Source organism: Streptococcus sp. LYSM12, assembly GCF_004569635.1.
In the GTDB taxonomy this organism is placed as follows: domain Bacteria; phylum Bacillota; class Bacilli; order Lactobacillales; family Streptococcaceae; genus Streptococcus.
Map to the genome: position 1 here is coordinate 1 of NZ_SPOZ01000003.1, position 57,671 is coordinate 57,671.

Here is a 57,671-nt window from a genome sequence, read left to right on the forward strand (position 1 = left end):
ATTTCTGTGAAATAGCTCCAAAAGCAAATGGTGGGACAGTCTATGCGAGTGAGGTGACGTTTACCCCAGGTCAAACTTCAGCCGCTCAAGATTTCAAGAATAACCTTGAGAAACAGTATGGATTTGATAGTGAGACAACTGATATTATGTGGAAACTCTATCAAAATATAAAAAACGTTGAGGGTAAAAATGCGGATTATGTCTTTAATCGTTTAGTTGGTGGGGTTAGCTATCAAGGATTACTATGGTCTGAGACAGCTGGACAAGGTTATACTAAATCAGAGATTATGAAAAAGTATAGTTTGACTTTTGAGGAATATGCTCGTTTGCATAGGCAATTAATGTTACAACACGGATTATCAGGTGTTGATAGACAGGAGTATCAGGGAGACGGTGCAGTTCAATCAGTAGTTGAAAATTATAAAAATCAAGGTATTACGATAAGTGCTGAAGAGGTACAATATGGTATTGAAAATATGATAGGAAAAAATGATTTTACTCATCAAAGTATTACGATTGCAACCCACTTATATGATAAGCCGAGAATGGCTGATATGATTGGAAAACTTAATGGTAAAAAGGGACAGGAAAATCGCACCTTTACGAATGAATTGTCAGGTTGGCGAGGAGATGTGACAGGTCAAGCTTTGGCAAAACCTAGCCAAGGAGTAGATGATTATCAAGCAGATTTGGATGCCGTTAATATTGTCTGGTTAATGCAACAAGGTGGATTGAGTTATGCTGGAGCAAGCAGTGAATATTACTACATGTTGTCTAATACCAACATAACCCGAGAAAAATTGTTCAATCAGTCTGTTGGTATTGACTATGTAAGAAATGAATTATTGACTGCCGAAAAGGCTAGCAGTATGGAGGAATTACGGTTCAAGAATCCTGTAGCATATGACTTTATTCTAAAATTAGAGGCTGGTAAATAGTCTAGGAGGTAACATTGAAATACTTGAAGATAATAATAGGTTTTTTATCTATTCCTGTAATGGTGATAGTAGGTTGGTATATGGTTACATATACTAGCCTAAAAAACCCGATAGATGAAATGATTTATTCAGAAATTACTCGTTTTAAGATTGTTGGTGTACCGGAATATAGTTATGTGGTAAATAGTCCTGTATCGTATGATGTTACTGATAATAATCATTTTACAATTTTAAATTATAGGTTAAAAAATTTAAATAAAAATGAATCTGCATATATTTATATAGATGATTTGAAAAAGTTTATTTTTACATATCAGTTTAATTTAATTGACAACAAAGTATTAATTATTGAATATTCTTATCAATTAGCTGATATAGAGAAAACGATTTATATAAAAGACGAGAACAATATTAGAATCGCTGAATATGATAATATATTGAAATTATTATCGGAAAATAATCTTAACAAAGAGTGGCTTAGGAATAGGTCTAATTTTGTTTTTCATGATATGTTATTACAGCCTTGGTTTGAAAAAGGTAGTCAGCGTTATTCTTTTGAAGATTTAGGAAATTTGAAGATAGAAGAATCAGAGTTACTGAAATAATTGTAAGTCGTTGTGCTTTATACTTGATAGAGTGATTGCTATGAAAAATATATTATAGATAACTTGATGAAAGTGGTATATTCGTGGTGCTGTAGGCGATTGAGCTAGTCAGCGAGGACTTTGAAAACGCTGGATACGATGTATCGTTTTCCGTCCTCTCTTGCCTAGCTCCCCGCCCACCTATGGAGTTATCCTCCATAGGTGTTTTTGACATCACCACGGGAATTATCTAGTTTGTCATAAAAGTATAACAAGGGAAGTAAGTTTGCCTTATCTATTTATTCGTAACACAAGATATAAAATAGAGTATAGATAAATTTTTTTATAAAAACATGCTATAATAGAACTGTTTAATATAGTGTTATCGGGTGCATACTGAGTTTCTCCAAATCAACGACCGTCAGGATACCTACACTTATGACCTGGCTGGCAACAAGCTGACCAGCACAGAAGAAGTGGACGGTAAGGAAGAAAAGACTACCTATACTTATGATGATAACAACCGCCTGACTAAATTGGAGAACAAGGACGGCACTACCACCTATAGCTATGACAGGAACGGCAACCGCATTTCTTCCAAAAAGAATGATGAGCAGCTAGACTATATCTATGACACGGAGAACCGTCTCTTAGCTGTGAAAGACAAACAAGGTCTTCTCCTGGCTGCCCTCTATGATGGGGACGATAACCGAGTCTTTACCGCCAGCCGCAAGGAGGGCAGGCATACCTATCCGCTCTTCAAACGCGAGGAGAAGAAGAAATCTCCTTACACTGCGGAGCATAGCCTCTTCTGGTATGGCTTTAGCCAGAATGTTCTTCAGTCGCTTTCTACCTTACCACAGACCGTTGGGACTATCTGGCATGATATTTTCGACGATGTCTCCACCGCCTACCACCAGAAAGTGGCGAAAGACAGAGCTAATAGTGAGGGGCTTGTCATCAACCCACCAGACTTAGGAAATCTCCCTGGTGAGGGAGACGTGACCTACGCTTCTCAAGTGAAAGAAGTTCTTATCCCTTACACCACGAGAGAAGACACATTCAACTATTATGAGGAGCGCAACTACGTTAACGATGTCAATCGGGCACATACCGAAGTTCTCCAGACCTATGACCGTGAGTTAAACGCCAAGGAAACCTACACCTATGGTCAGGGTAGAACGTCTTACCTGAATCATGAAACAGGAGACCACTATCACTACCTAAGCAACCAAGCAGGATCCGTAACAGGCTTGACCAAGGAGGGAGTAGCAGTTGCTTCAAGCAGCTATAGTCTTTACGGATTAACCAAGCAGTCAACAGATGAAACAGGCAATCCATTTGCCTACAATGGGGAAGCAAGGGACATCACAGGACTTGACTATCTGCGAGCAAGATACTATGATAGCAGGGCTGGGACGTTCTTAACCGAGGATAGCTATGCGGGTCAAGCAACAGACCCCCTCAGTCAGAACCGCTATGCCTATGTCCATAACAATCCGGTGAATTACACCGACCCGAGTGGACACTTCTGGAACAAGCTATGGAAAGGTGCTAAGAAATTCGGCAATAACTTGTGGAATGGTGCTAAGAAACTCTATCACAAGGCTGAGAGATTTGTAGGGAATCTCTCGAATGCGGGTCAGAATTTGGCTAGCCATTCGTTGAATAAGCTGACGGAGTTTATTTCTGGTGGAAGTCGGGGAGGTAGTCAGATACAACCTGCACGATCCTTTACAAGACCATCTATAGGAAGCCAACCCCATTCAACGTATGATTGGGTAACTGGAAAGGCATATCAGCCTCATTATACGGCTGTGAATCGTTGGCAAGAAGCACGAGTAAGTGGTCTATCTACGCATCATTGGGGAACTTCGCAGACCCGAGAAGCCCAGAATATCGATCGCAACTGGACGAAAGCCCTAGAAGAAACGATACGGCATGTCTGCAATCCGAGGACAACCAAGGCAAGGGATAAGGGTTCTACCCCGAAACCGATTAGCTTTGGAGGTGGAGGTGTTGCTAGCTGGGAGGGTCCATCTGGCTCAAGCTCCCGCTATCAGCCGAATGTTTCTGCTCCATCGAAAGGGAACAACAGTAGTACTAAAGGCATCAATAGTTCAAATTATGGGGTGAATCTAGGAGGTGTTGCCAGCTGGGATGGTACGGCAGGTTCAAGCTCTCGCTATCAGCCAAAATCTACATCTAAACCGAAAGAGTTGACTGAGAAAGAGATAGCAGCAAGAAGAGCAGAGGGGAAAAAACTCCTCAAGATACTTGGCGGAGAGCTCAGTGGCTGGTATAGTGCCAAACGTCTTTGGACAGGGAAAGACCCTGTAACAGGAGAAACGGCGAATCGTTGGTTTGCGGCAGGCGAACTTGGTTTTGATCTGGCTAGTTATATGATTTTGTTTGCCAAAGCCGGAAAAGCTATCAAGGCAGCCCAGACAGCAGGTAAAGTGATTGATACGATAGATAATGTCAGTGACGCATCGAAAGCCTTGAAAGCTGTGGATACTGTTGATGATACTAAAGATGCTCTGAAAGTTGCAGAAGCTGTGGATGATGTGTCAGATGTGTCGAAAGGATATACGCCTCCTAAAGGAGGCGGAGGGACTACATCAACCATAAAGATTGGAGATAAGACTATCAATTTTGGTCATGGAGGAAGACATTTAGAAGGAACAGGATATACGGTACCAGATATTAGTAAAGCTATTGCGGATGATCTTATTAGTAATCCTCTAAAAATTGGAGAGTATAGAGTGAAGGATATTGTCATAGATGGTACAGTATTTAGATATAAAGCTAAGGCATTAGATAACAATTTAATAAACGTAGGAACATTCTATCCTATTTCAAAATAGAAAGAGAATTTATTATGTCTAGAAAATTAAATCAACTAGAACTGACGTGGTTTAAATTATTGCTAAAACCCTTTTTTGATGGGAAGGAAATTATTGCCACACAACTAAGGGAAGCTGTAGTTATTTCTGAAATTTCGGAGCCAATTATCTCTTTAAAATTACAAACAACATCAAATGTTGTATTTCCGTACGAGGAGAGAGTTCCTGCACAGATGTTAGTTTTTCAACCTGATGGAGATAGTGTTGATTTTCTTCTACATGTTGTCGATGGTTTTATTGATGAGCTAGAAGTCTATTCTACTAGTGGGAAGTCAATTAGTCCAAATAGTATTTTGCTAGAGGATATTAGGTATAATACTTTTTCTAAACCAGGTAGTTATTTTTATGATAATTAAAGAGTAATTTATGTACAAATGACAGATCCCAGATGGATGGGAACAGAAGGGTGGGTTAAGATGCAAAGAATTGTAACTTTATCGGATGGAACGAAAGTGGATATCCACTATGTTTATAATAAATTGACGGGAGCATTTGATGATTTTAAATTTAAGTAAGGAGTGCAAATGGATAATTTTTCTTTAGAAATTATTTGGCGTGATGATTGTGAAGATTTATTAGAATTAAAAATTGATATCGTGACCGAATTTGTAACGATGTATCAATATTGTTATATTTCTTCCGTAGACTTATTAAATAATATGAAAAGTATTGAACGGCATATTGAAGGACAGAGCGAAACGAGAATCAATTTTGGAGAGATGACTGGACTATATACACCAAGCTTTTCCATGCTCTTGTACCCAAAAAAAGCGAATGATGATATGCTGGTGGAATTAGATTTAGAAATTGCGGACAATGATGAACGAAAGCACCGTTGTCAATTGTATGTGAAATCGAAGGCAGATTTTTGGAGAATTTTTTCAAATAATGTGGAAAAAATGGTCATAAATAATAGTTTGTCCAAAAGTATTCTTTCTCCGTATTAAGTATGGAAGTTTATCGATAACAATTGTAATTATGATTTATTAAAGATAGTGACTATCTGACTAAGATAGAGAATAGGGAGGGTACCATTATCTATACCTACGATGGGAACGGCAACTGCATCTAGCCTTGGAGAATTATTTAGTTTGTCGTAGTAAAGTACGATACGGAGAACCGTCTTTTGGTGGTCAAGGACAAGGATGGTCTTTTGATGGCTGCCCTCTATGATGGGGACGATAATAGGGTATTTACCGCCAGTCATAAAGAGGGCCAACATACCTATCAACTCTTCAAACGTGAGGAGAAGAGGAAATCTCTATACACAGCACCAGCTGGTGAGGAGAATAGTATCTTCTGGTATGGTTTCAGTCAGAACGTTCTACAGTCGCTCTCTACCTTGCCACAGACCATTGGGACTATCTGGCACGATATCTTTGACGATGTTTCTACTGCTTACCACAAGAAAGTGGCGAAAGACAGAGCCAATGATGAGGGACTTGTCATCAACCCACCAGACTTAGGAAATCTCCCTGGCGAGGGTGATGTGACCTATGCCAGCCAAGTCAAGGAAGTTCTTATCCCTTACACCACGAGAGAAGACACATTCAACTATTATGAGGAACGCAACTATGTCAATGATGTCAATCGGGCACATACCGAAGTTCTTCAGACCTATGACCGTGAGCTGAAAGCCAGTGAGACCTATACCTATGGACAGGGACGCCTTTCCTACCTCAATAATGAAACGGGCAAACACTACCACTACCTGACTAACCAAGCAGGTTCTGTGACAGGCTTGAGCAAGGACGGACAAGCCGTAGCGTCAAGCAGCTATACTCTTTACGGCTCAACCAAGCAGTCAACAGATGAGGCAGGCAATCCTTATGCCTACAATGGGGAAGCAAGGGACATCACAGGACTTGATTACCTGCGTGCAAGATACTATGATAGCAGGGCTGGGACGTTCTTAACCGAGGATAGCTATGCGGGTCAAGCAACAGACCCCCTCAGTCAGAACCGCTACAGCTATGTCCATAATAATCCAGTTAACTATACTGACCCAAGTGGGCATGTCGCTTCTTCTCCGTTTACCATGCTTTTAGGTGGTGGGAAACCTCGATATACTCAACCAAGACCACTGATTAACTATGAGAATGGCACCCTCTATGCGCCTAATACACCTGAAAATAAGGCTCATCAAATCCGTCAGCAACAGACAGGTGTGTATAGTTACACTTATGTCCCAACCTATGTTCCAACAGCTTCCGCTTATCAGTATATTCAGCAACAGGAATCACAAGTCAGAGCACAAGCCCATGCTCAAGCGATCCGGTATCGTCAGCAGCAGATTCGAAATGAGTATGCACAATCAACCGGACACTATGGTACTCCTAAAACCCGTGAAGCAGCGAACCTTTTAAGAAACTGGGGCAAGGCTCTGAAAGAGACTTACACTCATGTGTGTCAGACAGCCGAGCGTGTCGGTAAGCAGACCATGAAGTCCTTGAAGAAAGTTGATTGGAAGAAAGTAGCGATTGTGGCGACAGCTACCGTAGCAGCCGTAGCCGTAACAGTGGTGACAGCAGGAGCAGCAGCCCCTGTGATTGCAGGAATGTTGGGAGTTAGTTCTTCCGCATTAGCACTGGGAACAGTAGGGGTGGGGACAACGCTTGCGATTGGAGTAGGAATAGGAGCTGTTAGTGGAGCAGCAGGTGGAGCAACTTATGGCTTGGTAGAGGGCTCTCTATCCAATAGAGGTTCTAAGACCATTGCCAAGAATACTTGGAATGGAGCTGTGAATGGCTTTACTTCAGGAGGCTTGACGGGAGGTTTCGGCAGTGTCCTTACAGGTAGCACAGCAGGTCTTTCCAATCCTCTACTCCGTTATGGGGCGGACACTGCTTCTGAAACGGTAGTGGACACCCTTGTGGATTCTGCGACAGGTGGCAATGTTACACTTACTAGTATTGGAACCAATCTTGTACTTAATGCGGTTTCGGAGGGTGTATCAGCTAGAACTGTTAAGAGTGGAAAAATAGATATTAATACAGGCAAGCCTAGGAGTAGTGATAAATCGGTCAGTGGAACCTATACCAATGCTATAGATATAGATTCAAAAGTCACAGTAATTGATAAAGAAACTCTACCTTCTTTTATTCAAGCTAGTTTTGAAGGGAGTCAGTATAAAACTGTGAGAACCGATGAAGATATGCTAGTTTATAGAGTTTTTGGAGGTAAGGCTCATAAAAATGGTTCATTTGCAACAAGTAGTCCAGCAGTAAATAGAATACAAAGTAAAATTGATAGTGCTTTATTACCACAGTGGGGAAATAGTAGAACTCATGAGGCTGAAATTTTAATTCCTAAAGGTACGATATTGAATGTTGGTAAAGTTGAAAAACAAATGACTTTGAGTGGAACGCTATTATCAGGGGGAGTAGATCAAATATTACTACCTCAAAATTGGGATGTTAATTGGATAAAAAATATTAGAGAGGTAAGGCCGTAATGATAGCATCTAGGCAATTATTAAGACAGATTACTAAAGTGATTAATTTATTAAACAATATGGATAATACTTCTTCTACCATAAAGTTACTGTTGAAAAAATATTTAATGATTGAACAGAAATTAAAATCTAATAATATAAATAAAAATGATAGCTTAATAGGTAGTACAAGAGCTTACTTAGATAGTTTCAGTGATTATAATAATCCCATTTTGGTAGAGATGGATAAGGCGGAAAAATTACTTGAAAGTTTTAAAGATAGTATCTGATTTTAATTAGTTATTACTACAAGGGAATATAGTTGCCTTATTCTATTCGTATAAGAAACCTAAAAAATAAGTTATGAAATAAATTTTTTCTTTAAAAATGAACACTAACGAGAACACACCGAGGTTCTCCAGACCTATGACCGTGAGCTGAAAGCTTGTGAGACTTACACTTACGGACAGGGTAGAGTGTTCTACCTCAACCATGAAACAGGAAATACCTATCACTACCTAAGCAACCAAGCAGGCTCTGTGACAGGCTTGAGTCAAGATGGTCAAGCAATCGCTTCAAGTCGTTACAGCCTCTACGGTTCAACGACTGGAACAACAGATACCACTGGTAACCCGTTTGCCTATAATGGTGAAGCCCGTGATGTCACAGGTCTTACCAATCCTCTACTCCGTTATGGGGCGGACACTGCTTCTGAAACGGTAGTGGACACCCTTGTGGATTCTGCGACAGGTGGCAATGTTACACCAGCTAGTATTGGAACCAATCTTGTACTTAATGCGGTTTCAGAGGGGATATCAGCTAGAACTGTCAAAGCGGATGTACCTATTAACAAGCCTAAAGCTGGTGATGTTAGAAAGAAGTCTAATCAAGTAATAGCAGATGATATTATATTTAGTAATAAATTTTCAAAAAAAGATTATTTAGGTCAAGTTGTAGAAAGAGGCTGGAATAATCAGATGATTGCGGATACTATTAACAATCCTGTGAAAACAACAAAAGGGTATAATAAATATACAAATAGTAGCGTAACCAATTATTATATTGATGATATTCACTATGTAGCAATTGATGATAGTACTGGAAAAGTTATTCAAATTGCTGATTTAAAAGATAGTGACTGGAGAGGACCAAAGTAAAAAATGATAGAAAGACCTAAGGGAAAAATCAACGAAATTATTTATTCACATACTGTTTATTTTGATTTCAAATATCGCATATATCCGACATTAATAGGTTTATTTGATATACTTGAAGAGATTATACAAGCAGAAGAAACAACAAAATATATTTCTATTATTCCTTTTTATGCAAATGCAAAGTCAAATTCTCAAGAGGAATTCGATATGGGGGGGATGTATATTAAGTGTCAACCACGAGTAACTCCTGAGGATAGAGAAGAATTCATAAAGGATTGTATGTTTTGGCTAGATAAAGATTCAGAGTATAAACTGCTTGAGAAGTATGTTACCTTAGAAGATATGCAGAATAGTCATTTCTTAGTTGAAAAATCTGATGTTCTAGGTTTTCAACAAAGTATTCAAACTTACATGACTTTTTTAATGGAAAGGGGAATTCCACAAATGATGAAATGGCTGTACGAGATATGTGCATTGGATTGTGAAGATCTTCCATATGGCTATTTTCGTTTTAAAATCTCATCGGATTAAGGAATTAAAATACTAGTGTGGACGAAATGATAATCTATGCAAGCTAGGTTTTGTCAATAATATTTGAAATATTATAATGCAGATGCAAAAAAATGTGATGTTTCAATAATGAATTTTAGTTCGTATTCCGTGGTGCTGTAGGCGCTTGAGCTAGTCATCAAGGACTTTAAAAACGCTAGGAGGTATTTACTCGTTTTCCGTCCTCTCTTTCCTAGCTCCCCCGCCCACCTATGGAGTTATCCTCCATAGGTGTTTTTGACAACACCACGGGAATTATCTAGTTTGTTATTAAAGTACAACAAAGGAGTAAAGATTGGCTTACTTATTTATTTGTAAAACAGGATAAAAAATAGGTCATAAACAAATTTTTATTAGTTACAGAATGCCATGATAGAATGGTTAGGAACTGGTGTTCGTTTTTGCCTTACGACAAGAACGGCAACCGGATTTCTTCTAAGAAGAAGGATGAGAAGTTAGACTACCTCTACGATACGGAGAACCGTCTGCTTGCGGTCAAGGATAAGGATGGTCTTCTCATGGCCGCTCTCTATGATGGGGACGATAACCGCGTATTTACCGCCAGCCGCAAGGAGGGTAAGCATACCTATCAACTCTTCAAACGCGAGGAGAAGAAGAAATCTCCTTATACTTCTCCAAATGGGGAGGAGCACAGCCTCTTCTGGTATGGCTTTAGTCAGAATGTGCTTCAGGCACTCTCAAGCTTCCCACAGACCGTTGGGACTATTTGGCATGAGATTTTCGACGATGTCTCTACCGCCTACCACCAGAAAGTGGCGAAAGACAGGGCGGGTAGTGAGGGACTGGTGGTCAACCCACCAGACTTAGGAAATCTCCCTGGCGAGGGTGATGTGACCTATGCTTCTCAAGTGAAAGAGGTTCTTATCCCTTACACCACACGGGAGGACACATTCAACTATTATGAAGAGCGCAACTATGTCAATGATGTCAATCGGGCACATATCGAGGTTCTCCAGACCTATGACCGGGAGCTAAAAGCCCGTGAGACCTACACCTATGGACAGGGTAGAGTATCTTACCTCAACCATGAAACAGGAGATACCTATCACTACCTAAGCAACCAAGCAGGATCCGTCACCGGCTTGACCAAGGACGGACAAGTCGTAGCGTCAAGCAGCTATAGTCTTTACGGTTCAGCCAAGCAGTCAACAGACGAGACAGGCAATCCGTTTGCCTACAATGGGGAAGCAAGGGACATCACAGGTTTTGACTACCTGCGTGCAAGATACTATGATAGCAGGGCTGGGACGTTCTTAACCGAGGATAGCTATGCGGGTCAAGCAACAGCCCCCCCTCAGTCGGAAGCTACAGCTATGTTCACAACAACCTAGCTAACTATACTGACCAAGTGGACACTTCTGGCAGTTTCGGAAGATGATTCCTGACGGACGGGGGAACCCAATTTGCATTTGTGGGGATAAGCAATCACAGAGTATTGCCAAATCCTGCTGTTTTTGCTAGAATAAAGGTAATTGAATAGAAGTCTGCGAGACTAGTACATCTAGGGAAACTGTCTAGGGAGGTGAGCCATGACTGGAAGCTCATTCGGTGAAAATAGGTCGAATTCACTCGTATAAGGACTTAGAAATAAGGTTTGCAGAAATGCAAATGAAAACGGATGGTACCGCGTGACAACGCTCCGATTGAGTGTGGTCATGCGTTTTTACTTTGGAGGAACTATGGCAACAATTGAACAACAGTTAGCTGAATTAAAACAATCAACGCTTGATGAGTTGCAAAAGATTCGTCATGAAAACGCTAAGGATTTGCAGGACTTGAAAGTCGCTGTACTAGGGAAAAAAGGTTCGTTGACCGATTTATTGAAAGGCTTGAAAGACTTGTCAAACGAGATGAAGCCGATTATCGGAAAGCAGGTCAATGAAGTCCGTGATGTCTTGACGAAAGCTTTTGAAGAAACCGCAGAACTAGTTGAAGCTGAAAAAATTAAGAAGCAATTAGCTCAAGAATCCATTGATGTGACCTTGCCAGGACGTGTGGTCAAACAGGGGTATCGTCATGTCTTGACTCAGGTTAGTGAGGAAATTGAAGATATTTTCTTGGGCATGGGGTTTCAGATTGTTGACGGTTTTGAAGTAGAAAAAGATTACTACAACTTTGAGCGGATGAATTTACCAAAGGATCATCCAGCCCGCGACATGCAAGATACTTTCTATATCACTGAAGAAATCTTAATGCGGACCCATACCAGTCCCGTTCAGGCGCGAACCATGGATCAGCATGATTTCTCAAAAGGTGCTCTCAAGATGATTTCCCCAGGGCGGGTTTTCCGTCGGGATACCGATGATGCAACCCATAGCCATCAATTCCACCAGATTGAAGGCCTGGTTGTTGGGAAAAATGTCTCCATGGGAGATTTGAAAGGTACGCTTGAGATGATTATCAAGAAGATGTTTGGTGCAGACCGTCACATCCGTCTTCGTCCGTCTTATTTCCCATTTACAGAACCGTCAGTTGAGGTTGATGTGTCTTGTTTCAAGTGTGGTGGTGAGGGCTGCAATGTCTGCAAGAAGACAGGCTGGATTGAAATCTTAGGTGCTGGAATGGTACATCCTCATGTTCTTGAAATGAGTGGGATTGATCCAACTGAATATTCTGGTTTTGCTTTTGGTCTTGGCCAGGAACGGATTGCCATGCTCCGCTATGGTATCAATGATATCCGTCATTTCTATCAAGGTGATGTTCGTTTTTCTGAGCAATTCAAATAGGGAGATGTTCAGATGATTGTTGAAATCGAGAAAAAAGATCTTCCCTTGCTTAGGGAAATGGCGATACAGACTTTTGAGGAAACCTTTGGCGAATTTATCAAGAAAGCAGATTTGGAGCATTTTTATACTCATGATTTAGCTCTTGAGACCTTGGAAAAAGAATGGCATCATCAAGAGTCTGCCCACTATTTTGTTCTCCATGAGGGACAGCCAGTTAGTTTTCTAAAGGTTAACTGGGGTCAAGCTCAGACCGAACATGAGTTAGAAAATGCCTTTGAAATTCAACGAATCTATGTCCTAAAATCCCACCAAGGCTATGGTCTTGGTAAGGCCTTGTTTGAATTTGCCTTAGAGCAGGCTAGAGAAGCTGGTTTTACTTGGGCTTGGCTAGGAGTTTGGGAGAAGAATGTGAGAGCGCAGCAGTTTTATGTCAAGTATGGATTTGAACGCTTTAGTCAGCACGAGTACGTGACAGGATAAAGAGTAGATATTGACTGGCTTCTGAAAAAGCAGATAATGGAAGAAAAATGAGGAAGTAAGATGTTAGTAAGTTATAAATGGTTAAAAGAGTTAGTGGATATTGAAGTATCGAGTAAGGACTTGGCTGAAAAAATGTCCACGACAGGAATTGAAGTAGAAAGTGTGACTTCTGCTGCAACTGGTTTGTCAAAAATTGTGGTGGGAGAAGTCCTCTCTTGTGAAGATGTACCAGATACGCATCTTCATGTCTGCCAAGTGGATGTGGGGGAAGACGTACCGCGCCAAATCATCTGTGGTGCGCCAAATGTTCGTGCAGGTATCAAGGTCATAGTAGCACTCCCTGGCGCACGCATTGCAGATAATTATAAGATTAAAAAGGGAAAAATCCGTGGTTTGGAATCGCTCGGCATGATTTGTTCGCTCGGTGAGTTGGGGATTTCAGATGCTGTTATTCCAAAAGAATTTGCGGACGGGATTCAGGTTTTACCAGCAGATGCAATCAATGGTGAGGAAGTTTTCTCCTATCTTGGTTTGGATGATGAAGTGATTGAATTATCCATTACACCAAACCGAGCAGATGCACTTTCTATGCGTGGGGTGGCCTATGAAGTTGCAGCGATTTATGACAAGACGGTTCAATTTAAGGAGTTTCCACTTGTTGAAATAGAAAAGAAAGCCAGTGATGTGATTGAGGTGAAAATTGAATCTCAGAAAGTGGCAGTTTATCATGCGCGCGTGATTGAAAATGTAACGATTGCACCGAGTCCTCAATGGTTGCAAAATCTTTTGATGAATGCAGGGATTCGTCCGATTAACAATGTGGTCGATGTGACCAATTATATCCTGCTTTATTTCGGACAACCAATGCATGCGTTTGATTTGGATAAATTTGAAGGTAAGACGATTGTAGCGCGCGATGCACGGGATGGGGAAAGCCTGGTGACCTTGGATCAGGTAGAGCGTGAATTGATAGCAGATGACATCGTTATTTCCGTTGCGGATAAGGTTGTTGCTCTCGGTGGTGTCATGGGTGGCGCAGAAACAGAAATCGATGCTCAGTCTAAAAATATCGTCTTGGAAGCAGCTCTCTTTGACGGAAAATCAATCCGGAAAACATCTGGTCGTTTGAATCTTCGTTCGGAATCATCTTCTCGTTTTGAAAAGGGAATTAATGTAGCAGATGTGATAGCAGCGATGGATAGGGCAGCGAGCATGATTGCAGAATTGGCAGGTGGTCAAGTCTTGGCAGGTCTTGTTTCTGCAGGAGAAGTGGAGACCAGTCCTGTACCTGTTTCAACTAGTCTGGACTATGTCAATCGTTCCTTGGGAACGACTTTAGTCTACAGCGACATCGCAGCTATTTTCCACCGTTTGGGCATGGAGATTGCAGGTGATGAGGAGAACTTCACAGTTCAAGTTCCATGCCGCCGTTGGGATATTCGCATTCCAGCAGATTTGGTAGAAGAAATTGCGCGGATTTATGGATATGAGAATCTTCCTACAACCCTGCCAAAAGAAGATGGGACAGCAGGTGAATTGACAGTTAGCCAAAAGCTTCGCCGTCACATTCGCACAGTAGCTGAGGGAGCTGGGATGAGCGAGATTATTACCTATGCTTTGACGACCCCTGAAAAGGCTGTTGAATTTAGCCTAGCACCAACAACTGTAACAGAATTGATGTGGCCAATGACAGTAGAGCGCTCGGCTCTTCGTCAAAATATGATTTCAGGAATACTCGAGACGGTTGCCTATAATGTGGCTCGTAAAAACAAGGATTTAGCCTTGTATGAAATCGGAAAAGTCTTTGAACAGGCAGGAAGTCCAAGCCAAGATTTACCTCAAGAAATGACAAAGTTTGCCTTTGCTCTTACAGGACTTGTGACAGAAAAAGATTTCCAAACAGCAGCAAATCCTGTTGATTTCTTCCATGCTAAAGGAGTGTTAGAAGCTCTATTTGCCAAGTATTCACTTGCAGTGGATTATGTGGCGACTAGCCATCTCGCAGCACTTCATCCAGGGCGGACTGCTCAGATTGTGTTAAACGGTCAGGTGATTGGTTTTGTTGGACAGGTCCATCCCCAAGTTGCTAAAAATTATGGCATTCCAGAAACCTATGTGGCAGAGGTGAATGTAGATGCGATTGAGGCTGCGCTTCGACCTGCTGAACCATTTGTTGAGATTTCAAAATTTCCAGCTGTTAGTCGAGATATTGCCCTCTTGGTAGATCAGGAGATTCAACACCAAGCGATTCTAGATGCTATTCGGTCTGCCAAGGTTAAATACCTCACGAAAATTAGCCTCTTTGATATTTACACGGGTAGTAATATCGAGGCGGGTAAAAAATCAATGGCCTACAACTTGACGTTCCAAAATTCTCAGGATAGTCTGACAGATGAAGAAGTCGCTAGGTACATGGAAAAAATCTCTGCAACTCTCAGTCAAATAGGAGCAGAAATTCGATAATACAAGATACGAGAATGTTTGACGCGAGTACGACTTGTTTTATTTCTAAGCTTCAGCAGTCTACTTTAGACTGTCGATATCCCACTGAGGATGGCTAAATGCACGCTTGTAGGGACTTAGAACCAGTAGGAACGATATGTTCAGTAGTTTACTGTAATGTTTAAAAGCTGCTCTTACTTTCTGATTTTTAGGACTGCTGGTACATGTCTTGCATTTAGATGTGGATTACACCAATTCACTAGATTCGTTTCCCTTTTCTGACTATTTCTATCCTTACAAGGAGCTGCATTTGTAATCAACTGAAGCAGAAACGCTTTTGTTCCCCTTTCACATATTTGGTTAACTAAAAAAACTTGGAAATCTCCAAGTTTTTTATGATATTATAGCAAAAATAACTCAATGGTAATCTGTTCTGTTTCGCCGTACTTGGCAAGGAGCTGGGCTGCGATGTCATCATAAAGGGTATGGATGACTGTGATTTTCTCAGGGAACTGTTTACCGACATAGTCAAATCTGCATTCAATGGTTAGAAATAATTCATGAAAGAGCTCATTGATGTGTTCTAATTGAGCAATCAAGACTGCATCATCTTTTAAAAAATCAGGGATTTCCTTGCGGTGGTCAGCAAAATCATCGATTTTCTTGACAGGGAAACAGCCGTATTCTAGGCAAAATTCATACATGTTCTATTCTCCATTCTCGTTCTAATACTCTATAAAATCAACAGCTGTCTAGCTTTCATACTTTATTAATTGTGAAAGCTAGGAGATTAGGCTAGTGAAGCTAGCTTCCTCTAAATAGCGATAAAACAGAAAGCTCAGCGAGGTGAGCTAATACTCAATGAAAATGAAAAAGCAACTCGTTTTCTTTTCCTGTCCTTAACATTTTCATACCTTAAACCAACAAGGACTACGCCCTTTGTGAAAAAGAGACGAATCCGTTGCAACGTTTATTGGTTTACGGCTAGGGCTCCCTTTAAGGAAACGAAGCTGTTCTACCTTTGGAGGTGTGATTACCTTTGGGTGCAACATCTTCTTGGTTGCAAGAGGTCCCAAGCCGGTCGTTATCTAGTTTCTCCCTGCATTTCATTTTTGATGAAGTTAGCTAGCCTCTGCTAAGTTTCACAATATAGCAGCCGTTTCGTTTATTTTTAGTACTAGGCAAGGAGTCGCAGGTAGTTGAAATAGTTGATAACTATTTCAAGTGACAGATAAGAAAAGTGTAACTTTTCTCAATGGTACAGCAAGACGAGTGAACGAAGTAATAAAATATAAACTAAACGACTATAACTTCTGTCCGACCGCTTATTTTATCTAGGAATGGGCTGTCGAAAGTTGGAAATAAAATGAGTGACACTCGTGTCAAACGCTGACGTTTGTTGAACATACGATGTCATTTGACTATATCATATTTGCCAGCAGAGACCAACTATTCTGTTTAAGATTTTTTTAATGAAACTTTCAGCTTTCTTTCATGTTTCTTCGTTAAACTATTGTTACTGAAAGATAAAGGAAGTGACAGATGAAGACAAAAATCGTACAAAAACAATTTAGACGTAAGGAATCAAAGTACATAGTAGACAAGAAAGTATTTGTTCAATTAGAAGCAGAATTGAAAGAGCATATGGTAGCCGACGACTATGCTAAATCCAGCATTACCAATATCTATTTTGACAATGACAATTTTGGGATGATTCAAGATGCTATTGCCAAGAAATATGGTCGAGAAAAGGTGAGAATGCGAATCTATGATACTGAACCAAGTGAGAATAGTCAGGCCTTTTTAGAAATTAAACAAAAAGAAAATAAAATCGGCCTTAAGTACCGCCTGACATCAACGCCGCTTGCGGTCATGAATTATGTCGAAAAAGGTTTGGCAGATCACACCATTACAGATGAGAAAGTGACATCCAAGTTAGAGGTTTTACGGGAGCGCTACGGCACGATTAAACCCAAAATGTATATCTACTACGATCGTGTGTCTTTCAAGGGAAAAGAAGATAGGAAGATACGCGTGACTGTAGATCAAAATCTGCTCTATCGAGATGACTATGTGGATGTGAAAAAGGGGAAATTTGGTAGGTACCTGCTGGATCCAGATAAGGTAATCATGGAAATTAAGGTACCAGAGAAGCACCCTGCATGGTTAATAGCGCTACTTGAAAAATACCAGATTGACAAGCAGTCTTTTTCAAAATACGGGAATGCCTATCGTCTAGCTCAGACAAGTAGGGGAGGTGAGCCTTATGCAAATGCAGTTATTTAGCAGTATTTTTACCGGGGGTGTAGCCAATATGACCATCACACAACTTGGGCTGAGTTTAGCTGTTAGTCTCGTTCTAGGTTTGGGACTAGCGGGAATTTATAAGTATAAAGCCACCTATACCAAGGAGTTTGTAGTGACTTTGAGCCTGCTTCCCAGCCTCATTGCGATTATTATCTTCTTAACCAATGGTAGTCTGGGGACGAGTGTTGCAGTGGCAGGAACTTTCAGTCTGATTCGCTTTCGATCGGCAGCTGGAACCTCCAAAGAACTCTTAGCAGTCTTTATGGCGACAGTCATTGGACTTGCGACAGGACTGGGACATCTGGTACTTGCCATAACAGTTACCCTCATTTTGGGTCTTATGGTATTCATGTTAGAACACACCCGCTTCGCCCAAGTCAATCAAGACTACCGCTATCTTTTCGTTAGCATTGCAAAGGACTCTGATTATCCAGAATTTTTTGAACGCCAATTTGACAAGACGTGTCAACAGGCTGAATTGCTATCTATTCAGTATAAGTCTAAAAAAGATATCTTGGTCTTGGAATACCAGATACTGTTAGAACGCAATGGTACTGATAAGGAATTACTGGATACTTTGCTTACAGTAGCTCCCGTTTTGGTTCGTCTTTACAAGCAAGCCCCTAAGAAAAAATACCTATAAAGGATAAAATCAGCTTCTCCAGTTCATCATTTTGGGGAAGTTTTTACTTTTCATTTGTAGACGAAGTAAAGTTTGTATATGTTTTGCCTGTGTTTTTTAAATCTAATCGATAGACAATCTACAGACGATAAGAGAATGTTCGTATTTTTCGGAATTATAGAAAATAACTGAGTCAAAAAGTAGTTATTTCTATTTTTTTGAACAAAAAACAAGAATAACGTTCATGTTTTTGGACTAAATACTCGTTACGGTCAATTTGTCACCATTCTTCTTTTTCTATATAATGGGATATAGTCGTATTAGACCAGTTATGCTGGTAAATAGAAAGGTAACTTTAAGTAATGAAAAAAGAGTTATGTGTTGCCGCAACAGCAGCGGCTATCGTATCAGTAGCACCGTATTTGGTACGGGCTGAGCAAGCAATGTCAAACGGGGCCGAGCCGAATGTAATACAGGCGCAGGATGCTGATAAACAAGCCAAGGAAGAGTCGGTAACATTAGAGGAAGTAAAAGCACAAGCGATTGACGAAATTTCCCATATGAAAGAGTTGCCAAACTCTGTGAAAAACGAATATCTTGACAGGGTAAATAAGGCAACGACTACAGAAGAAGTTGAAACAGTCAAGAAAGAAGCAAGGCAAGATCAAGTTGCTCGTATACAGCTTAAGGCTAAAAAAGAAAATGCCAAACTGCTTCTAGCAATGAAAGAGTATCTTTTTCCCAACGAGCGTTCGAATTATTTAGACCGACTAGAGCAGTCGGGAACAGAGGCAGAGATTGATGGCCTACTAGCAGAAGCCGAACAATTTTCAGAAGTAAATAAAACGATTATCCTAAAGATAAGAGGTGCTCTCAATGAGATTGATACACTTGCTTATTTGAGCCCGGAACAAAAAGAGGACTTTAAAGCACGAGTAGAGGAACTAGGGTCTGAGAAGCAAATTGATAATGCGGTACTACTAGCCAAAAAGGCTAATATTCAAGCCTTGAAAGATATAGAAAAGGAACCCCTTAAAAAAGCTAAAGAGGTTTTGAGGGCTCTTAGGCAGTTGCCAGAAGTGACGGATAGGAGTTTATATGCTGGGCAGATTGACGTCTGGAACGCAATTGGTGATTATTTAGATGCTTATCTTGAACCATTTGACAAATTGGATCCAGAAACAGATGCAAATCTGACGAATGACGAGCTAGATTATCATCATCATCGTTTGTATGATGCTCTTCACTATGGAGAGCTGGAATATATCGCTCGCGATTTGAACCAGAAGCTCCAGCAATTTCCAGACAATCAAGAACTAAAAGACTTGGTTAAAGAGATGTTCTATGGTTTATATCCCTCACTCGATGACTCTGGTAAGGGTGGTGTTATTGCAGAGTTTATCAATAGAGCGATTTACCCACGGCAGAAAAGATTTAATGAATTGTATCGCATCTTATCAGGTACACCATTGACTCCACTTGTCCCTGCACAGCCCATTCCTAAAGAAGAAGCACCCGATTCGAGTACACCATTGACTCCACTTGTCCCTGCACAGCCTATTCCTAAAGAAGAAGCACCTAGTCAACCAGAAAAACCTGAGGTGCTCACTCGTCAGGAGGTACGCGAAGAGGCGCTTCCGTTCCAGACAATTACCAAAGAAAATCCTAGCTTGCTAAAGGGTGAGAAACGGATTGTCACAAAAGGAGAGGCAGGTATTCGCACGATTGTTGAGGAAGTACAGATACAGGGAGATGCACTTTTATCTCGGAGAGTAATCTCAGACACGGTGACAAAACCTGCTATTGATGAAGTGGTGGAAATTGGTACCAAGGAAGCTAGCGAGGAAATAGCTGAACAATCAGATATGGACACTCCAGACGGATCATCCTCAGAGCAGGGTGGACAGGAACCAGTGTTGCTCAAACAGTATCAGGATAAGAACCAAGCTAGACAGGTATTGCCAAAAACCAATGTGGCACCAAGTCTTTTATCTACTATTGGCATTGCTTTAGCAGGTCTGGTAGGATTACAAATCCAAAAACGTAAAAAATAATCTACCAAGGAACAAAACAGAGGTTGAGATAGTTCTCTTCCTCTTTTTCGATTGGACTCTCAAGCTAAATGACTATACTGAATAGTCTGTTTCAATAGTCTTCACAGCGAGTTTCTCAGAAAAATGTTTATAAGGGATACAATCAGCTTCTCCAGTTCATTTTTGGGGAGTTTTTACTTTTGTTTGTAGACAAGGTAAAGATTTTCTATGTTTTTTCTGTAGTTTTTGAGCTCAATTAATAGATAATCTACAGATGTCAAGAAAACATTCGTTTCTTTTTTGAATTGTAGGAAATGAATGATGTAAAGTGGATTTTCTTTTGTTCTTGTGAATAAAAAAACAAGTAGAACGTTCGTGTTTTGAAACAAAACGTTCGTTAAGGTTGATTTGTCACCTTTCTTCTTTTTCTATATAATGGGGATATAACTGTAGTAGACCAGTTATGCTGGTAAATAGAAAGGTAACTTCGATAATGAAAAAAGAATTGTGTGTTGCCGCAACAGCAGCGGCCATAGTATCAGTAGCACCGTATTTGGTACAGGCTGAGCAAGCAATGCCAAACGGGGCCGATCCGAGTGTAATACAGGCGCAGGACGCTGATAAACAAGCCACGGAAGAGCAGGCAAAATTAGAGGAAGCAAAGAAACAAGCGATTGCTGAAATTTCCCAATTAAAGGAGCTGCCAAACTCTGTGAGAAATGGCTACCTTACAAAGGTCAATGATGCAACTACTATGGAAGAAGTTGAGAGAGTCAAACGAGAAGCAAGCCAAGATGTTGCTACTCGTCGGCGATTTGAAGCTAAAAAAGCAGACGCCAAAGAGAGCCTAACAACGAAAGAGTATCTCTATCCAGACGAGCGTTCGAATTATTTAGCTCGACTAGAGCAGGTAGGTACAGAAGCAGAGATTGACGGTATACTGGCAGAAGCTAATCAGTTGGCAGCAGCAAATAAAAACATCTTCCAAAAGAGGGGGGATATTCGTGATGAGATTGACATACTCGCTTATTTGAGTCAGGAACAAAAGGGAGAGTTTAAGGTGCGATTAGAGGAATTACGGTCTGAGAAAGAGCTTGATAATGAGTTGCTACTCGCTAAAAAAGCCAATATTCAAGCCTTGAAGGATATGGAAAAAGAACCTCTAAAAAAAGCTAAAGAGGTTTTGAAGGCTCTTAAGCAGTTGCCAGAAGTGACGGATAGGAGTTTATATGATGGGCAGATTGACGTTTGGGACGCAGTTGGTGATTATGTAGATGCTTATCTTGAACCATTTGACAAATTGAATCCAGAAACAGATACAAATCTGACGAATCACCAACTACATTATCGTCAAGGTCGTTTGTATGATGCCCTTCACTATGGAGAGATGGAATATATCGCTCGCGATTTAGAGCAGAAGCGTCAGCAATTTCCAGACAACCAGGAACTAAAAGACTTGGTTAAAGAGATGTTCCATGCTTCGTATGCTTCTTTCGATACTGCTGGTAAGGATGGTGATTTTGTAAAGTTTATCAATAGGGAGATTTACCCACGGCAGCAGAAATTCAATGAATTGTATCGCATCTTATCAGGTACACCATTGATTCCACTTGTACCTGCACAGCCTATTCCTAAAGAAGAAGCACCTAGTCAACCAGAAAAACCTGAGGTGCTCACTCGTCAGGAAGTACGCGAAGAGGCGCTTCCGTTCCAGACGATTACCAAAGAAAATCCTGGCTTGCTAAAGGGTGAGAAACGGATTGTCACAAAAGGAGAGGCCGGTATTCGCACGATTGTTGAGGAAGTACAGATACAGGGAGATGCGCTTTTATCTCGGAGAGTAGTTTCAGATATGGTGACAAAACCTGCTATTGATGAAGTGGTGGAAATTGGTACCAAGGAAATAGCTGAACAATCAGATATGGAAATCCCGGACGGATCATCTTCAGAGCAGAGTGGACAGGAACCAGTGCTGCTCAAACAACATCAGGACAAGAACCAAGCTAGAAAAGTATTGCCAAAAACCAATGTGGCACCAAGTCTTTTATCTACTATTGGCATTGCTCTAGCAGGTCTGGTAGGATTGCGAATCCAAAAACGTAAAAAATAATTAATCCACTAAGGGACAAAACAGAGGTTGAGACAGCTCTCTTCCTCTTTTTCGTTTGCTACTATCCCTTAGACTTTGATGTTATAGTCTTTTAGTTTACTTTTAGTACTAGGCAGCGAGTTGCAGGCTGTACTGGAGTACGGCAAAGCGAGTGAACCAAGGAGTAAAAGATAAACAAAATGACTATACCAAGTTAGTATAAAGCAGCTATTTATTCCCTTTTCTATCCTCCTAACAAACAGTGATACGCATTTTTTCGTTCGTAGAGTTGTTAGGGCTAAGAGGAGACAGAAAATCATCACTTATAAAGGTCCTTGAGATCATTTGAGCAATTAGCTAGCCTTGTTTTTAGAGCTTGTATTCATGGCTTATATTTCTCCCTAATACTAGTCCCAAAGTCGTCATTCTGCTTTGCTGAATTTCTGTCCCACTTTCGATTGAGAGAAAGCAAACTTTTCTATCCGTATTTCTAAGGGAGTGGGAAAGAATTCGATAGGTCAAAAAAAGAGTTGGGTTTTCCTCATTTCCTAAATTCTCGCTTCGGGCTGAAACGGTCTGGAAATAGACCGTTTCACTCCCACCCTGCAACAGCCCAACAGTCAGAGTAGTGTGGAAATGAAGCGAAGAGTTCGCATCAGTCCTAGAGGTTAGATGTGGAGTATGAAACACCAACAAATACGAGTAAAAAGCTCCAGTGGAGCTTTTTAGCCGGCTCCCTGAAAAAAGAGCAGCATTTCCAACCTTCAAGGGCATGATAGCCATTGAAGCAATCAACCACTGCGTCAACGTCATTCGGTTCATAAAGTGAGCAAGCTGGGACTATTTGCCTAGTCTCTTGTTAGGGCTTGACTGTATAGGGGACAATAAATGATGAAATTCAGAAAAATACACCTGGCATTCTAAAAAATGTTTGTGTGTTCTGCATTCAGGTAACGATTGGAAATGGCCGATTTTGCCGCCATGAGAGGAGTTTTCTTCTAAGGAAACGAAGACAATAGGGATAATTCATTTTTTATTTTAAAAACAACTAGCTGATTGATGTTCTCGTATAGAGAGAGGTTTTATCTGTACGTTATCTGTTTTAACTTCTCTCAAACTAGTGTTATAATGGAAAAAGGGAATAAAAAAAGGAGAAGATAATGTATAAGATTTTAGTGGTTGAAGATGATGTGACCATCAACCAAGTAATTTATGAATTTTTAAAAGAACATGATTATCAAATTACATCCGTGATGGATGGAGGAGAAGCCTTGGAATGTTTTTCGAAAGAGAACTTTGATCTGGTTATTTTGGATATCATGCTTCCGACGGTCAATGGTCTTGATGTATTGAAAGAAATTCGCAAAAATTCTCAGGTTCCGATTATCATGTTGACAGCCTTGGATGATGAATATACCCAATTAGTTAGCTTTAATCATTTGATTAGTGATTATGTAACCAAGCCTTTTTCTCCATTGATTCTTGTCAAACGGATTGAAAATATTTTGCGCCGCTCAGTTACCTATTCTGAGATTGAGGTAGACGAATTGCGCGTTTCCTTAGAGGATCGTACGGTCTATTGGAAAGAAGAAAAGATGTCACCTACAAAGACCGAGTATGAGTTGATTGAAATCCTTGCTAAACGCAAATATCATCTGGTTACACGTGACCAACTGATGGATGTAATCTGGGGTTATAGTGAGCTTGATACGCGTGTCTTAGACAATCATATTAAAAATATTCGCAAGAAAATACCAGGTATTCCTTTGATCACTATTACAGGAATGGGGTATCAACTAGGGAGAGATTCAAAGTGAAAATTGCACAAAGACATTTTCTCTGGACCAATAGTTTAATTTTTTTGGTAGTTACTGCTCTTTTGACAACCTTGTATTTCGTGATGCCGATGTATTATCAAGCGGTTAAAATCAATGAGATTAGGCAAGAATTTGATTATGTATCAAGTAGGATTCAAGGGAAATCACTGCCTGACATTGAAAGTTTCTTAAAGTATTTTGATCGAAAAAATAGTCGGATGTGGTTTAGTTTGTCAGATAAGGAGGATGCTATTTATTATCCTAAAGTAGAAGGGATTAATCCAGATATAAAATCGGAGGTCAACACTTTTTTTCTATCAGAAGATATGGAACCTGATAAACTGAAAGAGACCATTACAGATCAGGAGGGAGAACAATATATATTGGAGGGAGAATATTCCTTGCAACCTGTTTCTGATGCTAGCCAGATTTTGTTTCGTCTTTCCCCCTACTTTTTTGTATTCTCCTTGAGTCTAGGAACGGCCTTATCATATATTTATAGTCAGATTTCGACCAAGCGACTGAAACAAATTTCTGAGACGACCCGAAAAATGGTGAGCCTATCGCCTGATGTTGTATGTCAAGTTGAAGGACGTGATGAAATTGCAGACCTCGCCCAAGATATCAATACACTTTACGATAGCCTTTTACGGAATATGGAGACCTTACGCCTTGAAAATGAGAAAGTCGCAGAGAGTGAGCGGAGTAAGGCTGAGTTTCTGCGGATGACTTCTCATGAATTAAAGACTCCTATCGCAGGCATGATGGGGATTGTAGACGGGATGATTTATGGCATTGGTGAGTTTAAAGATAGAGAGAAGTACCTAAAAAAATGTCGTGATATTTTAGAGCAGCAGTCACAGTTGGTTCAGTCGATTTTAGCCATGTCTAAGTTAGAGATGCAGGTCATAAAAAACATGTATCAAACCTTTTCTTTGTCAGATACGCTGATGGAACAGGTTGGATTTTATCAGACTTTGGCTGAAGTACACGGCTATCGCTTTTGGGTTCAATTAGAGCCTTTAGTGATTGAGGGCAATCAGATTTATCTCATCAAGGTTATAAAAAATATTCTAGACAATGCTTTTCATTATACGCGTGCAGGTGGTGAAATTGTGCTTCGGTTAGAGGGCAACCAGCTCATAGTTGAAAATGAGGCTGAAAAGGTCTTGACGAAGGAGCAGCTCGAAAAGATTTTCCAACCGTTTTATCGACCAGATTATAGTCGTAGTCGCAAGGATGGAGGCACTGGCTTAGGGCTCTTTATCGTCCAACAAATTTTAGATCAGCACCAATTAAACTATCGTTTTGAAGCGATTGAGGACAAGTGGATGAGGTTCAGTATTTTCTTTTAAAGCAAATTATAGTCTTTTAGTACTAGGCAAGGAGCTGCAGGCTGTACTGGAGTACGGCAAAGCGAGGTAAGGAAGTAATAAAAGTTAAACTAGGTGACTATAAATGGCAGTGCTCCCTTTACTTTTATGGCTTTCCTCCTCCTAAAAGCAAAAAGAGGCTGGGACATAAGTCCCAGCTTTCTCACTTTATGAACCGAGTGACGTTGACGCAGTGGTGGATTGCTTCAATGGCTATCATGCCGTTGAAGGTTGGAAATGAAATGCTGCTCTTTTTTCAGGGAGCAGGCTAAAAAGCTCCACTAGAGCTTTTTATTCGTATTTGTTCGTGTTTCCCACTCCACATCTGACTTCTAGGACTGATGCGAACGAATTCGCTTCATTTCATTACTACTCTGACTGTTGGAGCTGTGCGGGGTGGGGGGGAGTGAAACGGCCTTGGAATAGACCGTTTCAGCCCGAAGCTAGAATGCAGGAAATAAGGTAAAAACCGAACTCTTTTTTGACCTGTCGAGTTCTTTCCCACTCCTTGCTCGCTTTTGTATTTCTAGACTCGTGAAAAAAAGCTCCACTGGAGCCTTACTCGCTTTTGTATTTCTGGACTCGTGAAAAAATGCTCCACTGGAGCATTTTTTTAATGTGCGACGCGACGGCGTGCTGCTTTTTTACGATTTTCTTCGATGAACGCTTCTTTCTTTTCTTCAGGTTCGATGATTGTTTTATGAATTGTAAAAATTGCACCTGCGGCAAGAGCAACTGTGCTAGCAACTCCTGTCAAGAAACCTTTTCCAAAACCTTTAGCCATAGTTGTTTCTCCTTTACTTGTGTTATAATAGATTGTAGCGAAAAAACAAAAAATTTTCAAGGAAAAAGATGAGAACAAAGATAATAGTAGTGGTAGGACCGACCGCGGTAGGGAAAACATCTCTAGGGATTGCTCTAGCAAAACAGTATAACGGTGAGATTATTAGTGGCGATAGCCAACAGGTGTATCGGCAATTAGATATTGGAACAGCCAAGGCGACAAAGGAAGAGCAAAAACGAGTAGCCCACCATTTGATTGACGTGCGCGATGTGACGGAGGGCTATTCTGCTTTTGATTTTGTGGCAGAAGCAAGTAATTGGATTGAAGAGATAGCAAGTAGGGGGAAGCTACCCATTATTGTGGGTGGTACAGGTCTTTACATTCAAAGCTTGCTAGAGGGTTATCATCTGGGAGGTCAGGTAGCACATGGAGAGATTCTTACCTATCGTAAGGAGCTAGATGCCTTATCAGATGAGGCTTTATTTGAGAAAATAGCAGAGCTGGGGATTGAGATTCCCCAGATGAATCGCAGACGAGCCATGAGGCAGTTGGAACTGGTACAGTTTGGACAAGAGTTGGAAAATCAAACTCCACCTTATGAGGCCTTGATGATTGGCTTGTCAGATGACCGAGCTGTCTTGTATGAACGTATCAACCAACGGGTGGATCAGATGTTGGAAGCAGGCTTGCTTGCAGAAGCTAGGTGGCTCTATGAGAAGTACCCGACAGTCCAGGCTAGTTTGGGAATTGGCTACAAGGAGTTCTTTCCCTATTTCGCTGGTCAAGTCAGTCTTGAAGAAGCTGTCAACAAGGTCAAGCAAAATACCCGACGCTTTGCAAAACGCCAGTTGACTTGGTTCCGTAACCGCATGCAGGTAGTGTTTGACGGGGTGTCTGAAACAGGTGTGAGGGATAAGATCTATCAGCGAGTGGGGGAATTTTTAGAGGAACATCATGATTGAAATGAGAAAAGAAGACGAGAGTGTCTTGCTGGTTGGGGTAGAATTGCAGCAGACAGAGAACTTTGCTATGTCAATGGAAGAATTGGCTAGTCTTGCCAAAACAGCTGGGGCGGTAGTGAAAGGTTGCTACAGCCAGAAGCGAGAAAAGTATGATAGCAAAACCTTTGTTGGTTCTGGTAAATTAGAGGAAATCAAGACGATGGTCGAAGCTGACGGGATTGATACAGTCGTTGTCAATAATCGCTTGACACCACGCCAGAATGTGAATTTAGAAGAAGTCTTAGGTGTCAAAGTCATTGACCGGATGCAGTTGATTTTAGACATCTTTGCCATGCGTGCTAGAAGTCATGAGGGGAAATTGCAGGTGCATTTGGCACAGTTGAAATATATGTTGCCTCGCTTGGTTGGACAGGGAATTATGCTTAGTCGTCAGGCAGGTGGGATTGGCTCGCGTGGACCAGGTGAGAGTCAGCTGGAGCTCAATCGTCGGAGTATTCGCAACCAGATAGCAGATATTGAACGTCAGCTGAAAGTTGTGGAGAAAAATCGAGCAACGGTACGAGAGCGAAGACTCCAGTCAGGTATTTTAAAAATCGGACTCATCGGCTATACCAATGCAGGCAAATCTACTATTATGAATGCTCTGACTGATAAACATCAGTATGAAGCTGATGAATTGTTTGCAACCTTAGATGCAACGACTAAGCAGGTTCAGCTATCAGATACCTTTCAGGTGACGGTGACTGATACGGTTGGATTTATCCAAGATTTACCGACAGAGATTATTTCAGCCTTTAAATCAACGCTAGAGGAGTCGATGAATGTAGACATGTTGCTTCATATCATTGATGCTTCTGATTCCAATCACACAGAGCAGGAAGAAGTGGTCTTACGTATTTTACAAGAGTTGGAGATGGAGGATATTCCTCGCCTAGCCCTTTATAATAAATTAGATAAGACAGATGATACCTTTACACCGAGCCAATTTCCGCATGTGATGCTATCTGCCAAAGATGAGAATGCCAAATCTCATATTCAGATGATGATCTTGGCTAAGATTAAAACCATGTTTGAGTCTTTTGAGATTCGCGTTCCCTTGAAAGATAGCTATAAGATTCATGAGCTAGGGCGAATATCCTTGATTGATAAGCGCTTTTATGAGGACGATGTAGAAATCATCAAAGGTTATATTGCTAAGGAACACAAGTGGAAGTTAGAGGAATTTGAAAATGGATTATATTGACGTAGCCTTGAAATACGGTGGCTTTACCAGCCTTGATCGGGTTTATTTGGCGCGGCAGTTGGAAGACTTGACCGATAGCCAAAAATTGGCTTTTATCACACCGCCCCCCTCTGTTATCAACGCCTATTTTGCCGAATTGTATCAAAAGAAAAGCCCACAAGCTGCGACAGACTATTATTTGACCTTGTCAAAGCGGTTCAATCTGTTCATTGAGCACCCCTCCTTTAGGGAAGAAAAGCCTTTTGTTCGCCTAAATTTGTCGGGGAAAGCCTTTGGTTTTGCTTATCAGAATGATAGAGAGTTGGCGCGTGTTTTTGCTGAAGAATATGAACCAATAACACCTCATCTTCTCTTTGAGATTGCCCAGATCTTTCCTCACTACAAGGTCTTTGTTAAGGAAGAGGTCATCTGGATGAAACCCTTGGCTATTGATGAGGGAAGTCTCACCGCAGTTGAAACTAGCTATCTTTTGACAGATCTTGCTGAAAGTGCAGAATGGGTACGAGTTTCAGGCTTGAACCAAGAAGAGGTTATAGAGCTTGTAAGCCATTATCAAGGTCAAGCTTATTACGCTTGGTCAGGGCGGACAGCCATTGTCTATCTCCAACAATAGAAAGAAGTATATGTATATTCAATTTTTAGGAACAGGAGCGGGTCAACCCTCCAAATCACGCAATGTGTCAAGTTTAGCATTGAAATTGCTAGATGAAATCAATGAAGTATGGTTGTTTGATTGCGGGGAGGGTACGCAGAATCGAATTTTAGAAACGAACATTCGCCCTCGCAAGGTAAGTAAAATTTTCATTACCCATTTGCATGGGGATCATATCTTTGGTCTACCAGGCTTTTTATCTAGCCGATCATTTCAAGGAAATGAAGAGCAGACAGATATTGATATTTACGGTCCAATGGGTATTCGCCAGTTTGTTTTGACTAGTTTGAAAGTGTCGGGTTCTCGTCTGCCTTATCGGATTCATTTTCATGAGTTTGCGGTCGAGCAGGTCGATAAGGTACTTGAAACAGACAAATTTACGGTATTTGCGGATAAGCTGGATCACACAGTGCCTTGTGTCGGCTACCGTGTCATGCAAAAGGAGCTGGAGGGAAGACTTGATGCAGAGGCACTTCGTGCGGCAGGTGTACCATTTGGTCCTCTCTTTGGACGGATTAAAAATGGCGAAAATGTTGTCTTGGAAGATGGAACTGAGATTCTTGCAAGTGATTATGTTTCGCAACCGCGTCCCGGGAAAATTGTGACTATTTTGGGTGATACGCGCAAGTGCCATGCTAGCGTGCGCCTCGGTATCAATGCGGATGTGCTCGTGCATGAGGCGACCTATGGGAAAGGCGATGAAGATATTGCCCGTAAACATGGCCATTCGACCAATATGGATGCAGCTCTGGTCGCAAAAGATGCAGGTGCGAAGCGCTTGTTACTCAACCATATTAGCCCGCGCTTTTTGTCGAAAGACATCAGCCAGCTTCGCAAGGAAGCAAGTGGCATTTTTGAACATGTTCATATTGTCAAAGATTTAGAAGAGGTTGAAGTGTGAGAAAAATTCTGATAACAGGGGCTTCAGGTGGAGTGGTCCAAGCCATGGTGCCACTTTTAGCAGATGATTTCCTTATTTTGTTGGGACGAGATAAGGAAAAAATAGCGCGTCTTTATGCTCACCATACTAACAAATTGGTTTTTGATACCGATATTCGTGATGAAGTAGCCTTGAGAGAGCTATTGGATCGTATTGGTGAGATTGATATTCTGGTCAATAATGCAGGCTATGGTCGTTTTGCGGACTTTGCAGATTTTTCTAGTCAAGAAGTTCGGGATATGTTTGAAATCAACACCTTTGCCTTGATGACTCTGTCTCGTTTAGTGGGAGAGCAGATGAAGAGGGCACAACAAGGTCAAATCATTAACATTGTCAGTATGGCAGGTTTCATTGCTTCTAGCAAGTCTTCTGTCTATTCAGCGACGAAATTTGCGGCTATTGGTTTTTCGAATGCCTTGCGCTTGGAGCTAGCGACTTCGAATATCGTCGTGACTACGATTAATCCAGGACCAATTGCCACAAGCTTCTTTGAACAGGCTGATCCAGGAGGCGCCTATTTGCAGTCTGTCAAGGCTTTCTTATTGCAACCAGATGTAGTGGCACGTAAGATTGTTGGGGTCATGGGAACCAAGAAAAGAGAACTCAACGTGCCTTGGACCTTGGCACTTGCCCATAAATGCTATGTCCTATTTCCAAATCTAGCGGATTTTCTCGCCCGTACCGTTTTTAATTACAAATAATAAGGAGAATGCGGCTGAGGTGAATAACCTCAAAAAGAGGAGGCAGTCTAAAAAGACTCCAAGCACACTAAAATAAATGTATGTTTTGGCGGTAGCTAGCTCTAAAGGTATGTCATACCTTTGGAGGTGGGAATAGACGTTTGCGGAGCAAACGCTCCCTAGGAAGTAAGCTGAAAACCTCCACAGGAGCTTTTCACTCGTCGTATTTCCTATTTTTCATTCGCTTTTTAACGTCCTCGTGTCTTGATGTAATTGAACACAGCCTACGAGCTGCGTAAAAAAGATAGGTTTCCTGGAGTCTACAGACTCTGCGTCAACCTCCTATTTTTATCTTGCTCGCTTTACGGCTTTTGTATCTTGTAATTGAACCCGCCCTAAACTCTGCGTAAAAAAGAGAAGCCTTTGCTAGACGAAACGTCTTCGCAAAGTTTCCTATTTTTACCTTGAGTTTAACGGGCTTGGTATCTTAATGTAACTGAACCCGCCCTAAACTCTGTGCGAAAAAGAGACGAAGCCGTTGCGAGGTTTACTTGCTTACGGATACTTTTAGGAAGTAGGCTGAAAACCTTCACAGGAGCTTTTCACTCGTCGTATTTCCTGTTTTTACCGTAGCTGTTGCAGGTTATGCCTGCTTTAAAGATATGGAAGAAACTATCCAGCGGAGAGTTTCTTAGGCACGGAGTACATTCGCTTTTTAATGTCCTTGTATCTTGTGTAATTGAACCCGCCCTAAACTCTTCGCGAAAAAGATAAATTTTCCTAGAAACTAACGTTTCTTCGTCAAATTTCCTATTTTCGCTTTGAGTTTTTAACGGGCTTTGTATCTTGGTGTAACTGAACTCGGGCTAAGAGCTGTGTAAAAAAGAGACGAAGCCGTTGCGAATTATGTTCGCTTACGGCTACGGCTACCTTTAGGTATAAATACTCCTAGAAGCAGAAGCTTCCTCGTCGTATTTCCTATTTTTCATTCGCTTTTTACACGCCCTCGTATCTTGATGAAAGGAGATGATATGAAAAAGTTATGGAGATTGATTTATAGTCGTACTTTTATTGTTCTTTTATTGATTACAGTGACGGTTGGGGCTATCTTGTGGGCAGTCACTTCGGCAACGGTGTTGGCTCCTGCCCTCCTTTCTGTATTGCAGGTTTTTTCGATTCTAGTGGCTATTTCGGTGATTAACCGACCGATGAATACCAGCTTTAAATTGACCTGGATTGTCTTTATCATTGGGATTCCCATCTTTGGGGCTCTGTTTTACTTTATCTTGCAGTCCAATATCGAAACGAGGCGTTACCGAAAGACTTTTAAACGGCAAAGTTTGCTCTTGCGACAATATGGACATACCTCACACAAGGTTCTAAATGCGTTGGCAGAGCAGGACGAGGATCAGTTGAAATTGGCTCATTACATGAATCAGCATGTCGGCTATGCTCTACACTCTAATACTGATGCAGTCTATTTTTCATCTGGGGAGGCCAAGTTTGAAGCATTGTTGAGTGAATTGCGTAAAGCAGAAGCATACATCTTCATGGAATATTTTATTGTTGATTTCGGTTATATGTGGGATTCTATTTTAGAAATTCTAAAGGAAAAAGTAGCCCAGGGAGTGGAAGTTCGATTTATGTACGATGGAACCAATTCTCTGACCCTTTTGCCTTATAATTACTATAAAACCTTGAGAAAATATGGCATTAAGACCAAGGTCTTTTCTCAGATTATCCCTGCTTTATCAACCGTTCAAAATAATCGTGATCATCGAAAAATCGCGGTGATTGACGGTAAAGTGGCCTTTACAGGTGGGGTCAATCTTGCAGATGAATACATCAATCGCAAGGAACGCTTCGGTTACTGGAAAGATGCAGCCATTATGGTCAAGGGAGAAGCGGTTGCTAATTTCACCCTCATGTTCTTGCAGATGTGGAATTTCAATGAAAAAACGCAAAACGATGACTTGAAATACTTAAAAGATCACCATGATCAAGAAAAGTCAATCATCGATTCGGAGGGTTTTTTCTTACCTTATGGTGAAAGTCCCTTTGATGGAGATGAGGTAGCCAAGCGCGTCTGTCTTGATATGATTCAGTCAGCCACCAAGTATATCTATATCATGACCCCCTACCTTGTATTGGATGATGAGATGTTGGACAATCTGACTTATGCAGCTAAGCGAGGGGTGACAGTTCGTATCTTGTTACCACATATTTATGACAAGCAATCGGCTTATTTAGCTGCAAGGACAGACTTTCCGACTTATCTGGAGGCAGGGATTGAGATTTACGAATATACACCAGGCTTTGTCCACTCAAAAGTAGTTCTTGTTGATGACAAAAAAGCGACTGTCGGCACGGTTAATATGGATTTTCGTAGCTTCTATCTTAATTTTGAATGTGGTCTTTATATCTATAAACATCATCAAGTTTTAGCTGATATCCACCAGGATTTTGAAGACTCCTTTGCCAAATCTAAGCAGATTACCTTGATAAATTTTTTACGGACCTATCCTTGGTATAAACGTTTGGCTGGTGCTTTGATGAAGATTGTTGCACCTCTCTTGTAGGCAAGCACAAGTTTCCTTGATTGAGGAGCCTTTGTGTAGACAGAGGGAGTGGGAGAACGGGCTATTAGAGATATTGTCATACATCTTTCTCATTTAATCCAGATGTTGGGAAAGTTATTTTCTCAGGCATGTCTAGCAGAAAATAGTCCAAAGTGTCAAGTCATGTGAGTAGTAAAAAGCGATTGGTCAGTAGATAATGTGGTTCAGACGAGAATAAAGAAGAGAGGACAGTCGATTTCTATGAGATCGTGATCTTGTCCTACTTCTTTTTTTGTTTATCCATAGCTGACGATAAAGCTGCTTCATGGTATAATGATAGGCAGATAGTCTATTTATACTCTCTATAGTCCTTTCGTTTATATTTTTTATTCCTTCGTTAACTCGTCTTGCTGTACTTCAGTACTACCTGCGACTCGTTACCTGGTACTAAAAATAAACGAAACGGCTATATTATTTCGTTCCCTCGCTTTGTTGTACTCTGGTACAGCCTGCAGGTCGTTACCTAGTACTAAAAGCAAACTAAAAGACTATCACATCAACGTCTGATTAGCTTTCACCATTGGGAATTGTGAAAGGTTGGAGATAAGGGTAGCAAAGCTTTCCTCCTCTTAAACCGACGTAGAACGGAAGACCAGCAAGATGAGTGAATGACGGAAAGATGTTGATTTTTGACGAGTATTAACAAAAAAACAAACATCGAAACCAGCATTTCAGAAGCAGTTAATGTTCCCTACCTATTAGCTAAGCTAAAAGGAGTGGAAATGAGGGGACTCAGAAAGTCCTCCTTTTGTAGTGGGTAGGAACGGTAGCAAATAGTAAAGTCGGTGCTATGAACGATATTTTGAAACGATAGATGCAACAATGAGTCAGGAAAACCCAAAGAATGTTGCTTGTGCTAGATAGTGGAGAGAATATCAAAAATGCTACATGTTGATGTTTGGTAAGTATCTGCTGAATATGAATACAGTTGAATGGTAAGGTTCAAAGGATATAAGGAGAAGAAGAGTGATACAATCAACATATGAGTGGAGTTTGGTTCCAACGATTTCAGATGAAAACTTTGTGAAAGTAGCCCAAAAAGAGGGACTGGACCTGGTTGTGGCCAATTTCCTTTATACACGAGGAATACAGTCAGAAGAAGCTCTCAAAAAATTTTTACATCCTAGTTTAGAGGACTTGCATGATCCGTATTTGCTGCATGGGATGAAAGAGGCTGTAGTGCGGATTCGCCGTGCGATTGAAGAGAACGAGCTAATTCTAGTTTACGGTGACTATGATGCTGATGGGATGACGTCAGCTTCCATTGTTAAGGAAGCCTTGGAGGAACTAGGGGCTGAATGCTTGGTCTATCTGCCCAATCGTTTTACAGATGGGTATGGTCCCAATCAGTCGGTCTACAAATATTTTATTGAACAGCAAGGAGTGTCCTTGATTGTCGCGGTAGATAATGGTGTGGCAGGGCATGAAGCGATTGACTATGCACAGAGTGTTGGTGTTGATGTCATTGTGACGGATCACCATTCTCTACCAGAAAGTTTGCCAAATGCCTATACTATCATTCACCCAGAGCATCCGGCTGGACACTATCCTTTTCCTCATCTGGCAGGATGCGGTGTAGCCTTTAAACTGGCTTGTGCCTTGTTAGAAATGGTGCAGTTAGAGTGGCTCGATTTAGTAGCGATTGGTACTATTGCAGATATGGTTAGCTTGACGGGTGAAAATCGAATTTTGGTTAAATATGGCTTGTCTATGCTGAAGCAGACAGAACGGCTTGGCTTGCAGGAGTTGATGAGCTTCGCTGAGATTAGTCCTGAAAATGTGACAGAAGAAACGGTAGGCTTTCAATTAGCACCACGCTTGAATGCCTTGGGGCGTCTGGATGATCCCAATCCAGCTATTGAATTACTGACAGGATTTGATGAGGAGCAAGCGCAGGTCATCGCTCAGATGATTAATGGTAAAAATACCGAACGTAAGGACATTGTTCAAGCCATTTATGATGAAGCAAAGATGATGATTGACAAAGAAAAACCTGTACAGGTTTTGGCTAAGGAAGGCTGGAATCCAGGAGTTTTAGGGATTGTTGCAGGGCGTTTGCTGGAGGAATTGCAACAACCAGTCATTGTCTTAGCGATTGATGAGGGGAGGGCAAAAGGCTCTGCACGCTCGGTTGCTTCGATTGATATTTTTGAAGCCTTGAAAGATCATCAGGATTTATTTCTTGCCTTTGGTGGGCATGCAGGTGCAGCGGGAATGACCTTAGAGGTAGATAAGCTAGAAGATTTGGCTGCTCTTCTTTCGACCTATATCTTAGATAATGGATTGGATCAAGTGAGCAAGGGGGAATTGTTGCTAGATGAGGAATTAGATCTGGAGGAATTGACCCTCAATACCCTGAAGTCTTTTGAGAGCTTGGCGCCCTACGGTATGGATCATAAAAAACCTGTCTTTTATATCAAGGATTTTCAGGTCGAGTCAGCTCGAACCATGGGACAGCAAAATGCACATCTTAAATTCCGTATCAAAAAAGGGCAGGCTAGTTTTGATGTGGTTGCTTTTGGACTGGGTCATTTGGCTCTTGAAATTTCTCAGAGTAAGAAGTTAGAGTTAGCTGCTCGTCTAGCGGTTAACCAATGGAATGGACAGACGACCTTGCAGCTGATGCTAGTTGATTTACGAGTAGAGGGAGTTCAACTGTATAATCTACGTAGTAAAAAAGCAAATTTCCCAGCAGATGTTTTAGTGATTGATGCTGAAAAAGATCTTCCAGATGTGATAGATCAGCAAGCAATCGGAATCGCAACGATTCCAGATGATGTACAAGTGTTGAAAGACTTGCTACAAGCACATGATTTTCAGGCCATTTATTTTAAAAATGATATCGCAGTTCCTTACTACTTGGATGGTTATGGCAGCAGGGAGCAGTTCACGCGCCTTTATAAGGCAGTTTCTCAGTTCAAGGAATTTGATGTACGTTACAAATTAGAGGAACTAGCTCGCTATCTCAAAATCAATGCACCGCTCTTGATTAAGATGATTCAAATTTTCCAAGAATTAGACTTTGTCACGATTATAGACGGTGTCATGACGGTCAATAAGGAAGCAGCAAAACGCGAAATTAGCGAGAGTACCATTTACCAGCAACTGAAAAAGCAAGTGGCAGAGCAAGAGCTGATGGCACTTGGAACGGTTCAGGAAATCTATGACTACCTTATGGAGAAGTAATGAAGAAACGGATCGGGATTTTGGCAGATATCCATGGAAATCTGACTGCTTTGAAAGCAGTGATTGCGCATGCAAAAGCGCAAGGTGTCGATGAATATTGGCTCTTGGGTGATGTCTTATTGCCGGGACCGGGAGATAAGGACTTACTAGCTTTGTTACGGCAGTTGTCTTTAACAGCTTGTTTAAAGGGAAACTGGGAGGAGAACATGCTGCTCGTCAATCAGCAGCGAAAACAGAAGCCCCCTCTTTTACAGTCTGCCAGTCAAGTCTACTTTTATCGAATGTGTCAGTATGTCTTGGAGCGATTGGAACCAGCAGACTTGCTTTATCTTTCTTCCTTTTCGGATACTGCCCTAAAAACGGTAGCTGGCTTGCAGGTTGGACTCTATCATCACTTACCAGGGAAAAAGCATGGTCGAAACCTGGTTCATCATGCACCGCAGGAAGAATTTGACAAATTATTTGAGGATAACCAGCATGATATTGTCGTTTTTGGTCATGTACACATGCAGTTGCTTCGTTATGGCAGTCAGGGGCAACTGATTGTCAATCCAGGGTCCATTGGGCAACCCTATTTTCCTTGGGAGCCATTGAAGAAAGATTTGCGTGCCCAGTATACTATCTTGGAACTGGATGAACAGGGGATTCCTGCACTACACTTCTATAAGGTCGCCTACGATGTAGAAGCAGAGTTAGCCTTGGCAAGAAAGAAAGAGCTTCCTTATCTACAATTATATGAGGACTTGCTCTACCAAGGAAATCTTCATACTCATAATGAAGAATTACTAGCTACAATCCATAAAAAGTATCCCTATGAAAAAGAGGTTGAAAAATGGTTGGCTCAAGACTAGCAATTTTGCAACCTTTTAAGTCTTCTAAATGGGGAAAACATGGTATAATAAGAAGTAATGCTCATTAAACCTCAATGTTTGGTCTTGTTATTTTGCCTTAAGCTGTGGCATTTTATCAAACATTGATGTTTAAGAATCTGTATGCACAAGTGAGGCAATTTGATTCAAAATTTCACGTTTCGATTATCAAGAGAGGTTGTTTGAAAGGATGCGGGCTGTATGTCGAACAACGAACGATAAGTAGGGAAAGGTGGTCTTGAATGGAGTGTAAAACTGTAAATATAGGTTCTAAGAGTGTTCATAAAACAGATTAAATATAAAGTGAGAACATAATGAATTTAAAAGATTATATTGCTTCGATTGAGAATTATCCGCAGGAGGGAATTACTTTCCGCGATATTAGTCCCTTAATGGCCAATGGAAATGCCTATAGTTACGCCGTCCGAGAGATTGTCCAATACGCGACAGATAAGAAAATTGACATGATTGTGGGACCTGAAGCCCGTGGTTTTATCGTGGGGTGTCCGGTTGCTTTTGAGCTTGGTATAGGCTTTGCTCCTGTACGTAAGCCAGGGAAGTTGCCGCGCGAAGTGATTTCAGCAGACTACGAAAAAGAATATGGTGTGGACACTCTAACCATGCATTCAGATGCTATTAAGCCTGGTCAGCGCGTTTTAATTGTCGATGACTTATTGGCAACCGGTGGTACGGTCAAGGCAACCATTGAAATGGTTGAACGCTTGGGTGGTATCGTTGCAGGTTGTGCCTTCTTGATTGAATTAGATGATTTGAAAGGACGCGAAGCGATTGGTGATTACGACTATAAGGTCTTGTTGCACTATTGATAGAGGCTTAAACTACAAGAATTCCTATTTTTCTTCTAATTTTGAAAGGGATAGCCCTCTATCAAAATCAATACCTGATGGGCTTTCATAATGGAGAATTGTCAAAGCTTGGAGATGAGGCTAGTCTTCTCTAAAAACCAAAGGGGAGCTGAAGCTTGAAAGAGTGAGATAGAAATAGAGGTTTGATGAGTATCAGTTGTACCTATGCCCCTTGCCTACTACCAAAGTCAAAAGACTATATTAAAGAGGAACTATGAATTATTTACAGCAATTTCAGAAAGGTTATCTGGTCTTACCACCAGATTTACTCTTTCATTTTAAGGATTTATTTCCCTCAGCAGATGAGTATGTTGTCTGGCAATTTTTCTTCTATCAAAATACTAGTAATATCGAAGGACTAGCACCTAGCCAGATTGCTCAAGCCTGCGGTAAGTCTATTTCTGAAATCAATCGTTCGATTGAACAGTTGCAAGAAGCGGGCTTGTTGGATTTTAAGACCATCAATCTATCTGGGGAAATTGAGATGATTTTTGATGCCTCACCTGCCTTGGAAAAGCTAGATGCTCTTTTGCAGTCTGACACCTCATTACAAGAGCCTCAACCAGCCCGTTATGACCTGAAGCAATTAGTGGCAGACTTTGAAGTAGAGTTAGGTCGATTGTTGTCTCCGCTTGAGATTGAAGATCTACAAAAAACGTTGAATGATGATTTAACTTCGCCAGATGTGGTACGAGAAGCCTTACGGGAAGCTGTATTTAATAATAAGACGAATTGGAAGTATATCCAAGCTATTTTACGGAATTGGCGCCGTGAGGGGATTACGACGGTTGCACAAGTGGAGGCAAAACGGGTTGAGCGAGAAGGGCAGCAGCCCCGGAATATCTCTGTATCAGCGGATTTCTTAGAAGCCATGGATTATTGGAAAGAGTAGAAGATGAAACAAAAAATCTCAAAACGTTTGGAAATGGTGGCCCAGTTTGTGCCACAAGATGCTCGTTTGGTAGATGTAGGGAGTGACCATGCTTATCTCCCTCTTTTTTTGGTAGAAAGGGGCGTGATTTCCTATGCTATTGCAGGAGAAGTTGTACAAGGCCCCTATCAATCAGCCCTACAAAATGTGCAGAATTCCGACCATAAAGACTGCATTGAGGTTCGTCTTGCAAATGGTCTTGCTGCCTTTGAAGAAGTAGACCAGATGACCACGATTACCATTGCTGGTATGGGTGGACGCTTGATAGCGGACATCCTAGAAGCAGGAAAAGATAAGCTCAATCAGATTGAACGTCTTATCTTACAGCCCAACAACCGAGAAGATGATGTGCGGGTGTGGCTAGAAAAGCATGGTTTCAAGTTGGTAGCAGAAAATATGATAGAAGAACATGGGAAATTTTATGAGATTTTGGTGGCAGAGCCAGGGAGCCAAACACTCACGGCTATGGAAAGACGCTTTGGTCCCTATCTATTGCAGAAAGTTTCTCCTGTTTTCCAAAAAAAATGGGAGTTAGAAATAGATAAATTGCAACATGCACTGGATCAAATTCCAACAGAGCATGAGGTGGAGCGTAACCATATTGAGGAAAAAATACAGCATATCAAGGAGGTGCTAGATGTTAGCAAGTAAAGTCATTGAACGATACCAAGCCTTTTGCCCGTCAAGTCTATCTATGGAAGATGACGTGTCGGGGCTTCAGATTGGTACGTTAAATAAGGATATTCAAAAAGTCATGGTAGCACTTGATATTCGTGAAACAACGGTTGCGGAAGCCATTGATAAAAATATCGACTTAATCATTGTCAAGCACGCCCCGATTTTCCGTCCGATTTCCCATTTGGTAGCAGATGATCTGCAGGCGAAAATCTATCTGGATCTTATCAAGCATGATATTGCAGTCTATGTTAGCCATACTGATATCGATGTCGTGGAGGGAGGGTTAAATGATTGGTTCTGTGAGCTCTTAGACATCAAGGATACGACCTATTTTCATGAAACGCAGGCAGGTCATGGGATCGGTCGGATTGGAGTTGTACAAGAGCAGACCTTAGAAGAATTAGCTCTCAAGGTCAAGCAGGTCTTTGACTTAGATGCAGTTCGTTTAGTGACTTATGGCCATCAAGCTCAGCAATATGTTGAGCGTGTTGCAATTTGCGGAGGGACGGGTAGTCGTTTTTACAAGGAAGCACTTGAAAAAGGGGCTGATGTCTATATTACAGGCGATATTTACTATCATACTGCTCAAGAAATGTTAACTCAGGGTTTGTTGGCTATTGATCCAGGGCATCATATTGAGGTGCTCTTTGTGGAGAAAGTGACTCAAAAAATCAAAGAATGGGCAGCGAAAGAGAACTGGGGGATTACCATTGAGGGATCAACTGTATCCACCAATCCATTTCGTCATCTATAAAGTACGGGGGCGTGTAAAGCACACAGTGTACCCTGTTGCCTAAGAAACTCTCCGCTGGATAGTTTCTTCCATATCATCTGTAAAGCAGGCATAGCCTGCTTTACAGATATGGTGGAATTAGGATTTTTCGAGGTTTTTAAATTTTTGCTGTCGCTGTTGTGAACTATGTTCGCTCATGGATAGGGTTGCTCTCAAGATACGGTCGTTTTTAAGCGCCCCCTGGTATCTTACTAATAGGTGACAGGTTGGTCGAAAAATGGTAGAATAGAACAAATAAGATTGAAAGGCTTTTGCAACTATGAAAGGTATTATTCTCGCAGGAGGTTCTGGGACACGTTTGTATCCCTTGACCCGTGCAGCGTCTAAACAATTGATGCCTATTTACGATAAACCGATGGTTTATTATCCCTTATCAACTCTCATGTTGGCTGGTATTAAGGATATTTTGATTATCTCAACACCGACAGATTTGCCACGCTTTGAAGAAATGTTAGGGGATGGCTCTGAGCTTGGTATTTCCCTTTCTTATGCGGTACAACCAAGTCCAGACGGTCTTGCCCAAGCTTTTATTATTGGAGAAGATTTTATCGGTGATGATTCAGTAGCCCTTGTTCTAGGGGACAATATTTACCATGGAAATGGCTTGACTAAGATGCTCCAACGTGCAGCAAGCAAGGAAAAAGGAGCAACGGTCTTTGGGTATCAAGTAAAAGACCCAGAACGTTTTGGTGTGGTCGAATTTGATGAGGACATGAATGCTATCTCTATCGAAGAAAAGCCGGAAACACCAAAATCAAATTTTGCCGTGACTGGACTTTATTTTTATGATAATGACGTGGTAGAGATTGCTAAAAATATCAAGCCCTCTCCTCGTGGAGAACTAGAAATTACAGATGTTAACAAGGCTTATTTAGAGCGGGGCGACTTGTCTGTAGAGCTTATGGGACGTGGTTTTGCCTGGCTTGATACAGGTACGCATGAGAGCTTATTAGAAGCTGCACAGTACATTGAAACCGTGCAACGCTTGCAAAATGTTCAAGTGGCAAACCTTGAAGAAATTGCCTACCGCATGGGTTACATTACAAAAGAGCAAGTATATGAACTTGCCCAATCATTGAAGAAAAATGAGTACGGACAATACTTGCTCCGTCTGATTGGAGAGGCTTAATGACAGAGAATTTTTTTGGTAAAACCTTAGCAGCTAGAAAGATTGATGCCATTCCTGGCATGCTGGAATTTGATATTCCTGTTCACGGCGATAACCGCGGTTGGTTTAAAGAAAATTTTCAAAAGGAAAAAATGCTACCTATAGGTTTTCCTGAGAGTTTTTTTGCAGAGGGGAAATTGCAGAATAACGTCAGCTTTTCTCGCAAGAATGTCTTGCGTGGTTTGCATGCTGAGCCTTGGGACAAGTACATTTCTATTGCTGACGGTGGTAAAGTGCTAGGTTCTTGGGTCGACTTGCGTGAGGGTGATACGTTTGGAAATGTCTATCAAACAGAGATTGATGCAAGCAAAGGAATTTTTGTACCACGCGGTGTGGCAAATGGCTTTCAAGTTTTGTCAGATACAGTAGCCTACAGCTATTTGGTCAATGATTATTGGGCCTTGGAATTAAAACCAAAGTATGCCTTTGTCAACTATGCCGATCCGAGTTTGGGGATTGAGTGGGAAAATCTGGATGAGGCAGAAGTCTCTGAAGCAGATAAGAATCATCCAATGCTCAAGGATGTCAAGCCGTCAAGAAAAGAAGATTTGTAAAATGTTTAGTAGCTTTTTGGAAATAGCAGAGCAGCTTAATAAAGTTGGGATTGTTCCACTTTTGATGGGAAGCCTTGGTTTAGAAATTCGCACAGGAGAGGTCTGGACTCCACAGGATATTGATATTCATGTCCCTAGCGATCCTCGTGGTTGGGAAGCACCTGATGAAAGTCGTATTGACCAATTTGATGTTCTTAACCAAATCATGGAAAATTTAGGCTATCGTTTAGTTGATCGCCACGAGCATGAATTTCAAAAGGAGGGACTTTCTGTTGAATTTGGTGGAATGAATTCTCTACCTGAATTTGCAGGAATTCCTTTGAAAGATTTACAAGTAGAAGTGCAGGATGGTGTGTCGTTTTATCTTCCTACACTTGAGCAATACCTTAAAATCTATCAAGCTTCCTCAAAGGACAGCTATCGGGCAGAGAATAATAACCAAAAAGATTTTGCGAAAATTGATTATTTAAAACAAATGTTAGGAAAATAGGTGAGCGAACGAAGCAGGTCTGACGCTTATTCGACGCCACGGTAGAATGACCAGTAGGTGAGGAGATTACTGGTTATGGAAACAGTATGACTTTAGAGGCGGTGTTGTAGGTATGGAATTCTGATAGAAAGCCGCTACTGGCTGTACCGTTTAAGATGAAAGTCAAACAAGAAACAATAATTTTTTGGAGAGATTATGTCTGAATTTAAAAATATCATCGTTACAGGTGGGGCTGGTTTTATCGGCTCAAACTTTGTGCATTATGTCTATAACAATCATCCAGATGTTCACGTGACCGTCTTGGATAAGTTGACCTATGCGGGCAATCGCGCGAATCTCGTAGAAATCCTCGGTGAGCGCGTGGAGCTGGTCGTTGGAGATATTGCAGATGCTGAATTGGTGGACAAGCTGGCCGCAACAGCAGATGCCATTGTTCATTATGCAGCAGAAAGCCACAATGACAACTCGCTTAACGATCCAAGTCCCTTTATTCATACCAACTTTATTGGGACCTATACCCTCTTAGAAGCGGCTCGTAAGTATGATATTCGCTTCCATCATGTTTCAACCGATGAAGTTTATGGGGATCTTCCGCTTCGTGAAGATTTGCCAGGTCATGGAGAGGGACCAGGTGAGAAATTCACCGCTGAAACCAAGTACAATCCAAGCTCACCCTATTCATCAACCAAGGCAGCTTCTGACTTGATTGTGAAAGCATGGGTGCGCTCGTTCGGTGTCAGAGCAACTATTTCTAATTGTTCAAATAACTATGGTCCTTACCAACACATTGAAAAATTTATTCCACGTCAGATTACCAATATTTTGAGTGGTATCAAGCCAAAATTGTATGGGGAAGGGAAAAATGTTCGTGACTGGATTCATACCAACGATCACTCATCAGGTGTTTGGACTATCTTGACAAAAGGACAAATTGGGGAAACGTATCTAATTGGTGCGGACGGTGAGAAAAACAATAAGGAAGTCTTAGAACTAATCCTAGAGAAAATGGGGCAGGCTACCGATGCTTATGACCACGTAACAGATCGTGCAGGTCACGATTTACGCTATGCGATTGATGCAAGTAAACTTCGTGATGAATTGGGCTGGAAACCAGAATTTACCAATTTTGAAGCAGGTCTGGAAGAAACGATTAAGTGGTACACAGACAATGCGGACTGGTGGCAGGCTGAAAAAGAAGCCGTTGAAGCCAACTATGCTAAGACCCAAAAAGTGATTAAATAGATACAGTAGCCCTTATCAATATTGTTTGAAATGATAAGGGCTGTTTGCTGTATTCATATCTTCCCTGTGTTTAATGTGTATGGATATAGCGTCTCAGCTACGCACTTTATCTAGTAAGCCTGTAAAATATATTTCAATTTCTATTTCATTTTATATTCCCTAATTTGTAACATTCAATTAGTCTAGTAAAATGTAAGCGATGTGACATAGGGATGTTATAGCCGTTTCGTTTATTTTTAGTACTAGACAATGAGCTGCAGGCTGTACTAGAGTACGGAAAAGCGAGTTAACCAAGTAATGAAAGATAAACGAAATGGCTGTAAGATCATTAAATTATTCTTCATCAGTGGATATAGACTTTTATTTTGGTTAGTTTTGTGCTATGATAAGTGCAGGAAGAGTATGTTTGGGTAGATTGCAATAATCGTAAGCTTGACATACATCTGATAGAAAGATGGATTAGAAAAAAGCATAGAAAGGAGTAAAAGATAAGTGATACTCTCAATTATAGTCCCCTGTTTTAATGAGCAAGAAACCATTCCCTTATTTTTTGAAGCAGTAGAGAAGATCAAGGGTCAAATAGGGATGGAATTAGAGTATATTTTTATTAATGATGGCTCTACAGATGGGACTCTTGATATCTTACGCCATTTAAGTAGTCAGGAAGAAAGTGTCCATTTCCTTTCTTTCTCTCGAAATTTTGGGAAAGAAGCTGCTCTATTTGCTGGTTTACAACATGCTACTGGAGAATTGATAACAGTCATGGATGTGGACTTACAAGATCCACCAGAATTACTGGTGAAAATGAAAGAGCTGCTAGAGGCAGATTTAGATTTGGATTGTGTAGGTACCAGGCGTATAACACGAGATGGAGAACCCCCTATTCGAAGTTTTTTTGCGAAGCAATTTTATAAACTAATTAATCGAATTAGCCAGGTTGAAATGGTGGATGGGGCACGTGATTTTCGCCTGATGAGACGTCCGATGGTGGATGCTATTTTAGAAATTACAGAGTACAATCGTTTTTCAAAGGGTATCTTTGCCTGGGTTGGTTTTAAAACAGCTTACTTAGAATACGAGAATGTTGAACGTGTTGCAGGAACGACTAGTTGGAGTTTTTGGCAACTAGTTAGTTACTCACTAGAGGGGATTGTTAATTTTTCTGATGCCCCCTTAACGGTATCATTTCTTGCTGGAGTAACCTCTTGTATACTGGCATTTATCTTAATGTGTGTTGTGATAATCCGAACGCTTCTCTTTGGAGACCCAACTGCAGGTTGGCCGTCACTGGTATCAATCATTTTGTTTTTAGGCGGCTTACAATTACTAAGTATAGGTATTCTTGGAAAATATATCGGTAAGATTTTTACTGAGACAAAGAAACGTCCAATCTATATTATAAAAGAGGCTAACTTTCCAAACTTGAAAGAAAAAAGGTAACAGATAAAGGAGTCAAATATGATTTTAATTACAGGAAGTAATGGACAATTAGGGACAGAGTTACGTCATCTCTTGGATGAACGTGGTACTGAATATGTTGCAGCGGATGTGGCAGAAATGGATATTACCGATGCTGAAAAGGTGGCTGCTTTCTTTGAAAAAGTCAGACCAAAAATCGTCTACCACTGCGCAGCCTATACTGCGGTTGATATGGCTGAAGACCAAGGAAAGGACTTGAACTACGCTATCAACGTGCTAGGTTCTGAAAATATTGCCAAAGCTGCTGAGCAATACGGGGCAACCTTGGTCTATATTTCGACAGATTATGTCTTTAACGGAGACTTACCAGTTGGACAAGAGTGGCAGGTAGATGATCAGCCAGATCCACAATCTGAATACGGTCGCACCAAGCGCCTGGGTGAGGAAGCAGTAGAGAAATATGCGAGTAAGTTCTATACTGTGCGTACAGCTTGGGTATTCGGAAATTACGGGAAAAATTTTGTCTTTACCATGCAAAATCTTGCTCAGACCCGAGATACCTTGACCGTTGTCAATGACCAACATGGTCGTCCTACCTGGACTCGGACTCTGGCAGAATTTATGGTTTACCTAGTAGATACCAAGCAAGCATTTGGTTACTACCATTTGTCCAATGATGCCAAAGAAGATACCACTTGGTTCGACTTCGCGACGGAAATTTTGAAAGATACAGCTACCAAGGTAGTTCCAGTAGATTCAAGCCAATTCCCAGCTAAGGCCAAACGTCCATTTAACTCAACCATGAGTCTGGAAAAAGCTAAGGCAACAGGTTTTCACATTCCGACCTGGCAGGAGGCACTAGAGGCCTTTTACCAGCAGGGGAAGTAATGTATTTGAGGAGGAGATAAGATGAAAAAGAACAAGATGACGAAAACATTATTGCAGGCAGGGCTAGCCCTTAGTCTATTAGGGGGAAGTACGCTTCCAGTTTTCGCCACTTTACCTGTAGCGGCAGAAACGGTTCAGGTTAAGTCCTATGAGCTAACAGCTGAAGAAAAGGCCGGTATTGAGGAGTATGTCCATGCTAAACTACGAGTAGATATGCAGGAATTTTATGAAACTGTGCTCAAAGGAATGTGGGATACTGCTCGTGAAACAGCTACTAAGGTTTGGGATGAAGAGAATGCTGAAATAGAAAGTGGCTTAACACCGGAACAAATAGCTGTATTGAAGGGGATTCAACAATCCCTTATCAATAGTATTGCTACGCATTATCATTACCTCTGGACCATGCATGTGGCGGTTAATGGCTATGGTATTCAGGAAGCCAAAGATACGATTGCAAAGTATGAAGAGGGAGAAGAAGAGGAGTTAGCGCCGGAAGTTGAACTGGCTGTCTTAAAGTATATGAAAGAACTTATCTTAGATGTATTGGCTAAGAATAAGGCAGTTCTTGCTGACTATGAGCAATATGCTACAGAAGTAGAGAACCAGTTTAAGGAGCTCTTCCTTCAAGAAACGATTGATTTAGAGGCATTAAATATTAAAACTATTCAATATGGTCAAGCCCTTGCAACGGCTTCTCAACCAGAGTTTCCCTATGACTTTACAGAGATGGATCAGCGGATTGAGGAGCTAACGCGTCAATTAGAACCTAAGGAACCAGCTACCAGTGGAATTGAGAATTCCACCCCAACTCCAGGTACGGGGCGTCAAGGCGGTTTAGAGAGCGAAGCAAGCGGTCAACCGGATGGGGTCGGAGAAATTGAACCACCAAAGGTAGTGCCTACTGGTGAATCAGTCAAGATTTTACCGAAAACTTCTAGCACTCAAGGCTTGATGATGACACTATTTGGTTTCTTCATGGCTAGCATAGGAACTCTTCTTATCGCCAAGAGAAAAATATAAGATACGAGGGCGTGTAAAGCACACAGTGAAAATAGGAAACTGGACGCAGTGCTAAGGCACTAGGAAAGTTTCTCTTTTTCACACAGTGCTTAGCCCGAGTTCAGTTACATCAAGATACCAAGCCCGTAAAACTCAAGGTAAAACTAGGAAACTTTTCGAAGACGTTTCGTCTAGCAAAGGTTTCTCTTTTTTACGCAGAGTTTAGGGCGAGTTCAATTACATCAAGATACAAGGGTGTGTAAAGCACACAGTGAAAATAGGAAACTGGACGCAGTGCTAAGGCACTAGGAAAGTTTCTCTTTTTTACGCAGAGTTTAGCCCGAGTTCAGTTACATCAAGATACAAGGGCGTGTAAAGCACACAGTGAAAATAGGAAACTGGACGCAGTGCTAAGGCACTAGGAAAGTTTCTCTTTTTTACGCAGAGTTTAGGGCGAGTTCAATTACATCAAGATACAAGGGCGTGTAAAGCACACAGTGAAAATAGGAAACTGGACGCAGTGCTAAGGCACTAGGAAAGTTTCTCTTTTTCACACAGTGCTTAGCCCGAGTTCAATTACACAAGATATAAGGGCGTTTAAAAAGTGACCGTACCTCTAAGATTTCCAGTGTTTAAAAAATTCTCCTGCCGTAAGTGAACACACTTCGCAGCGGTTTTGTACAGCTTGGAGCCCGCATCCACTCTACAAGAGATAGGGTCATATAAAAGGTCATCTGTTTCAGTTTATCGTGGGAAGTCTTGACATGAGAGAACAACTTGAGTATAGATGCAGAATAGGAATGACTATACGAAGCGTCTATGGTCTTGTAATGGCATTTGACTTGGGGGAATGAAGCGGAAGTAGCTTTGATTTTAGTTATAGTCCTTTCGTTTATCTTTTATTCTTTCGTTCACTCGCTTTGCCGTACTCTAGTACAGCCTGCAGCTCCTTGCCTAGTACTAAAAGTAAACTACAAGACTATAAAACATTTTTTGAAACTGCATTCGATAAAAAGTTCTATCGGGTGCAGTTTTTCATAGGTGGGGCAGGGAACCCTCGCTTTTTCTATGTTTTTCGCCTGTAAATATGGTATAATTATCTGATATTACTTTTTAAGAGTTTAGGATATTATGAGACACGTTTTTATCATTGGTAGTCGAGGATTGCCAGCCAAGTATGGTGGGTTTGAGACCTTTGTCGAGCAACTGGTGACTCGCCAAAATAATATGGATATAAAGTATCATGTGGCCTGTTTGTCAGACCAGACACACCAGATACATACGGATTATCAAGGGGCAGATTGTTTTACTATTAATCCTCCTGCACTAGGATCTGCGCGCGTGATTGCCTATGATATGCTGGCGATTCGCTATGCCTTATCCCTTATCAAAAAAGATCAAATTCAAAAGCCGGTTTTTTATATTCTAGGAAATACTATTGGGGCCTTTATTGCGCCTTTTGCCCACCAGATTCATGCGGTAGGAGGAAGTCTCTTTGTCAATCCAGACGGGCTGGAGTGGAAACGTAGCAAATGGTCTAAACCTGTACAAGCATATCTGAAATTTTCTGAAAAAATGATGGCTAAATACGCTGATTTGATGATTGCAGATAATGAAGGCATTGAGGACTATATCCGAGCTGAGTACTCCACTACTAGGACACGATTTATTGCCTACGGTACTGATTTAAATCCAACAAGGTTAACAAAAGAATCTGAGCAAGTTCGCCGTTGTTTTGCACAGTGGGCTATTAAAGAAAAGGAATTTTACCTCATAATTGGCCGCTTTGTTCCTGAGAATAATTATGTAACGATTATCAAGGAATTTATGACGAGCCATACCAAACGTGATTTGGTCATCGTAACGAACCATGAACGTTCAACTTATTTCCAAAAGTTAAAAGAGGAAGCAGGCTTTGAGTCAGATAGGCGTATTAAGTTTATTGGGACAGTGTATGACCAAGAATTACTCAAATATCTTCGACAAGAGTGTCGCGCCTATATCCATGGACATGAAGTAGGTGGAACAAATCCCAGTCTTTTAGAAGCTCTAGCTCAAACCAACGAAAACTTAGTATTAGGTGTTGATTTTAATCGCAAAGTTGCCCTCAATGCTGTTCGTTATTGGAAAAAAGAAGTGGGTTCGTTGTCGACCTTGATTAATCAAATAGATGGTCAAGAAGAAGCACTAGATTTGGGTCAAAAGGCCAAGAAACATATGCAAGATTACTATACTTGGGAGGAAATTGTCCGTCAATATGAGGACTTATTTTTATCATGAAAGTAAATATAGTATTGTCCACCTATAATGGTGAGCAATTTTTAGCGCAACAGATTGAAAGCATTCAAGCGCAGACCTTTACTGATTGGAATCTTTTGATTCGTGATGATGGTTCAACGGATGGGACGACGGATGTCATTCGTCAATTTATGGCGAAAGATGAGCGTATTCGTTGGATCAATGAGGAACATATCGAGAACCTTGGAGTTATCAAGAGTTTTCATGCTTTGGTTCAATACGAAGAAGCGGATGTTTACTTTTTCAGTGATCAAGATGATATTTGGTTACCTGAAAAATTACAACTAGCTTTGGATGAAGCAGACTTATATCTGCCAGAAGTGCCTCTCATGATTTATACGGATTTGAAAGTGGTAGACCAGAATTTACAGGTCGTACAGGAAAGTATGATTCGTAGCCAGTCAGATCATGCCAATACCGAATTGGTAGAGGAATTGACGGAAAATACTGTGACGGGTGGTGTATCCATGGTCAACCATGCCTTGGTGCAACTGTGGAATGAAACAGATGCTATTCTGATGCATGATTGGTACTTGGCTCTCTTAGCAAGTGCTTTTGGAAAACTGGTTTATATTGATGTAGCAACGGAGCTTTACCGTCAGCATGGGAATAACGTTCTTGGCGCGCGGACATGGTCTAAGCGGATGTACAAATGGTTGCGGCCATACTTATTATTTTCCATGTATTGGGAATTGATTAAAGGTAGCCAAGCCCAAGCAAGTCATCTCTTAGCTCTGCCATTGACCAAAGAAAAAAAAGAATTAGTACAGGCATTTGTGACAATCATGGAGAAGCCTATGCTGGAACGTTACAAAATATTAAAAAAATATGGTTTGCGAAAAAACAAGAGATTTCATACTCTTGTCTTTACCATTTTAATCGTGACCAAATTTGCCTATAAGGAGTAAACATGGATATTCTTTCCAAGAAAAATCGAATTCTCTTAAAAGAATTGATAAAAACTGATTTTAAATTACGCTACCAAGGGTCTGTTATCGGTTATCTCTGGTCTATCTTGAAACCACTCATGATGTTTGCGATTATGTACGTGGTCTTTGTTCGTTTCCTGCGCTTGGGTGGTGATGTACCACATTTCCCTGTTGCACTCTTATTAGCCAATGTTATCTGGTCGTTCTTTTCAGAAGCAACCAATATGGGAATGGTATCGATTATCAGCCGTGGTGATCTACTTCGTAAATTAAGCTTTTCAAAGCATATTATCGTTTTATCGGCCATCTGTGGTGCCATGATTAATTTTGGGATTAACTTGGTTGTTGTTTTGATTTTTGCACTAATCAATGGGGTATCCATTTCTTGGAGTGCTATTTTTGCTCCGCTACTATTCTTAGAGCTTTTCTTGTTAGCGTTTGGCGTGGCGCTACTCTTGTCAACATTATTTGTCAAATTCCGAGACTTGGGACAAATCTGGGAAGTAATGATGCAAGCTGGAATGTATGCGACGCCAATTATCTATCCCATTACATTTGTATCAAACCAAAGCATTACGGCAGCAAAAGTTATGATGTTGAGCCCATTGGCTCAAATTATCCAAGATTTGCGCTATTTATTGATTGATAAGGCTAATGTTACTATTTGGCAAATGTCCAATCACTGGTGGTATATTGTGATTCCATATCTGATTCCTGCCGTGGTTTTTGCATTTGGCTTGACCATTTTTAATCGTAGTGCCAAACGTTTTGCGGAGATTATTTAATGACAGAAAAAAACATTGCAGTAAAAATTGAACACGTTAGTAAGTTCTTCCGCTTGCCAACGGAGCAAACCTATAGTTTACGTACCGCTATGGTGAACCGTTTTAAAGGAATTAAAGGTTACCGTGAACAGCATGTTTTAAAAGATATTTCTTTTGAGGTTTACAAGGGGGATTTCTTTGGAATTCTTGGGCGTAATGGGTCAGGAAAATCAACCCTATTAAAAATTATTTCAGAAATCTATGTTCCTGAAAAAGGAAAAGTAACCATTGATGGGAAACTGGTTTCCTTTATTGAATTGGGAGTTGGCTTCAATCCCGAATTAACAGGGCGAGAAAATGTCTACATGAATGGTGCTATGCTTGGTTTTACCACAGAAGAAGTGGATGCCATGTATGATGATATTGTTGAATTTGCTGAGCTCAAGGAGTTTATGAATCAAAAACTTAAGAATTACTCTAGCGGTATGCAGGTTCGCCTAGCCTTTTCAGTAGCTATTAAGGCGCAGGGTGATATCTTGATTTTGGATGAAGTTCTAGCAGTCGGTGATGAAGCCTTTCAACGCAAATGTAATGATTATTTCCAAGAACGCAAGAAAAGTGGCAAGACAACTATTCTCGTCACTCATGATATGGGCGCTGTTAAAAAATATTGTAATCGGGCAGTCTTGATTGAAAATGGCCTCGTCAAATCGCTTGGGAATCCTTCTGATGTAGCCAATCAATATAGTTTGGACAATACAGTGATGTCTGCTCCACAAGCGGTTGTCGAAGAAGACCCAGCAGCAGAAACTCAGCCAGTTCAACTAGAGGTGGAGCATTTTTCAGCTAAGTTGCTCTCTCGTCCTCATTTGATGCCTGAGGAGGAATTTGAATTTGAATTTTCCTATGAGTTACTAAAGGAGCAGCAGACACATATTGCGATGTCCTTCATCGATTTAGATACCAATGTCGGTTATTATAATGACAATTCAATGGATATTGAAATCAAGGAAATAGGTGCTCATACCATTCGTTATCGTTGTAGTTTCCCATACTTTAATCAGGCAAGATTAAAATTAGTGGCTACTGTACGGGATAACCAGAAACGCATTCTGGCTTTCTTACCAGAAGAGCAGGCTCCTGTGATTTTTGTTGAACGAGTGAAAGATGATAGATTGACAGAATCAGCAAAAGATGCGGCGACAGGACTCTTGAAACGAAATGGTAAGTGGATGTAAAGATAAAGGTGCATAAGGAATGAAGAAGAGGATTTTAGTTGTTTCTCCAACAGGAACTTTAGATAATGGAGCGGAAAAGTCCATCGTCAATCTGATGATTTATCTAGCGGGTAAAGGCTATCATGTCTTCAATGCTTATCCGGATAATCAGCATGAAACTAAGGAGCGCTACATTCAAGTATTAGAAGAACATCAGATTAAGACCATTTCTATTCCCACTGCAAAATGGTGGTGGCCTGAAGCACCAGGAACTGTTCCATTTTTAAAAACAGAGCAGATTTTGGCCTATCAGCAGGCAATTTTTATCATTCGTCAGATTATTAGAGAAGAAAATATTCAACTAGTCATTTCAAATACAGCCAATGTTTTTCAAGGAAGTATAGCAGCTGCCTGTGAAGCAGTCCCTCATTTTTGGCTGTTCCATGAATTTCCTACGAAAGAATTTGCATACTATCGTGAAAAAATAGAATTTATGGTGCAAAATTCCGCAGCAATTTTTGCTGTTCATGGTAATTTACATGAAAGATTAAAGGAGTTATTCCCTGCCTCCACAGATATTCAATCCTTTATTCCTTATTCTGATATAGAAGGTACGCCTTTACAAGAAAGTACAAGTCGTAGGCTTGTATCCATTGGGCGTATCAATGAAAACAAGAATCAACTTGAGTTGATAAAAGCCTATCACCAATTAAATCAACCTCAGTATCCCCTAGTCTTTATTGGAGATTGGGATGAGGCATACAAGGCACAATGTGATGACTATATTGCTGAGCATAAGGTGACAAATGTCCATTTTCTAGGACATCAGAACCAGCCTTGGGGATTGGTCAGTAAATCAGATATTTGCGTTTTGAATTCTCAATCAGAAGCCTTTCCTCTCGTCTTTGTTGAAGCTGTTTTAAATGGTGTTCCAGTGATTGCTTCAGATAATCTAGGGTATCAATCAGTAAAGAGTTTCTTGCAAGCGGGTACCCTGTATCATTTAGGAGATGTGAAACAATTAGTGCAGTACTTGAAAGAGCATTTGGAGCGATTTGAAGTGCACAAGGAGGAGAGCTTGAGGCAACAGAAAATTGCTCGGGGAATTTACTGTATTGATACATGTTACCAGCAGATTCTTAAGGCAATTGAAGGGAATCCAACTTCCCCAGCTAAAGGGCTACATGCGATTCGCTATCTTTTAGGAGAGGTTGATTATCGTCATCTCCAATCATTGGTCGATGAGCAGTTCATTACCGTCTATTTTGAAAAAGGTGGAACCTTTAGTGAGACACATACTACCGTTTATCCCCTAGAATTGCAGGGAACGATTGACATCCTACTTCCTGAAGATTGCCAAAAAATTCGAATCGACATGACCGAAAGGCCTAGTTTTTATACTCATATTCAGCTTCTTGCGCTAGATTATGATACTAGCCTTTTACCGATCTTTACGAATGGTTTGGTCTATCGCGATTCCTATATTTTTCCAAATCCAGATCCACAGCTCATTTTCCAAGTGCCATCTTTCTATGGAAAAAGGGTGCGTTTACGTTATTCTTTATATGAAATCGATGAGGTGATGTCAGATGCTTATATCGGAAAACAGTTGGCCCAGGAATTGCTAAATCTTCGTAGTAGATTAAAACTGCTAGAGGCAAAAGAAGTAGACTATCAGCAAGAACGAATCAAGGTTGAGAAGATGCAACGACAATTAGAAGAAATAACGGCTCAATACAATCAGACTATTGCCTCTCGTCGTTGGACGATTTCAACGGCACTAATAAACTTTTTTAGGAGAAAAAAATGAAGCGCCTGCTTTTATACGTTCATTTCAATAAATACCAATCGCTTAGTTCGCATGTGCTCTATCAATTAGAAAAAATGCGTCCGCTTTTTTCGCACTTGGTATTTATTAGCAATAGCCCGATGTCGGCTAGAGACCAAGAGTATTTGCAGACGCATCATTTAATTGATGACTTTCTCCAGCGGGAAAATATCGGCTTTGACTTTGCTGCTTGGCGAGATGGAATGGTACATATTGGCTTTTCAACCCTTGCAGAGTATGATTCGGTTACTCTTATGAATGATACTTGCTTTGGACCTTTATGGGATATGGCATCCATTTATCAGCAGTTTGAAAGAGATCCAGAAACAGATTTCTGGGGCATGACCAATTTCCGTAAGACAGCTGATTTTAAAGAGCATCTTCAAAGTTATTACCTTTCTTTTTCCAAGGAGGTAGTAACCTCCAAGGCTTTCCAAGATTTTTGGACAGGTGTTCAGAATTACACAGCTGTGCAAGACGTTATTGACCGTTATGAAACACAGGTAACCACCAGTTTGACGGATGCTGGATTTTCTTACAAGGCTGTTTTTGATACAGTTGAGGTAGATACCAGTGGGATGTTGCATCCAGATTTTTCTTATTACAATCCAACTGCTATCCTAAAAAATAGGGTTCCTTTTATCAAGGTTAAGGCTATTGACGCCAACCAGCATATTATTCCCTATATTCTTAACCAACTTGAATTGGAGTCCAGCTATCCTGTTGCTTTAATCGTATCTCACATGTCCAATATCAACTATCCTGATTTTAAATATCTGTTGGGGCGCAAATATCTGCAAGAAGCTCATGCTGATTTGACTGGTAAGAAAATAGCTGTCCATCTTCATGTCTTTTATGTGGATCTCTTACAAGAGTTCTTAGATGCTTTCCAAGGTTTTGGTTTTGCTTACGATCTCTTTATTACCACAGATAGTGAAACAAAACGTCCTGAGATTGACGTTATTTTAGCGAATAATGAACAGAGTGCAGCTATTTTTGTTACGGGAAATATTGGTCGCGATGTTCTTCCGATGCTGAAATTGAAAGAGCAGCTAAAGGACTATGATTTTGTGGGCCATTTCCATACCAAAAAATCAAAAGAAGCTGATTTTTGGGCTGGTGAATCGTGGCGCAAGGAATTGATTGCTATGCTGGTTCGTCCTGCTCATAGCATTTTATCTAATTTGACAAAGCAAGCGGATCTTGGTTTGGTCATTGCTGATATTCCAACTTTCTTCCGCTACAACAAGATTGTGGAGGCCTACAATGAACATCAAATTGCGCCAGCTATGAATGATCTATGGCAAAAAATGGGGATGCAGAAAGCGATTGATTTTGGTGCTCTTCACACCTTTGTCATGTCTTATGGAACGTATATTTGGTTCAAATATGATGCTCTTAAGCCTCTTTTTGATTTAGAATTGACGGATGCAGACGTGCCAGCGGAGCCGTTGCCTCAAAATTCTATTCTCCATGCTATCGAACGCCTCTTGGTATATATTGCATGGAATTGTCAATACGATTTTCGAATAGCACCAAATCCTGTGGCGTTGACACCGTTTATTGACAATAAATTGCTCAACGAGCGTGGAGATGCACTTCCGCATACTTATGTTAATTTTGATCATTTGGGTGGTATCAAAGGTGCTGCCAAGTATATCATTATCGGTCCCTTGCGCGCTATAAAATATATAATAGAAAGATGTTTGAAAAAAATAAAAGCCAAGAAGTAATGAAAAAAATCAAGCAGTATCTACAAGAAATCAATTGGAAACAGAATGTCCATATTCTCGTTTTATGTGCAGCTGTGCTTTCTATTGTTTTGTATCACATAACAGATCGTGCTTTAGAAGATGTCAATTTAACCTCTTCGGTTAAACAATTTCAAGAAATCCTATTCTTCTTACAGGGATTAGGGATCATTGTTTTAGGAATTTATCTATCTCGCAGTCTCAACAAATGGTTTTATTTCAAATTTAGTGTACAAGTAATCATTTATCTGCTGGTTTCTTATGGGGTTTATATTACGAGACAACTCAATAATGAAAAGTTCCAAATGTGGAATTTTTCAAAAAATCAATTTTGGGAATGGCATGCTCTCCCAATCCTAGGTTGGATATTTTTGGTAGCTGTACTCTATAAATATTTATTAGAAGCTTCATCTATGTCTTCTGTAGAAGCAGAAACTAACAAGCTTGTAAGCCCCTCAAATTGGGTAGTCCATTTTATACTTCCTATTTTAATCTTTTCTGATTCTAAATTATCCCTTACTATTATGCAAAACATTACAGGATTACTTGATGACAGTCAAGTTGACCGTTACGTAGTCCTGTTCCTACCCAATTTGATTATTGCAATGGTCGGTAGTATTTTGCTATCTTTTATGTTTTTCAAAGCGATAGAACTGCTAAGACAGAACAAAGCCAGTGTTTCTCTCAGTATCATTACAAGTTTCGTAATGGCATTGGTCATCAATTACTACCTTCAATTAGGGGTTCAAGATGACAGTGCGCTACTTGATAAATTCATTTTTGAAGGAGCCACTCTTTACCAGATTCTCTTTTTTGTGGTTTTCTATCTTCTAGTTTATGTTCTGATCAATCGCTATGTTCTCTCTACACTATTATTGATTTCATTTAGTACGATTATCGCAGTTGCCAATTATTTGAAAGAATCTATGCGTAGCGAGCCCTTGCTGATTACAGATTTTGTCTGGATACAAGATACCAACTTGATTCTTAGTTTTGTAGATAAACAATATTTCGTTTATCTACTGGGGATGATTGTCCTTCCAATTATCCTTTACGTTGTTCTTAGAAAGCGTGTTTTAGTTAATCCAATTTTTGGGAAAAAACGGTATCGAGTGCTTGTTTTTGCAGCTTTAGTGACGCTCGTTGTTAGTGTATTTGCCGTTTTCAAAACCGAAGAAAATGCTAAAGTAATCCCCGGGATTCCAGTTGTTTCTAAATTGAATAATTGGCAAGATATTGAATGGTTTGGTTTTTCGGTCAATGCTCGTTACAAATCAGTAGCTTATGTATGGACTAAGCAACTGACTAAAAAAGTCATGGAAAAACCAGATGGCTATAGTCAAGAAGCGATTGATCAAATTGCCCAAAAATACACAGATGTAGCTGAAAAAATCAATAGAAATCGAACAGAAAATATTTCCAATCAGACGGTTATTTATATTTTA

Annotated in this window: 46 protein-coding genes and 1 pseudogene (1 of these 47 running past the window's edge); 45 read left to right on the top strand and 2 right to left on the bottom strand. The window is 40.7% G+C overall.

Features of this window, described 5'->3' with window-relative positions:
- From E4T79_RS10930 to pheT, 13 genes and pseudogenes are all read left to right on the top strand, one after another.
- Positions 1-938: pseudogene (locus E4T79_RS10930) on the top strand (hypothetical protein); the annotation flags it as partial.
- 14 nt (positions 939-952) lie between these two features.
- Entirely contained in the window at positions 953-1,543 is a 591-nt protein-coding gene (locus E4T79_RS01205; protein WP_135026911.1) for a TipC family immunity protein, read from the top strand.
- Positions 1,544-1,911: 368 nt separating this feature from the next.
- Entirely contained in the window at positions 1,912-4,389 is a 2,478-nt protein-coding gene (locus E4T79_RS10935; protein ID WP_167752593.1) for an RHS repeat-associated core domain-containing protein, read from the top strand.
- A gap of 14 nt (positions 4,390-4,403) precedes the next feature.
- Entirely contained in the window at positions 4,404-4,784 is a 381-nt protein-coding gene (locus E4T79_RS01215; protein ID WP_135026912.1) for a hypothetical protein, read from the top strand.
- Between the two features lie 168 nt (positions 4,785-4,952).
- Entirely contained in the window at positions 4,953-5,375 is a 423-nt protein-coding gene (locus E4T79_RS01220; protein ID WP_135026913.1) for a hypothetical protein, read from the top strand.
- 182 nt (positions 5,376-5,557) lie between these two features.
- The gene (locus tag E4T79_RS01225; RefSeq protein ID WP_135026914.1) at positions 5,558-7,882 is read left to right on the top strand and encodes an RHS repeat-associated core domain-containing protein; all 2,325 of its coding nucleotides are present in this window, start codon (positions 5,558-5,560) and stop codon (positions 7,880-7,882) included.
- A gap of 38 nt (positions 7,883-7,920) precedes the next feature.
- Entirely contained in the window at positions 7,921-8,151 is a 231-nt protein-coding gene (locus E4T79_RS01230) for a hypothetical protein (RefSeq protein WP_167752594.1), read from the top strand.
- A 186-nt stretch (positions 8,152-8,337) separates the two neighbouring features.
- Positions 8,338-9,018 (top strand): colicin E5-related ribonuclease, encoded by a 681-nt coding sequence (locus tag E4T79_RS01235; RefSeq protein ID WP_135026916.1) that lies wholly within the window; start codon positions 8,338-8,340, stop codon positions 9,016-9,018.
- Between the two features lie 3 nt (positions 9,019-9,021).
- A complete protein-coding gene (locus tag E4T79_RS01240) occupies positions 9,022-9,549 on the top strand; it encodes a hypothetical protein (protein WP_135026917.1) in 528 nt (175 codons plus the stop codon).
- 419 nt (positions 9,550-9,968) lie between these two features.
- Complete coding sequence (locus tag E4T79_RS01245) at positions 9,969-10,919, top strand: RHS repeat-associated core domain-containing protein (RefSeq protein WP_228063751.1); 951 nt, start codon at positions 9,969-9,971, stop codon at positions 10,917-10,919.
- Positions 10,920-11,267: 348 nt separating this feature from the next.
- Positions 11,268-12,314 carry a phenylalanine--tRNA ligase subunit alpha gene (pheS, locus tag E4T79_RS01250; RefSeq protein ID WP_135026918.1) on the top strand — a complete coding sequence of 349 codons (1,047 nt, stop codon included), beginning with the start codon at positions 11,268-11,270 and terminating at the stop codon, positions 12,312-12,314.
- A 12-nt stretch (positions 12,315-12,326) separates the two neighbouring features.
- A complete protein-coding gene (locus E4T79_RS01255) occupies positions 12,327-12,794 on the top strand; it encodes a GNAT family N-acetyltransferase (protein ID WP_135026919.1) in 468 nt (155 codons plus the stop codon).
- A 60-nt stretch (positions 12,795-12,854) separates the two neighbouring features.
- Complete coding sequence (gene pheT / locus E4T79_RS01260; RefSeq protein ID WP_135026920.1) at positions 12,855-15,257, top strand: phenylalanine--tRNA ligase subunit beta; 2,403 nt, start codon at positions 12,855-12,857, stop codon at positions 15,255-15,257.
- A gap of 380 nt (positions 15,258-15,637) precedes the next feature.
- On the opposite strand, the gene E4T79_RS01265 is transcribed toward pheT, so the two are convergent.
- On the bottom strand, positions 15,638-15,940 hold the full coding sequence (locus E4T79_RS01265) for a hypothetical protein (RefSeq protein WP_135026921.1): 303 nt from the start codon (positions 15,938-15,940) through the stop codon (positions 15,638-15,640).
- A gap of 838 nt (positions 15,941-16,778) precedes the next feature.
- Here E4T79_RS01265 and E4T79_RS01270 point away from each other — a divergent pair.
- The 6 genes from E4T79_RS01270 (at position 16,779) to E4T79_RS01295 (ending at position 25,459) form a co-directional block, all read left to right on the top strand.
- Positions 16,779-17,522, top strand: coding sequence for a polyphosphate polymerase domain-containing protein (locus tag E4T79_RS01270; RefSeq protein WP_135026922.1), 744 nt, complete (start codon positions 16,779-16,781; stop codon positions 17,520-17,522).
- Complete coding sequence (locus tag E4T79_RS01275) at positions 17,503-18,186, top strand: DUF4956 domain-containing protein (protein ID WP_228063752.1); 684 nt, start codon at positions 17,503-17,505, stop codon at positions 18,184-18,186. The genes E4T79_RS01270 and E4T79_RS01275 overlap by 20 nt, the downstream gene beginning before the upstream one ends.
- Before the next feature lie 341 nt (positions 18,187-18,527).
- Positions 18,528-20,219, top strand: coding sequence for a G5 domain-containing protein (locus E4T79_RS01280; protein WP_135026923.1), 1,692 nt, complete (start codon positions 18,528-18,530; stop codon positions 20,217-20,219).
- A 472-nt stretch (positions 20,220-20,691) separates the two neighbouring features.
- Positions 20,692-22,308: a G5 domain-containing protein gene (locus E4T79_RS01285; RefSeq protein ID WP_167752595.1), complete on the top strand. Its 1,617-nt coding sequence runs from the start codon at positions 20,692-20,694 to the stop codon at positions 22,306-22,308.
- A gap of 1,139 nt (positions 22,309-23,447) precedes the next feature.
- A complete protein-coding gene (locus E4T79_RS01290; protein WP_135026925.1) occupies positions 23,448-24,104 on the top strand; it encodes a response regulator transcription factor in 657 nt (218 codons plus the stop codon).
- Positions 24,101-25,459 carry a HAMP domain-containing sensor histidine kinase gene (locus E4T79_RS01295; protein WP_135026926.1) on the top strand — a complete coding sequence of 453 codons (1,359 nt, stop codon included), beginning with the start codon at positions 24,101-24,103 and terminating at the stop codon, positions 25,457-25,459. Before E4T79_RS01290 ends, E4T79_RS01295 begins: the two co-directional genes overlap by 4 nt.
- A gap of 631 nt (positions 25,460-26,090) precedes the next feature.
- On the opposite strand, the gene E4T79_RS01300 is transcribed toward E4T79_RS01295, so the two are convergent.
- Positions 26,091-26,261 (bottom strand): DUF3042 family protein, encoded by a 171-nt coding sequence (locus E4T79_RS01300; RefSeq protein WP_075098970.1) that lies wholly within the window; start codon positions 26,259-26,261, stop codon positions 26,091-26,093.
- Between the two features lie 68 nt (positions 26,262-26,329).
- Between E4T79_RS01300 and miaA the strand changes: the two genes are divergently transcribed.
- From miaA to E4T79_RS01430, 26 genes are all read left to right on the top strand, one after another.
- Positions 26,330-27,223 (top strand): tRNA (adenosine(37)-N6)-dimethylallyltransferase MiaA, encoded by an 894-nt coding sequence (gene miaA / locus E4T79_RS01305; RefSeq protein WP_135026927.1) that lies wholly within the window; start codon positions 26,330-26,332, stop codon positions 27,221-27,223.
- On the top strand, positions 27,216-28,466 hold the full coding sequence (gene hflX / locus E4T79_RS01310) for a GTPase HflX (RefSeq protein ID WP_135026928.1): 1,251 nt from the start codon (positions 27,216-27,218) through the stop codon (positions 28,464-28,466). Before miaA ends, hflX begins: the two co-directional genes overlap by 8 nt.
- Positions 28,453-29,079 carry a cystathionine beta-lyase gene (locus tag E4T79_RS01315; protein WP_135026929.1) on the top strand — a complete coding sequence of 209 codons (627 nt, stop codon included), beginning with the start codon at positions 28,453-28,455 and terminating at the stop codon, positions 29,077-29,079. The genes hflX and E4T79_RS01315 overlap by 14 nt, the downstream gene beginning before the upstream one ends.
- Positions 29,080-29,089: 10 nt before the next feature.
- Positions 29,090-30,019, top strand: coding sequence for a ribonuclease Z (rnz, locus tag E4T79_RS01320; protein WP_135026930.1), 930 nt, complete (start codon positions 29,090-29,092; stop codon positions 30,017-30,019).
- Positions 30,016-30,759 (top strand): SDR family oxidoreductase, encoded by a 744-nt coding sequence (locus E4T79_RS01325; protein WP_135026931.1) that lies wholly within the window; start codon positions 30,016-30,018, stop codon positions 30,757-30,759. The genes rnz and E4T79_RS01325 overlap by 4 nt, the downstream gene beginning before the upstream one ends.
- Before the next feature lie 1,010 nt (positions 30,760-31,769).
- Positions 31,770-33,317 (top strand): cardiolipin synthase, encoded by a 1,548-nt coding sequence (gene cls / locus E4T79_RS01330; protein ID WP_135026932.1) that lies wholly within the window; start codon positions 31,770-31,772, stop codon positions 33,315-33,317.
- A gap of 1,005 nt (positions 33,318-34,322) precedes the next feature.
- Complete coding sequence (gene recJ, locus E4T79_RS01335) at positions 34,323-36,542, top strand: single-stranded-DNA-specific exonuclease RecJ (RefSeq protein WP_135026933.1); 2,220 nt, start codon at positions 34,323-34,325, stop codon at positions 36,540-36,542.
- The gene (locus E4T79_RS01340; protein ID WP_135026934.1) at positions 36,542-37,393 is read left to right on the top strand and encodes a metallophosphoesterase family protein; all 852 of its coding nucleotides are present in this window, start codon (positions 36,542-36,544) and stop codon (positions 37,391-37,393) included. The genes recJ and E4T79_RS01340 overlap by 1 nt, the downstream gene beginning before the upstream one ends.
- A gap of 332 nt (positions 37,394-37,725) precedes the next feature.
- Positions 37,726-38,238: an adenine phosphoribosyltransferase gene (locus tag E4T79_RS01345; RefSeq protein ID WP_135026935.1), complete on the top strand. Its 513-nt coding sequence runs from the start codon at positions 37,726-37,728 to the stop codon at positions 38,236-38,238.
- A 253-nt stretch (positions 38,239-38,491) separates the two neighbouring features.
- On the top strand, positions 38,492-39,169 hold the full coding sequence (locus E4T79_RS01350) for a DnaD domain-containing protein (RefSeq protein ID WP_135026936.1): 678 nt from the start codon (positions 38,492-38,494) through the stop codon (positions 39,167-39,169).
- Between the two features lie 3 nt (positions 39,170-39,172).
- Entirely contained in the window at positions 39,173-39,859 is a 687-nt protein-coding gene (locus E4T79_RS01355) for a tRNA (adenine(22)-N(1))-methyltransferase TrmK (RefSeq protein ID WP_135026937.1), read from the top strand.
- Entirely contained in the window at positions 39,846-40,640 is a 795-nt protein-coding gene (locus tag E4T79_RS01360) for a Nif3-like dinuclear metal center hexameric protein (RefSeq protein WP_135026938.1), read from the top strand. Before E4T79_RS01355 ends, E4T79_RS01360 begins: the two co-directional genes overlap by 14 nt.
- Before the next feature lie 298 nt (positions 40,641-40,938).
- A complete protein-coding gene (gene rfbA, locus E4T79_RS01365) occupies positions 40,939-41,808 on the top strand; it encodes a glucose-1-phosphate thymidylyltransferase RfbA (protein ID WP_135026939.1) in 870 nt (289 codons plus the stop codon).
- The gene (locus E4T79_RS01370) at positions 41,808-42,401 is read left to right on the top strand and encodes a dTDP-4-dehydrorhamnose 3,5-epimerase family protein (RefSeq protein WP_135026940.1); all 594 of its coding nucleotides are present in this window, start codon (positions 41,808-41,810) and stop codon (positions 42,399-42,401) included. Before rfbA ends, E4T79_RS01370 begins: the two co-directional genes overlap by 1 nt.
- A 1-nt stretch (position 42,402) precedes the next feature.
- On the top strand, positions 42,403-42,891 hold the full coding sequence (locus E4T79_RS01375) for a phosphoribosylanthranilate isomerase (protein WP_135026941.1): 489 nt from the start codon (positions 42,403-42,405) through the stop codon (positions 42,889-42,891).
- Positions 42,892-43,086: 195 nt separating this feature from the next.
- Positions 43,087-44,133, top strand: a complete 1,047-nt coding sequence (rfbB, locus tag E4T79_RS01380) for a dTDP-glucose 4,6-dehydratase (RefSeq protein WP_135026942.1) — start codon at positions 43,087-43,089, stop codon at positions 44,131-44,133.
- Between the two features lie 492 nt (positions 44,134-44,625).
- Positions 44,626-45,573, top strand: coding sequence for a glycosyltransferase family 2 protein (locus E4T79_RS01385; RefSeq protein WP_135026943.1), 948 nt, complete (start codon positions 44,626-44,628; stop codon positions 45,571-45,573).
- Positions 45,574-45,591: 18 nt separating this feature from the next.
- Positions 45,592-46,440 carry a dTDP-4-dehydrorhamnose reductase gene (rfbD, locus tag E4T79_RS01390; RefSeq protein WP_135026944.1) on the top strand — a complete coding sequence of 283 codons (849 nt, stop codon included), beginning with the start codon at positions 45,592-45,594 and terminating at the stop codon, positions 46,438-46,440.
- A gap of 21 nt (positions 46,441-46,461) precedes the next feature.
- On the top strand, positions 46,462-47,460 hold the full coding sequence (locus E4T79_RS01395; protein WP_135026945.1) for an LPXTG cell wall anchor domain-containing protein: 999 nt from the start codon (positions 46,462-46,464) through the stop codon (positions 47,458-47,460).
- A 1,110-nt stretch (positions 47,461-48,570) separates the two neighbouring features.
- Complete coding sequence (locus E4T79_RS01400; RefSeq protein WP_135026946.1) at positions 48,571-49,719, top strand: DUF1972 domain-containing protein; 1,149 nt, start codon at positions 48,571-48,573, stop codon at positions 49,717-49,719.
- Entirely contained in the window at positions 49,716-50,645 is a 930-nt protein-coding gene (locus E4T79_RS01405; protein WP_135026947.1) for a glycosyltransferase family 2 protein, read from the top strand. Before E4T79_RS01400 ends, E4T79_RS01405 begins: the two co-directional genes overlap by 4 nt.
- A 2-nt stretch (positions 50,646-50,647) precedes the next feature.
- Positions 50,648-51,451 (top strand): ABC transporter permease, encoded by an 804-nt coding sequence (locus E4T79_RS01410; protein WP_135026948.1) that lies wholly within the window; start codon positions 50,648-50,650, stop codon positions 51,449-51,451.
- Positions 51,451-52,668, top strand: a complete 1,218-nt coding sequence (locus E4T79_RS01415) for an ABC transporter ATP-binding protein (RefSeq protein WP_135026949.1) — start codon at positions 51,451-51,453, stop codon at positions 52,666-52,668. The genes E4T79_RS01410 and E4T79_RS01415 overlap by 1 nt, the downstream gene beginning before the upstream one ends.
- A 19-nt stretch (positions 52,669-52,687) precedes the next feature.
- Complete coding sequence (locus E4T79_RS01420) at positions 52,688-54,457, top strand: glycosyltransferase (RefSeq protein WP_135026950.1); 1,770 nt, start codon at positions 52,688-52,690, stop codon at positions 54,455-54,457.
- A complete protein-coding gene (locus E4T79_RS01425) occupies positions 54,454-56,208 on the top strand; it encodes a rhamnan synthesis F family protein (RefSeq protein WP_135026951.1) in 1,755 nt (584 codons plus the stop codon). The genes E4T79_RS01420 and E4T79_RS01425 overlap by 4 nt, the downstream gene beginning before the upstream one ends.
- On the top strand, positions 56,178-57,671 hold the 5' portion of the coding sequence (locus E4T79_RS01430; protein ID WP_245168025.1) for an LTA synthase family protein. The gene runs 1,023 nt beyond the window's last position; the window shows 1,494 of its 2,517 coding nt (coding positions 1-1,494); the start codon lies at positions 56,178-56,180; its stop codon lies beyond the right edge, outside the window. Before E4T79_RS01425 ends, E4T79_RS01430 begins: the two co-directional genes overlap by 31 nt.

What these genes read in the sequence shown, in the direction of transcription:
- E4T79_RS01215 (WP_135026912.1), top strand. Translation starts at nt 4,404, where the DNA reads ATGTCTAGAAAATTAAATCAACTAGAACTGACGTGGTTTAAATTATTG.
- E4T79_RS01220 (WP_135026913.1), top strand. Translation starts at nt 4,953, where the DNA reads ATGGATAATTTTTCTTTAGAAATTATTTGGCGTGATGATTGTGAAGAT.
- E4T79_RS01240 (WP_135026917.1), top strand. Translation starts at nt 9,022, where the DNA reads ATGATAGAAAGACCTAAGGGAAAAATCAACGAAATTATTTATTCACAT.
- pheS (WP_135026918.1), top strand. Translation starts at nt 11,268, where the DNA reads ATGGCAACAATTGAACAACAGTTAGCTGAATTAAAACAATCAACGCTT.
- E4T79_RS01255 (WP_135026919.1), top strand. Translation starts at nt 12,327, where the DNA reads ATGATTGTTGAAATCGAGAAAAAAGATCTTCCCTTGCTTAGGGAAATG.
- pheT (WP_135026920.1), top strand. Translation starts at nt 12,855, where the DNA reads ATGTTAGTAAGTTATAAATGGTTAAAAGAGTTAGTGGATATTGAAGTA.
- E4T79_RS01265 (WP_135026921.1), bottom strand. Translation starts at nt 15,940, where the DNA reads ATGTATGAATTTTGCCTAGAATACGGCTGTTTCCCTGTCAAGAAAATC.
- E4T79_RS01270 (WP_135026922.1), top strand. Translation starts at nt 16,779, where the DNA reads ATGAAGACAAAAATCGTACAAAAACAATTTAGACGTAAGGAATCAAAG.
- E4T79_RS01275 (WP_228063752.1), top strand. Translation starts at nt 17,503, where the DNA reads ATGCAAATGCAGTTATTTAGCAGTATTTTTACCGGGGGTGTAGCCAAT.
- E4T79_RS01280 (WP_135026923.1), top strand. Translation starts at nt 18,528, where the DNA reads ATGAAAAAAGAGTTATGTGTTGCCGCAACAGCAGCGGCTATCGTATCA.
- E4T79_RS01285 (WP_167752595.1), top strand. Translation starts at nt 20,692, where the DNA reads ATGAAAAAAGAATTGTGTGTTGCCGCAACAGCAGCGGCCATAGTATCA.
- E4T79_RS01290 (WP_135026925.1), top strand. Translation starts at nt 23,448, where the DNA reads ATGTATAAGATTTTAGTGGTTGAAGATGATGTGACCATCAACCAAGTA.
- E4T79_RS01300 (WP_075098970.1), bottom strand. Translation starts at nt 26,261, where the DNA reads ATGGCTAAAGGTTTTGGAAAAGGTTTCTTGACAGGAGTTGCTAGCACA.
- miaA (WP_135026927.1), top strand. Translation starts at nt 26,330, where the DNA reads ATGAGAACAAAGATAATAGTAGTGGTAGGACCGACCGCGGTAGGGAAA.
- hflX (WP_135026928.1), top strand. Translation starts at nt 27,216, where the DNA reads ATGATTGAAATGAGAAAAGAAGACGAGAGTGTCTTGCTGGTTGGGGTA.
- E4T79_RS01315 (WP_135026929.1), top strand. Translation starts at nt 28,453, where the DNA reads ATGGATTATATTGACGTAGCCTTGAAATACGGTGGCTTTACCAGCCTT.
- rnz (WP_135026930.1), top strand. Translation starts at nt 29,090, where the DNA reads ATGTATATTCAATTTTTAGGAACAGGAGCGGGTCAACCCTCCAAATCA.
- cls (WP_135026932.1), top strand. Translation starts at nt 31,770, where the DNA reads ATGAAAAAGTTATGGAGATTGATTTATAGTCGTACTTTTATTGTTCTT.
- E4T79_RS01340 (WP_135026934.1), top strand. Translation starts at nt 36,542, where the DNA reads ATGAAGAAACGGATCGGGATTTTGGCAGATATCCATGGAAATCTGACT.
- E4T79_RS01345 (WP_135026935.1), top strand. Translation starts at nt 37,726, where the DNA reads ATGAATTTAAAAGATTATATTGCTTCGATTGAGAATTATCCGCAGGAG.
- E4T79_RS01350 (WP_135026936.1), top strand. Translation starts at nt 38,492, where the DNA reads ATGAATTATTTACAGCAATTTCAGAAAGGTTATCTGGTCTTACCACCA.
- E4T79_RS01355 (WP_135026937.1), top strand. Translation starts at nt 39,173, where the DNA reads ATGAAACAAAAAATCTCAAAACGTTTGGAAATGGTGGCCCAGTTTGTG.
- E4T79_RS01360 (WP_135026938.1), top strand. Translation starts at nt 39,846, where the DNA reads ATGTTAGCAAGTAAAGTCATTGAACGATACCAAGCCTTTTGCCCGTCA.
- rfbA (WP_135026939.1), top strand. Translation starts at nt 40,939, where the DNA reads ATGAAAGGTATTATTCTCGCAGGAGGTTCTGGGACACGTTTGTATCCC.
- E4T79_RS01370 (WP_135026940.1), top strand. Translation starts at nt 41,808, where the DNA reads ATGACAGAGAATTTTTTTGGTAAAACCTTAGCAGCTAGAAAGATTGAT.
- E4T79_RS01375 (WP_135026941.1), top strand. Translation starts at nt 42,403, where the DNA reads ATGTTTAGTAGCTTTTTGGAAATAGCAGAGCAGCTTAATAAAGTTGGG.
- rfbB (WP_135026942.1), top strand. Translation starts at nt 43,087, where the DNA reads ATGTCTGAATTTAAAAATATCATCGTTACAGGTGGGGCTGGTTTTATC.
- rfbD (WP_135026944.1), top strand. Translation starts at nt 45,592, where the DNA reads ATGATTTTAATTACAGGAAGTAATGGACAATTAGGGACAGAGTTACGT.
- E4T79_RS01395 (WP_135026945.1), top strand. Translation starts at nt 46,462, where the DNA reads ATGAAAAAGAACAAGATGACGAAAACATTATTGCAGGCAGGGCTAGCC.
- E4T79_RS01400 (WP_135026946.1), top strand. Translation starts at nt 48,571, where the DNA reads ATGAGACACGTTTTTATCATTGGTAGTCGAGGATTGCCAGCCAAGTAT.
- E4T79_RS01405 (WP_135026947.1), top strand. Translation starts at nt 49,716, where the DNA reads ATGAAAGTAAATATAGTATTGTCCACCTATAATGGTGAGCAATTTTTA.
- E4T79_RS01410 (WP_135026948.1), top strand. Translation starts at nt 50,648, where the DNA reads ATGGATATTCTTTCCAAGAAAAATCGAATTCTCTTAAAAGAATTGATA.
- E4T79_RS01415 (WP_135026949.1), top strand. Translation starts at nt 51,451, where the DNA reads ATGACAGAAAAAAACATTGCAGTAAAAATTGAACACGTTAGTAAGTTC.
- E4T79_RS01420 (WP_135026950.1), top strand. Translation starts at nt 52,688, where the DNA reads ATGAAGAAGAGGATTTTAGTTGTTTCTCCAACAGGAACTTTAGATAAT.
- E4T79_RS01425 (WP_135026951.1), top strand. Translation starts at nt 54,454, where the DNA reads ATGAAGCGCCTGCTTTTATACGTTCATTTCAATAAATACCAATCGCTT.